48 protein-coding genes (1 of these 48 only partly in view) are annotated in these 55,869 nt (G+C 74.8%); 25 read left to right on the top strand and 23 right to left on the bottom strand.

The window, feature by feature from the left end; translation table 11 throughout:
* Both V2S66_RS24220 and V2S66_RS24215 read left to right on the top strand, forming a co-directional pair.
* Positions 1-341, top strand: partial view of an HD domain-containing protein gene (locus V2S66_RS24220; RefSeq protein ID WP_330798362.1) — the 3' portion only. 295 nt of this gene lie to the left of the window's left edge; the window shows 341 of its 636 coding nt (coding positions 296-636); its start codon lies off the left edge, out of view; it ends in the stop codon at positions 339-341.
* 179 nt (positions 342-520) lie between these two features.
* On the top strand, positions 521-1,456 hold the full coding sequence (locus tag V2S66_RS24215; protein ID WP_330798360.1) for a hypothetical protein: 936 nt from the start codon (positions 521-523) through the stop codon (positions 1,454-1,456).
* A gap of 162 nt (positions 1,457-1,618) precedes the next feature.
* Here the strand turns inward: V2S66_RS24215 and V2S66_RS24210 are convergent, their stop codons facing one another.
* Positions 1,619-2,656: a serine hydrolase domain-containing protein gene (locus tag V2S66_RS24210; RefSeq protein WP_330798359.1), complete on the bottom strand. Its 1,038-nt coding sequence runs from the start codon at positions 2,654-2,656 to the stop codon at positions 1,619-1,621.
* Positions 2,653-3,507 carry an IclR family transcriptional regulator gene (locus V2S66_RS24205; protein WP_330798358.1) on the bottom strand — a complete coding sequence of 285 codons (855 nt, stop codon included), beginning with the start codon at positions 3,505-3,507 and terminating at the stop codon, positions 2,653-2,655. The genes V2S66_RS24210 and V2S66_RS24205 overlap by 4 nt, the downstream gene beginning before the upstream one ends.
* 54 nt (positions 3,508-3,561) lie before the next feature.
* On the opposite strand from V2S66_RS24205, the gene V2S66_RS24200 reads away from it, so the two are divergent.
* The 5 genes from V2S66_RS24200 to V2S66_RS24180 are packed head-to-tail and all read left to right on the top strand — an operon-like array spanning position 3,562 to position 8,732.
* Positions 3,562-5,136, top strand: a complete 1,575-nt coding sequence (locus tag V2S66_RS24200; protein ID WP_330798357.1) for an ABC transporter substrate-binding protein — start codon at positions 3,562-3,564, stop codon at positions 5,134-5,136.
* Positions 5,133-6,125, top strand: coding sequence for an ABC transporter permease (locus V2S66_RS24195; RefSeq protein ID WP_330798356.1), 993 nt, complete (start codon positions 5,133-5,135; stop codon positions 6,123-6,125). The genes V2S66_RS24200 and V2S66_RS24195 overlap by 4 nt, the downstream gene beginning before the upstream one ends.
* Positions 6,122-7,036, top strand: a complete 915-nt coding sequence (locus tag V2S66_RS24190; RefSeq protein ID WP_330798355.1) for an ABC transporter permease — start codon at positions 6,122-6,124, stop codon at positions 7,034-7,036. The genes V2S66_RS24195 and V2S66_RS24190 overlap by 4 nt, the downstream gene beginning before the upstream one ends.
* Positions 7,033-7,869 (top strand): ABC transporter ATP-binding protein, encoded by an 837-nt coding sequence (locus V2S66_RS24185; RefSeq protein WP_330798354.1) that lies wholly within the window; start codon positions 7,033-7,035, stop codon positions 7,867-7,869. Before V2S66_RS24190 ends, V2S66_RS24185 begins: the two co-directional genes overlap by 4 nt.
* Positions 7,866-8,732 (top strand): ATP-binding cassette domain-containing protein, encoded by an 867-nt coding sequence (locus V2S66_RS24180; RefSeq protein WP_330798353.1) that lies wholly within the window; start codon positions 7,866-7,868, stop codon positions 8,730-8,732. The genes V2S66_RS24185 and V2S66_RS24180 overlap by 4 nt, the downstream gene beginning before the upstream one ends.
* A gap of 38 nt (positions 8,733-8,770) precedes the next feature.
* On the opposite strand, the gene V2S66_RS24175 is transcribed toward V2S66_RS24180, so the two are convergent.
* Positions 8,771-9,730: an ROK family protein gene (locus V2S66_RS24175; RefSeq protein ID WP_413966472.1), complete on the bottom strand. Its 960-nt coding sequence runs from the start codon at positions 9,728-9,730 to the stop codon at positions 8,771-8,773.
* A 41-nt stretch (positions 9,731-9,771) separates the two neighbouring features.
* Here V2S66_RS24175 and V2S66_RS24170 point away from each other — a divergent pair, with 41 nt between their 5' ends.
* The 3 genes from V2S66_RS24170 to V2S66_RS24160 all read left to right on the top strand — a co-directional run bounded on the left by V2S66_RS24170 (position 9,772) and on the right by V2S66_RS24160 (position 12,202).
* Positions 9,772-10,536 carry a creatininase family protein gene (locus V2S66_RS24170; RefSeq protein WP_330798352.1) on the top strand — a complete coding sequence of 255 codons (765 nt, stop codon included), beginning with the start codon at positions 9,772-9,774 and terminating at the stop codon, positions 10,534-10,536.
* 92 nt (positions 10,537-10,628) lie between these two features.
* On the top strand, positions 10,629-11,756 hold the full coding sequence (locus V2S66_RS24165) for a mandelate racemase/muconate lactonizing enzyme family protein (RefSeq protein WP_330798350.1): 1,128 nt from the start codon (positions 10,629-10,631) through the stop codon (positions 11,754-11,756).
* Complete coding sequence (locus V2S66_RS24160; RefSeq protein WP_330798348.1) at positions 11,753-12,202, top strand: RidA family protein; 450 nt, start codon at positions 11,753-11,755, stop codon at positions 12,200-12,202. Before V2S66_RS24165 ends, V2S66_RS24160 begins: the two co-directional genes overlap by 4 nt.
* 49 nt (positions 12,203-12,251) lie before the next feature.
* Here V2S66_RS24160 and murQ read toward each other — a convergent pair whose 3' ends face one another.
* Both murQ and V2S66_RS24150 read right to left on the bottom strand, forming a co-directional pair.
* Positions 12,252-13,172, bottom strand: a complete 921-nt coding sequence (gene murQ / locus V2S66_RS24155) for an N-acetylmuramic acid 6-phosphate etherase (protein ID WP_330798346.1) — start codon at positions 13,170-13,172, stop codon at positions 12,252-12,254.
* Between the two features lie 93 nt (positions 13,173-13,265).
* Entirely contained in the window at positions 13,266-14,210 is a 945-nt protein-coding gene (locus V2S66_RS24150; protein WP_330798344.1) for a MurR/RpiR family transcriptional regulator, read from the bottom strand.
* Positions 14,211-14,686: 476 nt separating this feature from the next.
* Here V2S66_RS24150 and V2S66_RS24145 point away from each other — a divergent pair, with 476 nt between their 5' ends.
* The 3 genes from V2S66_RS24145 to V2S66_RS24135 all read left to right on the top strand — a co-directional run bounded on the left by V2S66_RS24145 (position 14,687) and on the right by V2S66_RS24135 (position 20,501).
* On the top strand, positions 14,687-16,270 hold the full coding sequence (locus tag V2S66_RS24145) for a sodium:solute symporter (RefSeq protein WP_330798343.1): 1,584 nt from the start codon (positions 14,687-14,689) through the stop codon (positions 16,268-16,270).
* Positions 16,271-16,344: 74 nt separating this feature from the next.
* Positions 16,345-17,550, top strand: coding sequence for an anhydro-N-acetylmuramic acid kinase (locus V2S66_RS24140; protein ID WP_330798341.1), 1,206 nt, complete (start codon positions 16,345-16,347; stop codon positions 17,548-17,550).
* Positions 17,551-17,624: 74 nt separating this feature from the next.
* Positions 17,625-20,501, top strand: coding sequence for an FAD-binding and (Fe-S)-binding domain-containing protein (locus V2S66_RS24135; protein WP_413966471.1), 2,877 nt, complete (start codon positions 17,625-17,627; stop codon positions 20,499-20,501).
* Between the two features lie 129 nt (positions 20,502-20,630).
* Here V2S66_RS24135 and pepN read toward each other — a convergent pair whose 3' ends face one another.
* Both pepN and V2S66_RS24120 read right to left on the bottom strand, forming a co-directional pair.
* Complete coding sequence (gene pepN, locus V2S66_RS24125) at positions 20,631-23,066, bottom strand: aminopeptidase N (RefSeq protein ID WP_330798339.1); 2,436 nt, start codon at positions 23,064-23,066, stop codon at positions 20,631-20,633.
* Positions 23,063-24,070, bottom strand: coding sequence for a LysR family transcriptional regulator (locus V2S66_RS24120; RefSeq protein ID WP_330798337.1), 1,008 nt, complete (start codon positions 24,068-24,070; stop codon positions 23,063-23,065). The genes pepN and V2S66_RS24120 overlap by 4 nt, the downstream gene beginning before the upstream one ends.
* A gap of 184 nt (positions 24,071-24,254) precedes the next feature.
* Between V2S66_RS24120 and V2S66_RS24115 the strand changes: the two genes are divergently transcribed.
* A complete protein-coding gene (locus V2S66_RS24115; protein ID WP_330798336.1) occupies positions 24,255-25,586 on the top strand; it encodes an MFS transporter in 1,332 nt (443 codons plus the stop codon).
* On the opposite strand, the gene V2S66_RS24110 is transcribed toward V2S66_RS24115, so the two are convergent.
* The 4 genes from V2S66_RS24110 to V2S66_RS24095 form a co-directional block, all read right to left on the bottom strand.
* Positions 25,539-26,111 (bottom strand): YbhB/YbcL family Raf kinase inhibitor-like protein, encoded by a 573-nt coding sequence (locus V2S66_RS24110; protein ID WP_330798334.1) that lies wholly within the window; start codon positions 26,109-26,111, stop codon positions 25,539-25,541. The two genes, V2S66_RS24115 and V2S66_RS24110, sit on opposite strands and share 48 nt — an antisense overlap.
* A complete protein-coding gene (locus V2S66_RS24105; protein ID WP_330798332.1) occupies positions 26,108-26,677 on the bottom strand; it encodes a cysteine hydrolase family protein in 570 nt (189 codons plus the stop codon). The genes V2S66_RS24110 and V2S66_RS24105 overlap by 4 nt, the downstream gene beginning before the upstream one ends.
* Positions 26,674-28,458, bottom strand: coding sequence for an MFS transporter (locus V2S66_RS24100; protein ID WP_413966470.1), 1,785 nt, complete (start codon positions 28,456-28,458; stop codon positions 26,674-26,676). Before V2S66_RS24100 ends, V2S66_RS24105 begins: the two co-directional genes overlap by 4 nt.
* A gap of 67 nt (positions 28,459-28,525) precedes the next feature.
* Positions 28,526-28,966 carry a MarR family winged helix-turn-helix transcriptional regulator gene (locus V2S66_RS24095; RefSeq protein ID WP_330798331.1) on the bottom strand — a complete coding sequence of 147 codons (441 nt, stop codon included), beginning with the start codon at positions 28,964-28,966 and terminating at the stop codon, positions 28,526-28,528.
* Positions 28,967-29,159: 193 nt separating this feature from the next.
* On the opposite strand from V2S66_RS24095, the gene V2S66_RS24090 reads away from it, so the two are divergent.
* Positions 29,160-29,339 carry a hypothetical protein gene (locus V2S66_RS24090; RefSeq protein WP_330798329.1) on the top strand — a complete coding sequence of 60 codons (180 nt, stop codon included), beginning with the start codon at positions 29,160-29,162 and terminating at the stop codon, positions 29,337-29,339.
* Between the two features lie 32 nt (positions 29,340-29,371).
* On the opposite strand, the gene V2S66_RS24085 is transcribed toward V2S66_RS24090, so the two are convergent.
* Entirely contained in the window at positions 29,372-29,830 is a 459-nt protein-coding gene (locus tag V2S66_RS24085; RefSeq protein WP_330798327.1) for a hypothetical protein, read from the bottom strand.
* A 275-nt stretch (positions 29,831-30,105) separates the two neighbouring features.
* On the opposite strand from V2S66_RS24085, the gene V2S66_RS24080 reads away from it, so the two are divergent.
* The 4 genes from V2S66_RS24080 to V2S66_RS24065 all read left to right on the top strand — a co-directional run bounded on the left by V2S66_RS24080 (position 30,106) and on the right by V2S66_RS24065 (position 33,024).
* Positions 30,106-30,405 carry a hypothetical protein gene (locus V2S66_RS24080; protein WP_330798325.1) on the top strand — a complete coding sequence of 100 codons (300 nt, stop codon included), beginning with the start codon at positions 30,106-30,108 and terminating at the stop codon, positions 30,403-30,405.
* Between the two features lie 181 nt (positions 30,406-30,586).
* On the top strand, positions 30,587-31,990 hold the full coding sequence (locus tag V2S66_RS24075) for a S8 family serine peptidase (protein WP_330798324.1): 1,404 nt from the start codon (positions 30,587-30,589) through the stop codon (positions 31,988-31,990).
* An 88-nt stretch (positions 31,991-32,078) separates the two neighbouring features.
* The gene (locus V2S66_RS24070) at positions 32,079-32,651 is read left to right on the top strand and encodes a hypothetical protein (RefSeq protein WP_330798322.1); all 573 of its coding nucleotides are present in this window, start codon (positions 32,079-32,081) and stop codon (positions 32,649-32,651) included.
* A gap of 172 nt (positions 32,652-32,823) precedes the next feature.
* Positions 32,824-33,024, top strand: a complete 201-nt coding sequence (locus V2S66_RS24065; RefSeq protein WP_330798320.1) for a hypothetical protein — start codon at positions 32,824-32,826, stop codon at positions 33,022-33,024.
* Positions 33,025-33,192: 168 nt separating this feature from the next.
* On the opposite strand, the gene V2S66_RS24060 is transcribed toward V2S66_RS24065, so the two are convergent.
* The 5 genes from V2S66_RS24060 to V2S66_RS24040 form a co-directional block, all read right to left on the bottom strand.
* A complete protein-coding gene (locus V2S66_RS24060) occupies positions 33,193-34,077 on the bottom strand; it encodes a Ppx/GppA phosphatase family protein (RefSeq protein ID WP_330798318.1) in 885 nt (294 codons plus the stop codon).
* A gap of 381 nt (positions 34,078-34,458) precedes the next feature.
* Positions 34,459-36,429 carry a LamG-like jellyroll fold domain-containing protein gene (locus V2S66_RS24055; protein ID WP_330798316.1) on the bottom strand — a complete coding sequence of 657 codons (1,971 nt, stop codon included), beginning with the start codon at positions 36,427-36,429 and terminating at the stop codon, positions 34,459-34,461.
* A gap of 414 nt (positions 36,430-36,843) precedes the next feature.
* Positions 36,844-39,012 carry a glycogen debranching protein GlgX gene (gene glgX, locus V2S66_RS24050; protein WP_330798431.1) on the bottom strand — a complete coding sequence of 723 codons (2,169 nt, stop codon included), beginning with the start codon at positions 39,010-39,012 and terminating at the stop codon, positions 36,844-36,846.
* A gap of 500 nt (positions 39,013-39,512) precedes the next feature.
* On the bottom strand, positions 39,513-41,123 hold the full coding sequence (locus V2S66_RS24045; protein ID WP_330798314.1) for an APC family permease: 1,611 nt from the start codon (positions 41,121-41,123) through the stop codon (positions 39,513-39,515).
* 199 nt (positions 41,124-41,322) lie between these two features.
* Positions 41,323-42,690, bottom strand: a complete 1,368-nt coding sequence (locus tag V2S66_RS24040; RefSeq protein ID WP_330798313.1) for an MFS transporter — start codon at positions 42,688-42,690, stop codon at positions 41,323-41,325.
* Between the two features lie 100 nt (positions 42,691-42,790).
* Here V2S66_RS24040 and V2S66_RS24035 point away from each other — a divergent pair, with 100 nt between their 5' ends.
* Positions 42,791-43,681 carry a LysR family transcriptional regulator gene (locus tag V2S66_RS24035; protein WP_330798311.1) on the top strand — a complete coding sequence of 297 codons (891 nt, stop codon included), beginning with the start codon at positions 42,791-42,793 and terminating at the stop codon, positions 43,679-43,681.
* 37 nt (positions 43,682-43,718) lie between these two features.
* Here V2S66_RS24035 and V2S66_RS24030 read toward each other — a convergent pair whose 3' ends face one another.
* Entirely contained in the window at positions 43,719-43,928 is a 210-nt protein-coding gene (locus V2S66_RS24030; RefSeq protein WP_330798310.1) for a hypothetical protein, read from the bottom strand.
* Between the two features lie 126 nt (positions 43,929-44,054).
* Positions 44,055-44,972 (bottom strand): NHL repeat-containing protein, encoded by a 918-nt coding sequence (locus V2S66_RS24025; RefSeq protein ID WP_330798308.1) that lies wholly within the window; start codon positions 44,970-44,972, stop codon positions 44,055-44,057.
* A gap of 431 nt (positions 44,973-45,403) precedes the next feature.
* On the opposite strand from V2S66_RS24025, the gene V2S66_RS24020 reads away from it, so the two are divergent.
* From V2S66_RS24020 to V2S66_RS24010, 3 genes are all read left to right on the top strand, one after another.
* Complete coding sequence (locus tag V2S66_RS24020) at positions 45,404-45,799, top strand: VOC family protein (RefSeq protein WP_330798306.1); 396 nt, start codon at positions 45,404-45,406, stop codon at positions 45,797-45,799.
* A 356-nt stretch (positions 45,800-46,155) separates the two neighbouring features.
* On the top strand, positions 46,156-48,141 hold the full coding sequence (locus tag V2S66_RS24015) for an ABC transporter ATP-binding protein (RefSeq protein ID WP_330798304.1): 1,986 nt from the start codon (positions 46,156-46,158) through the stop codon (positions 48,139-48,141).
* Complete coding sequence (locus tag V2S66_RS24010) at positions 48,138-49,922, top strand: ABC transporter ATP-binding protein (RefSeq protein WP_330798302.1); 1,785 nt, start codon at positions 48,138-48,140, stop codon at positions 49,920-49,922. The genes V2S66_RS24015 and V2S66_RS24010 overlap by 4 nt, the downstream gene beginning before the upstream one ends.
* A gap of 72 nt (positions 49,923-49,994) precedes the next feature.
* Here V2S66_RS24010 and V2S66_RS24005 read toward each other — a convergent pair whose 3' ends face one another.
* Complete coding sequence (locus V2S66_RS24005) at positions 49,995-51,227, bottom strand: glycosyltransferase (protein WP_330798300.1); 1,233 nt, start codon at positions 51,225-51,227, stop codon at positions 49,995-49,997.
* 302 nt (positions 51,228-51,529) lie between these two features.
* On the opposite strand from V2S66_RS24005, the gene V2S66_RS24000 reads away from it, so the two are divergent.
* A complete protein-coding gene (locus V2S66_RS24000) occupies positions 51,530-53,008 on the top strand; it encodes a condensation domain-containing protein (protein WP_330798298.1) in 1,479 nt (492 codons plus the stop codon).
* Positions 53,009-53,116: 108 nt separating this feature from the next.
* Here V2S66_RS24000 and V2S66_RS23995 read toward each other — a convergent pair whose 3' ends face one another.
* The 3 genes from V2S66_RS23995 to V2S66_RS23985 all read right to left on the bottom strand — a co-directional run bounded on the left by V2S66_RS23995 (position 53,117) and on the right by V2S66_RS23985 (position 54,848).
* Positions 53,117-53,650, bottom strand: a complete 534-nt coding sequence (locus V2S66_RS23995) for an SRPBCC family protein (protein WP_330798296.1) — start codon at positions 53,648-53,650, stop codon at positions 53,117-53,119.
* Positions 53,647-53,973, bottom strand: coding sequence for an ArsR/SmtB family transcription factor (locus tag V2S66_RS23990; RefSeq protein ID WP_330798294.1), 327 nt, complete (start codon positions 53,971-53,973; stop codon positions 53,647-53,649). The genes V2S66_RS23995 and V2S66_RS23990 overlap by 4 nt, the downstream gene beginning before the upstream one ends.
* Before the next feature lie 89 nt (positions 53,974-54,062).
* Positions 54,063-54,848: a hypothetical protein gene (locus V2S66_RS23985; protein WP_330798293.1), complete on the bottom strand. Its 786-nt coding sequence runs from the start codon at positions 54,846-54,848 to the stop codon at positions 54,063-54,065.
* Between the two features lie 533 nt (positions 54,849-55,381).
* Here V2S66_RS23985 and V2S66_RS23980 point away from each other — a divergent pair.
* Positions 55,382-55,759 carry a hypothetical protein gene (locus V2S66_RS23980; RefSeq protein ID WP_330798291.1) on the top strand — a complete coding sequence of 126 codons (378 nt, stop codon included), beginning with the start codon at positions 55,382-55,384 and terminating at the stop codon, positions 55,757-55,759.
* Positions 55,760-55,869 lie beyond the last annotated feature (110 nt).

Here is a 55,869-nt window from a genome sequence, read left to right as displayed (position 1 = left end):
GGTGGTCCGCTGAGCGCGCGGAGCGCCTGTCCGACCTGATCGTCCGCCATATGTGGCCGGAGGTGGACGCGTCCGCCGATCCCGAGGCGCGGCTGCTGAACCTCGCCACCGCCACCGAGATCGTCGGCAGGGGCGCGGCCGACCTCCCGGCCGGCTTCCGCGCGGAGGTGCTGGCGCGCCACCCGCGGCTCGACCTCGCCGAGCGGTTCCTGGCGTGCTTCCAGGACCAGGCCGTCCGCAAGCCCGGCAGCTCGGCGGCCGGCGCCGTGCGGTCGGGGCTCGCCGCGAGGATGGCCGGCAACCCGCTGGACGCGCCCGCCCCGCCGCCCTTGCAGGGCTGAGGGTGCACGCGCCGACGCCGGCCGTACGTCGAGTGGCCGCACCCGTCGGGCGGGCCCCGCACGGCGGCCCGAGGCTGGAGGGACGCCGTCCCTGACGGGCCGCTCCTGCGGCCGGGCGACCGGGGCGTGCCCCATCGACCGTGGGCGCAGCCGCCCGCAGACGCGCAACGGAGGCCCCCGTGGGAAGCGGAGCGACGAGCGCCGGCGACGATCTGACCGCCGGCCGGACCAACTCGAGCGAGGAGCGCACGATCGTCGTGGCGACGACCGCCGAGAACGGGTACGCCGACGACTTCGTCGTGTACGTGGGCACAAAGGACGGCAAGGTGCTGCGCACCGTCGCCGACGGCGTGGACGGCATCCACGCCACCGGGTCGGTGGAGTTCGACACCGGCGGCGCGGTCGGCGTGCTCCCCGCGGGCAACGGCCTGGTCGGCACCGGCCTGAACGGCGTGGTCGGCTACGTCCACGCGGCGCTGCGCGACAAGCAGGAGGAGCAGACGAGGCAGGCCGGCGTCTTCGGCTCCGGCGGCGCCTCGGCGGGCGTGTTCGGCCGCGGCGCCGCCGGGGTGGTGGGCTACTCGGGGCCGACCCCGCGCGACACCGCCTGGGAGGCCGACGGCCACGCGGGGGTGCGCGGCCGCTCCGACGACATCGGCGTGCGCGGCAAGGGCGACTCCGGAGGCGTGCAGGGGAGGAGCGAGCTCAGCTTCGGCGTCGAGGGCGTCGGCGCGACGGGCGTGCTCGGCCGCAGCACCGACGGCGTCGGCGTGTACGCGTCCTGCACGTCGGGCCCGGGGTTCCAGGCAACCTCCGGGACCGACAACGCGGCCGTGTTCGAGGCGCCCAAGCGCGCACAGCTCTGGCTGGTGCCGCCGGAGGTCGCCCCGCCGAGCGGCCCTGAGGTCGCGATCACCCCGAAGGGGTTCCACCAGATCGACGGCGAGAGCACCAACCCGCTCCGCAAGAACGGTCGCGCCGGCGAACTCGCGGCGATCAAGGACGCGCGGGGGCGTACCACGCTGTGGTTCTGCGTCGACGACGCCGTCAGCCCCTCCCGGTGGGCCCAGGTGCTGCTCGGCCCCGCGTTCTCCGGCGCGGCCGACGATTCCTGAGGACGGGCGAACGGCCCCTGACCGGGCGTCATGCGCCGCTGTGCGCGGAGGCGTCCGGCGTGGACGGCGGCCGTGGACGTGCCTGGTCCCCGGCGTCCGGCGCCCGCCCGCGGGCTGCCGCGCGCCACGTCCGGAGCCGCCGCGGAGACGGACGGCGGTCAGCTACGTGCCGGGGGTCGGCTCCGCGGCCGCGTCGTGGAAGGCACGCCGGACGGCCGTGATGCCGTCGCCTGCCCGGGAGGGGTGCACCCGGTTCGTCAGCAGGACGGCGTAACGGCTCGTCGCGGGGTCGACCCAGAGGCTGGTGCCGGTGAAGCCGGTGTGGCCGTAGGAGGCGGGGCCGAAGGACCGGCCGACGGGAGAGTCCGCGGGGTCCTGGCCCTGCCAGGCCAGGCCGCGCCGCAGGGCCAGGCCCTCGGTGTGGTCGGCGGTCATCTGCCGGAAGGTCTCCGGCCGCAGCAGCTCCCGTGCGCCGCCGGCCAGGGAACTGCCGAGGCGCTCCATGTCGGCCAGCGGGGCGAACAGGCCGGCGTGCCCGCCGACTCCGCCGAGCACCGCCGCGTTCTCGTCGTGCACCTCGCCGACCACGATCCGGCCGCGCCACGGGCAGTCCTCGGTGGCCACCGCCCGGCGCCGGTCCTCGGCGCCGGGGCGGAATCCGGTGCCGGCCATGCCGAGCGGGTCGCAGACCAGCCGCCGTACCAGTTCCTCCAGCGACCGGCCGGCGGCGGCCTCCGCGATGAGGCCGAGGATGATGAACCCCTGCGAGGAGTACTGGACCCGGGTGCCGGGCGCCGCGGTCGGCGGCAGCAGCCGGACCGCCTCCAGGAGGCCGGCGGGCGTGGGGTGTTCACGGTAGAGGGGCACCTGGCCGGGGATGCCGGAGGTGTGCGCGAGCAGGTGGCGTACCGTCAGCCCGGCCTTGTCGCCGCCGCGGTACTGGGGCAGGTGGTCGCCCACGGTGTCGGTGAGTCGCAGCGCGCCCTCGTCGACGAGTGCCATCACCGCCAGTCCCACCACCGGCTTGGTGACCGAGGCGAGGTCCCAGAGGTCGTCGCCGTCCAGCGCCTCGCCCGTCCAGCTCCTGGTGCCGATCCAGCCCCGGTCCTTCGGGCCGGCGGCGTCGCCGACCGACCAGGCCGCCGCGGAGTAGACGCGCCGGCCGCGACCGGCGGCCAGCAGGTCTCCCAGGGGGCTCATGCCCGGCCCCCGTCCGGCCCGGCGCTCCGCTCCGCGCCCCGGCCGGCCACTCCCAGGGCCGGCGCCGGGCCGCCGAGGCCCGCGGAGACGGCGCGGGCGGCGGCGCGGACCATGGGCCCGAAGAGCAGCATGCTCTCGTCGTCGAGGGTGAACGTCAGTCCGGAGACGCCGAGTGCGCCGACCACGCGTCCCGACCGGTCGAGCACGGGCGCGGCGAGCGCGCGCACGTCCGGTTCGCCGTAGCCGTCGTCGACGGCGTAGCCGCGCTCGGCGGCCTCACGGAGCGCGGCGCGGACACCGTCGGGGCCGCCGAGCGGGTGCGCCGCCCAGGTGTGCGGGGGCGCGGCGTCGAGCACGTCGGCGCACTCCCGCGGCGGCAGCGCGGAGAGCATCGCCAGGCCGAGTCCGCTCAGGTACAGGGGGGTTCGGCTGCCGGACGGCACCTCCATCCGGAACTCCGGGGGCGCCTCGGAGTGCTCCAGGTGCACCGCGTCGTCCCCGTGCCGTACGGCGTAGGAGGCGAGCCGGCCGGTGCGCCGGTGCAGCTCGGCCAGCACGGGCCGGGCGAGCCGCAGGCCGCGGTCGTCGTGGAGCGCGGCGGCGGCGAGTCCGAGCAGCCGCGGACCCGCCTGGTACCGGCCGCCGTCGACGGCCTGGGCGAAGCCGACCTCGGCCATGGTCTGCAGGTGGCGGTGGACGGTCGGTTTCGTCAGGCCGGTGCGCGCCGCCAGATCGCCCAACCGGTGCGGCCCACCGGGTTCGACGAGCGCTTCGAGGACGTCCATCGCCTTGTCGATCGGGCCCTTCGCGCGGCCCTGCTCGCCGGCTCGGGTGTTGACCATCTTCGTCATGTGTCTTAGCTTAGCGCATCACCATTCCATCTGACGGAACGGATGTGCTTCTCAATGGAACGACTGCGTCGAGGGAGGCGCGTGGACCGCGATCACCCGGCCCGCCGTGACGTCCTGCGGCTCGGCGGCCTGCTGATCCCGGCCGTCGCGGCGCCCGCGCTGCTCACCGGCTGCGGTACCAGCCCGGCGAGCAGCGCGGGAAACGTCCTGCGGGTGTCCCAGCCCGGCGACCCCAAGACCCTGGACCCGCACAAGCAGGGCGACATGACCTCGATGAACGCCCTGGTCAACATGTTCGACACGCTCACCGCCCGCGGCATGGACAACCTGCTGCACCCGCGGCTGGCCCTCACCTGGACCGCTCTCACCGCGACGACCTGGCGGTTCACCCTGCGCCCCGGCGTCACCTTCCACAACGGCGAGCCCTGCGACGCCGACGCGGTCAGGTTCAGCGTCGAACGCCTGCTGTCCCCCGCGACCAAGTCGCCGATCGTGGAACTGCGCTACGTCAAGGACGTCTCGGTCGTCGACCGGCTCACCGTGGACGTGCACACGACCGTGCACGACCCGATCCTGCCGGACAAGCTCTCGCTCTTCGGCGGAGTGGTCGTACCGCCCCGCTACCTGGCCGCCGTCGGGGACACCGGCTTCGCCGAACACCCGGTCGGCACCGGGCCGTTCACCTTCGTCCGCTGGCAGCGCGACCACGAGCTGCGGATGCGGGCCTTCCCGGGCCACTGGCAGGGCCGCCCGCACGTCGACGAGCTGGTCTTCAGCCCGCAGCCCAACCCCTCGTCCTCGCTCGCCGCGCTGCAGAGCGGCCAGGTCGACCTGGTGGCCGGCCTCACCCCCGACGCGGCGCAGCAGCTGGACGGCTACGGCGGCGTCAGGCTCGACGGCCACACCGGCATCAGGACCTCGTACCTCTCGCTGAACACCCTGGAGAACGGCCCGCTGAAGGACCGCCGGGTGCGCCAGGCGCTCAACCACGCCGTGGACGTCCCGCTGCTGATCAAGGCGGTGCTCGGCGGCAAGGCCGCCGAGGTGCCCGCGATGATCCCGCGCGGGGCCTTCGGGTTCGACCCCTCGGTCAAGCCCTTCACCCGCTCCCTGGACACCGCCCGCGCGCTCCTCGCGGAGGCCGGGTACCCGCACGGCTTCTCGACCTCGCTGACCGCCTCCAACGTCGACTCCAACGTCGCGGAGGCGATCTCCGGCCTGCTGTCCCGGGCCGGCGTGCACGCCCGGGTCCAGCTGCTGGACCCGGGGACGTACGCCGACCGGCTGACCTCCGACGACCACGGGGCGCTCGGCCCGATGTACCTGGCCGCCAGCACCGTCTGGACGCTGGACGGGGAGAGCATGCTCCAGTCCAACGTCCGCAGCGACCGCCGCCAGAGCAGGTGGCACGACGAGGACGCGGACCGCCTCATCGACGTCGAGGAGCTCTCCGGCGACCCCGCGGAGCGCAAGCGCGCCTTCGCCGACCTGCAGCGGCTGATCCAGCGGGAAGCCCCCTTCGTCCCGCTCTACCAGATCGACAACATCTACGCCCGCAACGACCGCCCCCGCTGGACGCCGGGGTCCGCCGGCGTGCTGGCCATGCAGAGTGCGGAGATCTCCCGATGAGCGACCTCACCCTCCGGCCGCCGCGGGCGGCGCAGGCCGGTCCGCCGCGCCGGCCGGCGCGCGCCGGACTGCTGCGGGCCGTCCTGGTCCGCCTCGGCACCGCGCTGCTGGTGCTGCTGTGCACCGCGACCGTGTCCTTCTTCCTCGTCCGGCTCTCCGGCGACCCCGTCAAGACGCTGCTGCCGCCGGACGCCACAGCCCAGCAGGAGGCGGTGCTGCGCGCCAGCCTGGGCCTGGACCAGCCGCTGCTCACGCAGTACCTCGACTTCATGGGGGGCCTGTTCCACTGCGACTTCGGGACCTCCATCACCTACGGCGAGCCCGTCGGCCGGGTGCTGGCCGACCGGCTGCCCGCCACCTTGGAGCTGGCCGCCGCGGCCCTGGTGGTGACGCTCGTCATCGCCGTGCCGGCCGGCATCGTGGCGGCCATGCGGCGCGGTCGCGCCGCGGACCGCGGCATCATGACCGGCGTCCTGCTCGGGCAGTCCACCCCGCCGTTCTGGGTGGGCATCCTGCTGATCCTGGTGTTCGCCGTGGGCCTGCACGCCCTGCCCGCGTCCGGCTACGGGACCTTCGCCAACCTCGTGCTGCCCGCGATCACCCTGTCCGTGTACTCGGTCGCGGTCGTCGCCAGGCTGCTGCGCTCGTCGCTGATCGACGTGCTCGGCTCCGACCACATCCGCACCGCCCGCGCCAAGGGGTTCGGCCCGGTGCGGACCGTGCTCACGCACGGTCTGCGCAACGCGTCGCTGCCGGTGGTCACGGTGGTCGGACTCGAGGTCGGCAGCCTGCTGGGCGGCGCGATCCTCACCGAACGGGTCTTCTCCTGGCCGGGCGTCGGCCAGCTGACCATCGAGGCCATCTCCAACCGCGACTTCCCGCTGGTCCAGGCGACCGTGCTGTTCTTCGCCGCCACCTTCGTGGTGGTCAACCTGCTGGTCGACCTCTCCTACAGCTTCCTCGACCCGAGGGTGAGGACCTCCCGATGACCCTGACCCCGACACCCGTGCCCGCCGCGCCCGCCGCCCCCGGGGCGACGCGCGGCCGGCGCTCCACCGCCCTGAGCGGCCTGCTGCGCAACAGACTCGCCGTGGCCGCGCTGGTGGTCCTGGCGGTCCTGCTGGTCGCCGCGGTGTTCGCGCCGCTGCTCGCGCCCGCCGACCCGAACGCGCAGGACCTGCTGATGCGGCTCAGACCGCCCGCCTGGCAGCACGGCGGCAGCGGCGCGCACCTGCTCGGCACCGACCAGCTCGGCCGCGACATGCTCTCCCGGGTCGTCTACGGCACCCGGGTCTCGCTCCTGGTCGGCGCCGGGGCCGCGCTGCTCGCCGGCGTGATCGGCACCGTGGTCGGCCTGGCCGCGGGCTACTTCGGCGGCTGGCCGGACCGGGTGCTGATGCGGCTGGCCGACGTCCAGCTCGCGTTCCCCTCGATCCTGCTGGCGCTGGCCATCGTCGGCTTCTTCGGCTCGGGCCTGTGGTACGTGATCCTCGTGCTGGGCATCACCGGCTGGGTGTCGTACGCCCGGGTGGTCCGCGCCGAGGTGATGTCCCTGCGCTCGCGCGACTTCGTCACCGAGGCGCGGGCGATCGGCGTCACCGACGTGGCCATCATCCGCCGCCACCTGCTGCCCAACGTGATGGCGCCGCTGGCCACCATCGGCACGCTGCACATCGCCGCCGCGATCGTGGCCGAGGCGTCGCTGAGCTACCTGGGGCTGGGCGTGCCGAAGGAGACCGTCACCTGGGGGTCGATGCTCGCCGACGGGCAGCTGTACCTCGGCACCTCCTGGTGGGTCGCGGTCTTCCCCGGCATCGCCCTGATGCTCACCTCCCTCGCCGTCAACATCACCGGCGACGCCCTGCGCGACGTCGCGGACCCGAAGGCGTACCGCCGATGACCACGAACCAGCAGACGACCGGCGGCCGCCCGGCCGCGGGACCGGTCCTGGAGATCGACGACCTGACCGTCGACTTCCGGCTCGACACCACCACCGTGCACGCCGTCCGCGGCGTCAGCCTCAGCCTGGCGCAGGGCGAGACCCTTGCCGTCGTCGGCGAGTCCGGCAGCGGCAAGACGGCCACCGCGCTGTCCGTGCTGCGGCTCAACCCCCAGCCGCCGTGTGTGTACGCCGGCGGCCGTGTCCTCTTCGAGGGGCGCGACCTGCTCACCGTCCCGGAGCGGGAGCTCGGCCGGATCAGGGGCCAGGACATCGCGATGGTCTTCCAGGACCCGATGACCAGCCTCGACCCGTTGCAGCGGGTCGGCGCCCAGGTCGCCGAGGCGCTCCGCCACCACCAGGGCCTGTCCCGGCAGGCGGCCGCGGCCGCGGCCGTCGAGGCGCTGGACGAGGTCGGCGTCCCCGACCCGGAGCGCCGCTTCCGGCAGTACCCGCACGAACTCTCCGGCGGGCTGCGCCAGCGCGTGATGATCGCCGGCGCCCTGGTCGGCCGGCCCCGCGTGCTCATCGCCGACGAGCCGACCACCGCGCTCGACGTCACGGTGCAGCGTCAGATCCTCGACCTGCTCGTCTCCCTGCAGGAACGGCACGGCATGGCGGTCCTGCTGATCACCCACGACCTCGGGGTGGTCGCCGAGACCGCCGACCGGGTCGCGGTCATGCACCACGGCGAGGTGGTGGAGACCGGCGACGTGCTGGACGTCTTCGACCGTCCGGCCGACGACTACACCCGCCGGCTGCTGGCCGCCACCCCCCGATTGGAGCTGGCATGACGACCGAAGCCGGCACGGCCCCGCAGACCCGCCGTCCCCTCGTCGAACTGACCGGACTGCGCAAGGAGTTCGGCGGACGGCACGGCGGCGTGGCGGTGGACGACGTGTCCCTGACGGTCGGCGAGGGCGAGACGCTCGCACTGGTCGGCGAGTCGGGCTGCGGCAAGACCACGCTGACCCGGCTGCTGCTGCGGCTGGTGGAGCCCACCGCCGGCAGCGTGCGCTTCGACGGGCAGGACCTCGCCGCGCTGGCGCCGGCCGAGCTGCGCCGCCTTCGCCGCCGGGTCCAGGTGGTCCTGCAGGACCCGTACTCCAGCATGAACCCGCGCATGACCATCGCCGACATCATCGCGGAGCCGCTCGTCACCCACGACCCGGCGGCGCGCGGCCGGCGCGGTCGCGGGCCTGTCAGGGAGCGGGTCGGCGAGCTGCTGGAGTCGGTCGGGCTGGACGCCGGCATCCAGGACCGCTACCCGCACGAGTTCTCCGGCGGGCAGCGCCAGCGCGTCTCCATCGCGCGCGCCCTGGCGGTCGAACCCCGGCTCATCGTGCTCGACGAGCCGACGAGCGCCCTGGACGTCTCGGTGCAGGCCCGCATCCTCGATCTGCTCGCCGAGCTGCAGCAGCGGCGCGGACTGACCTACTTCTTCGTCTCCCACAACCTCGCCGTCGTGCAGCAGGTGGCCGACCGGATCGCCGTGATGCGGCAGGGCCGGCTGGTGGAGGTCGGCGAGGCGGACCAGGTCCTGCGCCGGCCCCGGCACCCGTACACCCGGCAGCTGCTCGACGCGGTGCCGGTGCCCGATCCGCGCCGGGGCCGCCGGTTTCGCGCCGCGGCCGCGGACCGCGGGGAGGCGCGATGAGCGGGTACGGGGTGGGCCGGCGCCCGGCGGGGTGCCCGCTACCCGTGCGACAGGACGAGTCCCGCGCCGCCCAGCAGCGCCACGTCGTCGACGGCGGCCGTGCTCACCAGCACCCGCGGCTGCTCGGCGCCGTCCCACAGCACGTCCGCGCGCAGCCGCTGCTCGATCAGCCCGCGGAACCGCTCGCCGCCCTCGCGCGCCTCGCCGTGCAGCACGAACAGGCCGGGGGCGAAGAGCTGCTGGATGTTCACCAGTCCCAGCGCGACGTTCTCCGCGTACTCGGCGAGCACCTGCCGCGCGGCGTCGTCCTCGCGCGCCACGAGGGCGCCGAGCGAGACGGCGGGGCCCAGCCCCGCGCCCCGCGCCCTGGCGTGCAGCCAGCGGGTGGTGGCGACGGTCTTCCAGCAGCCGCGGCCGCCGCAGGTGCAGCGCTCGCCGCTGGCCGAGACGGTCATGTGCGCGCCGCTGCGGCCGCCGGGCGGGGCCAGCACCTGGCCCGCGTAGAGGATCCCCACGCCCAGCACCTGTCCGGTCGAGACCGAGGCGAAGGTGCGGCGGCCTCGGCCGGGACCGAACCACCGGTCGCCGAGCACCTGGAGCCTGGCGTGGTGCTCGACCCTGACCGGCACCCCGGTCAGCGTGCGCAGCCGCTCCGCGACCGGGTAGCCGCGGAGCGCCGGCACGTCGTGGACCTCGGTGATCAGCCCCGCGTCGGGGTCGACCAGGCCGGCCGCCGCCACGCCGATGCCCTGCGGCGGGCCGCCGTCGAACACCCGGGCGGCGCGGGCGAGCGCCGCGTCGAGGTCGGCGGGGCGCGCGGCGGCCGCGTCGTAGGAGGTCTCGGTCCGCTCCAGGACGGCGCCGGACATGTCCAGCACCGCGGCTCTGATCCGGCCGGGCACCAGTTCGACCGCCCCCAGCCGGCGCGCCGCTCGTGGCGCGACCGGATCCGGCGCGGGCTCGGGCACCAGTCGCAGGGGGAAACGTTCGTCGGTCATGGCCCGACTCTGCCACGACCGGGTTTCAGGAAGGTAGTGCGGTGATCGTGAGGAAGCTGACCGAGTCGACGTGGCAGGAGGTCCGCGCGGCGGGGGCGCGGGGGATCGCCCTGCTGCCCATCGGGTCGCAGGAGCAGCACGCCGCCCACCTGCCGATGGGCACCGACACCCTGCTCGCGGAGGCGGTGGTCGACCGGGCCGAGGCGCTGCTCGCCCGGGAGGGCGGGGCGCCGGAGCTGGTGCGGCTGCCCGCGCTGCCCTTCGGCCACAGCCCGCACCACCTCTTCGCGGCGGCGGTGTCGCTGGGCGCGTCCACCCTGGGGGCGGTCCTCGACGACGTCCTCGACTCGCTCGCCGCCTCCGGCTACCACCGGGTGCTGGTGGTCAACGGGCACGGCGGGAACGACGAGATCATGCGGCTGGCCGTCAAGCGGTTCGCGCTGCGCGCCGAGGTCACGGCGGCGGCGTGCTCGTACTGGACGGTCACCGCCGGGGAGGACGACGGCGGCCGCCCCGAGGTCACCCCCGGGCACGCCGGCTGGTTCGAGACGTCGCTGATGCTGGCGGCCCACCCGCACCTGGTCCGCACCCCCGTCCCGGCCCGCGCGCCGGTGGAGCCGCCGCCGCTGTTCGACCACCCGCCCCACCCGGGCCTGACCGTGGAGCGCCACGGCGAGTGGGCGAGGGTCGGCGGGTCCACCGACGACGCCTCCTCCGCCGACGCGGCGCACGGCCGCCGGCTGCTGGAGGCACGAGCCGCCGGGCTGGCCCGCGCGATCCGGGCGTTCGACGAGGCCACCCGCTGAGCCCGGCCCCTACCACCACCGGGCCCGTCACCGCCGGCCCTGTCACCACCGGGCCGGTCAGGCCCGTCACCATCGAGTTGGAGAGAAGAAGCATGAAGATCGTCGATGTCGACGTGTGGGTCGTCAACCTCCCGCTGGTCAATCCGTTCACCAGTTCCTTCGAGACGAAGACGGGAGAGACCCGCACGGTGGTGCGCATCCGCACCGACAGCGGCGTCGAGGGCTGGGGCGAGACCATGTGGGGCCGGCCGGTCGCCGCGATCGTCGAGTCGCTGGGCCGCGACCTGATCGGCACCAGCCCGTTCGCGCTGGAGAGCTTCCGCCGCAGGCACCACATGGTGCCGTTCTTCCACGGCTACCTCGGGTACGCGGCGATCGCCGCGATCGACGTGGCGTGCTGGGACGCGATGGGCAAGGCGACCGGGCAGCCGGTGACCGACCTGCTGGGCGGCCGGGTGCGCGACGAGGTGCCGATCACCGCGCTGATCACCCGCGCGGACGCGCCGGGGGCGAGCGGCGGAGCCCTGGCCGGGGCGCTCGCCGAGCACGCCGTGCGGGTGGTCGCCGAGGGCGGGTTCGAGGCCGTCAAGCTCAAGGGCACCACCGACGTCCGCGGCGACGTGGCGATCCTGCGGGCGCTGCGCGAGGCGCTTCCCGAGGTGAACCTGCGGGTCGACCCCAACGCGGCCTGGTCGGTGCCCGACTCGGTGCGGGCCGGCATCGCCCTCGAGGAGCTGGACCTGGAGTACCTGGAGGACCCCTGCTCCGGCATCGAGGGCATGAGCCAGGTGAAGGCGAAGGTCCGCATACCGCTGTGCACCAACATGTGCGTCGTGCGGTTCGAGGAGTTCGCCCCCGCGATGCGGCTGAACGCCGTCGACGTCATCCACGGCGACGTCTACAAGTGGGGAGGCATCGCGGCCACCAAGGCGCTCGCCGCGCACTGCGAGACCTTCGGGCTCGGCATGAACCTGCACAGCGGCGGCGAGCTGGGCATCGCGACCGCCGCGCACCTCGCGGTCGTCGCCAGCACTCCGGTGCTCTCCCGCGCCATCGACAGCATGTACTACCTGCACGCCGACGACATCATCGAGCCGCTGCACCTCGCGGACGGACGGCTCCGGGTGCCGGCCGGACCCGGCCTCGGCGTCAGCGTGGACGAGGACAAGCTGCGGCACTTCGCCGCGGTCAACGAGCGCGAGGGAGACCTGACCGGATGACCGTGGACGGCGAGAACCAGGACGGCAGGAACAGCGAGGGCCGCCCGGACGGCGCGGGCGGCGCTGGCGGCAGGCAGGCGGTGCGCACCGACGGCGCGCCGCGACCCGCCGGCGCGTACAGCCAGGGCGTGGTCGCGGCGGGGCTGCTCTTCACGGCCGGTTTCGGGCCGCAGGACCCGGTGACCGGGGCGGTGCCCGAGACCGTGGCGGAGCAGACGGCGCAGGTGCTGCGCAACGTGCGGGCGGTGCTCGCGGCGCGCGGGCTGACCACGGGCGACGTGGTCAAGGTGACGGCGCACCTGCAGCATCTGCGGCGGGACTTCGCCGCCTACGACGCGGTCTACCGGGAGTTCTTCACCCAGCCGTATCCGGTGCGCACCACCGTCGGCTCGGACCTGATGGACATCCTGGTGGAGATCGACGTTGTCGCCGCCGTCCCGCGCTGACGCCGCGGCGCGGGCCGCAGGGCCGGCCCGGCGCCGCGGCGCGGGGGTGTCAGCGAGGCGCGGCGCCGGCGTTCCCGAGCGCCGAGCGGATCGCGCCGTCGCCGCGCCGCAGCGCCTCGGCCGCCTGGTCGCGGGTCAGGTCGCCCAGCAGCATCACGATCGCGGTCTTGGCGTGCCCGCCGGCTGCCGCCAGGGCCTGCTCCGCGTCCTCGGGGCGGGCCCCGGTGGCCTGGACGACGATCCGCCGGGCCCGGTCGACGAGCTTGGCGTTGGTGGCGCGCACGTCGACCATGAGGTTGCCGTAGACCTTGCCCATCCGGACCATCGTGGCGGTGGAGAGCATGTTGCAGACGAGCTTCTCCGCGGTGCCGGCCTTCAGCCGGGTCGAGCCGGTCAGCACTTCGGGGCCGGTGACGACCTCGATGGCGATGGCGGCGTGCCGGCTCACCTCGGCGCCGGAGTTGCAGGCGACGGAGACGGTGGCGGCGCCGACGCCGCGCGCGTACCGCAGGCCGCCGACCACGTAGGGGGTGCGTCCGCTGGCGGCGAGGCCCACGACGATGTCGGCGTCGGTCAGCCCCGCGGCCTCGAGGTCGGCCACCGCGCCCTGCGGGTCGTCCTCGGCCCCCTCGACGGCGGTGATGAACGCGCCGGGGCCGCCCGCGAGCAGGCCCATGACCTGCTCCGGCGCGGTGCCGAAGGTCGGCGGGCACTCGACGGCGTCGAGCAGGCCGATCCGGCCGCTGGTGCCCGCACCGAGGTAGATCAGCCGGCCGCCCCGCCGCAGCGCGGCCTCGGCGGCCTGCACGGCCTCCGCGATCCGGGGCAGCGCCCGGCGCACCGCGAGGGCCACGCTCTGGTCCTCGTCGTTCATGGCGGTGAGCAGATCCGTCACCGGCATGGCGTCGAGGTCGGCGGTGCGCTCGTTGCGGGTCTCGGTGCCGAGGGCGGCCAGCGTGCTGAGGTCCACGTGCGGTCGTTCCTTTCCGGGGGTTCCGGGTGGTGCGGGTCGTTCCGGTGCGGGTCGTTGCTGCGGTGCGGGTCGTCGCGATGCGGGCGGCGGTCAGCCGCCGGACGGGGTGCGGCGGGCCGTAGGGCGCTTGCGGCGTTGCACCGCGCCGTAGGTCCGCTGCAGCGCGGCTGTCGTGACGTCGAAGGAGCGCTGCGCCACACCGACGAACAGGCAGTCCACGAGCGCGAGTTGAGCGATCCGGCTGACGGTCGCGCCGGACCGGAACGGCGTCTCGCGGGCGCTTGTGGTCAGCACGATGTCGGCGCAGGCGGCCAGGCTCGAGCGGGGGAAGTTGGTGAGGGCCACGGTGGCGGCGCCGCGTTCGGCGGCGGCCTCCAGCGGGTCGATGGCGTCGCCGGTCTCGCCGGAGTGCGAGATCGCCACGGCCACGTCGCCGGGGCCCAGCAGCGCGGCCGCCGTCAGCGCGGCGTGCACGTCGGTCCAGATGAACGCGATCAGGCCGATGCGGTGCAGCTTCTGCTGGAGGTCCTGGCCGACGAACGCGCTCGCGCCGACGCCGAAGACGTCGATCCTGCGGGCGCCGGCGACGGCGTCGACCGCGCGGCCCAGGGCCGCGATGTCGATACCGGCGCAGGACTCCTCCAGCGCCCGCACCTCGCTGTAGATGATCTTGCGGACGACGTCCTCCAGGGGGTCGCCCGCGCCGATGTCCGTGCCGAGCGCGGGGCGGTCGCCGCCCACCGCGTTCTCGTGCGCCACCGCGGCGGCGAGCGCCAGCCGCAACTGGGGGTAGCTGGTCAGGCCGACCGCCCGGCAGAAGCGCAGGACGGTGGCCGCGGAGGTGGCTGCCCGTTCGGCCAGCACGCTGATGGCCAGCCGGGCGGCCTGCGCCGGGTCGGCCAGCACCGCGTCGGCCACCCGCCGTTCGGACGGCGCCAGGCCGGGCAGCGCCGCGCGGATCCGCTGGAGGACGTCGACCGCGCCGGGGTCGTGCGACGACTCCGGGGACGCGGGACGCGGGACCTGGCGGGCCATGGTTCCTCCTGGGTGGGTGGCGTCAGCGTAGTCTCCCGGCGCCGCCGACGGCAAAAAGTAACGTACCTCCTTCTGAGAAGTTACTTGTTGACATCCGGAGGGTGATGTTCCGATACTCGCTCCACTGCACGTCACGCCTCACGCCACCGGCCGGGGCGCGTCCGCAGCAGTCCGGAAACGGCCAGGGGAAGGCAGGGGACATGTCGGCGGTACTCGCCGTGGGCACGGGCAGGACCGCCCGCCGCGCCCCGCTCCTGGACGGCGCGGCCGCGAGGTCCGCGGCCCTCGAAGACCGGAGGGCCGGCTGCCCCCACCGGCGGCCCGACCCCTCAGGGCGTCCCGCCCGCCGAGCCGCCGGGGTCCCCGCGGCGCCGCCGTGAGGCCGGGCCGCACCGCTCGGCCGAACGCCACCGGCCCGCGGCCCCACCGTCCCCATCGTCCCCGGTGACACCACCGGACAGTTGCAAGGAGTGCGTGTGCGTCAGCTCGACCTCGTGGTGATCGCCGTCTACCTCGTCGCCGTGGCGTGGTTCGGCCTGCGCCTGTCCGGGCGGCAGAAGTCCGCGAAGGACTACTTCGTCGGCGAGGGCCACATGCCCTGGTGGACGGTCTCGTTCTCGGTCGTCGCCACCGAGACCAGCGTGCTGACCGTCATCAGCGTCCCCGGCGGCGCGTACAGCGGCCAGGGCTTCGGCAACGTCGAACTGGCCCTCGGCTACGTCATAGGCCGCGTCGTGGTGGCGACGGTGCTGATCCCGCTCTACAAGCGCGGCGGCTTCGTCAGCGCCTACCAGTACCTCGGGCACCGCTTCGGCATGAAGCTCCAGGGCCTGGCGTCCGTGACGTTCGTGTGCACCCGGCTGCTCGCCGAGGGGGTGCGGCTGTTCGCGTCGGCCATCCCCATCAAGCTGCTGCTCGACGAACTCGGCGTGCACGCCGGCTACAAGGTCATCATCCTGGTGCTGACCCTGATCACCGTCGTCTACACCTACCTCGGCGGCATCAAGGCGGTCATCTGGACCGACGCCATCCAGATGGGCCTGTACCTGGGCGGCGCCCTCCTCGCCATCGCGGTGCTGAGCGGACACGTGGGGGGCGGCGGCTTCTCGCAGGCCCTGCACGGCGGCGGGTTCCGCCTCTTCGACACGGACTTCGCCCTGGACCACGTGCTCACCAGCTCGTTCGCGCTGCCCACCGCGATCGTCGGCGGCGCCATCTTCGCGATGGCCAGCCACGGTTCCGACCAGCTGATCGTGCAGCGCATCCTGGCCACCCGCACCCTGCGGGACGGCCAGAAGGCGATGATCGCCTCCGGCGTCTTCGTGACGATCCAGTTCGCCGCCTTCTCCCTGGTCGGCGCCCTCCTCTGGTCGTACAACAAGGGGCGCAGCTTCAAGGACCTCGGGCTGAGCAGCTCCGACAACCTCTACCCGAACTTCATCCTGCACGACCTGCCGGTCGGCATCTCGGGCCTGCTGGTGGCGGGCATCCTCGGCGCCGCGATGGGCTCGCTGTCCTCCGCGCTGAACTCGATGTCGAACTCCACCGTCTCCGACATCGCGCACAACCTCTTCAAGGTGTCGCCCTCGGACGAGACGCTGCTGAAGCTGGCCCGCGGCATGACCCTGGTGTGGGCCGTGCTCATGGCGGTCTTCGCCTGCGCCTTCAGCACCAGCTCGGGCAACGTGTACCTGACCGGTCTGACCATCGCCGGATACACCTACGGCGCCCTCCTCGGCGCGTTCCTGCTGGGCCGGCTGGTCAGGCGGGCGAACGAGATCGACGCCGTCGTCGCGTTCCTGGTGACGGTCGGCGTGATGACGTACATCGTGCGCGGCGTGAAGATCGACGTGACGACGGCGGGCGCGACCGTGCCCACGGCGATCGCCGCGCAGTGGCTGGTGCCGATCGGCGTCGTGGTGACACTCGTCGTCGGCGGTGTGATGAGCCTGTTCCACCGCGCCCCGGCCGCCGCCCCCGAGGCGGGCGCCGCGGCCGCTCCCGCCCCGCGGTCCGGCGCCGACGCCGAAGCGCTCGACACGTCTGCCGGCAGGACCTGACCGTCCCGGGTGGGGCGGCCCCGATCCGGCCGCCCCACCCGGTCCCCCTCCGCCTTTCCCACGACTGGAGCAGCATGCGCGTCATCGGCCTGATGTCCGGCACTTCCTACGACGCCATCGAGGCCGCGGCGGCCGACATCACCCTGGAGGCCGACACCCTCGTGATGCGGCCGCTGGGCCGGATCAGCACCGCGTACTCCGAGGAGCTGCGCGGCGCGATCGCCGCGGCCATGCCGCCGGCGGCGACGTCCACGCAGGCGCTGTGCGCACTGGACACCGGCGTCGGCCAGGCGTTCGCGGACGCCGCCGTGCGCGCCCAGCGCGAACTGTGCGACGGGCGGGCCGACCTCGTGGTCTCGCACGGCCAGACGATGCACCACTGGGTGCAGGACGGCGCGGTGCGCGGCACGCTGCAGCTCGGGCAGCCCGCGTGGATCGCGGAGGCCACCGGGCTGCCGGTCGTGTCCGACCTGCGCAGCCGCGACGTGGCAGCGGGCGGGCAGGGCGCCCCGCTGGTGGGACTGACCGACACGCTGCTGCTGCGCGGCCTGCCCGGCGTTCCCGCGGCCCTCAACCTGGGCGGCATCGCCAACGTCACGGTGGTCGCCCCCGGAGCGGAGCCGGTCGCCTTCGACACCGGCCCGGCCAACGCCCTGCTCGACGCGGCGGTACGGCACTTCACCTCGGGCGCCGCCGCCTACGACGAGTCCGGGCGCGGCGCCGCGGCCGGCACGGTCTCCCCCGCGCTGCTGCGCAGGCTGCTGGACGAGCCCTACTACCGGCTGCCCGCGCCCAAGAGCACCGGCAAGGAGCTGTTCCACCTGCCGTACCTGCTGGCAGCGCTCGCCGACGTGCCCACCGCCGACGACCACGACGTGCTCGCCACGCTCACCCGGCTGACCGCGGTCACGGTGGCCGACGCGTGCCGGGCGCACGGCGTGACGACGCTGGCCGTCTCGGGCGGCGGCGCGCACAATCCCGTCATGATGCGCATGATCGCCGGGGAGCTGCCCGGCGTCCGGCTGCTGTCCAGCGACGACCTCGGGGTGCCGTCCGACGCGAAGGAGGCGCTGGCCTTCGCCGTGCTGGGCTTCCTCACCGTGCACGGCCTGCCGGGCACCCTGCCGTCCGCGACCGGCGCACGGCACGCCTCGCTGCTGGGCAGCATCACTCCCGGCCGCGGTCCGCTGCTGCTGCCGCGGCCGGCGACGGCCGCTCCGCGCAGGCTGCGGGTGCCCGGCCCCGGCGACGACCTGGCGGCCGCCTCGGCGACCTCCTGAACGCGCGCCCCGAACGCCCCCTCCGACCGCCTTCCTTCGAGCCTTCGCCCGCCACGCCGTCCTGGAGAAGCCGCATGAGCCGCCCCGCCTCCCGTACGCCCGCCTCCCGTACGCCCGCCACCCCCGCGTCCGCAGACCCCGCGCCGGCAGCCCCCGCGCCGGACGGCTCGGCACCTGACGGCAGCGGCCCGGACGGCCTGGTGGCGCTGCTGCGTTCGTGCGTCGCCGACCCGGCGCGGGTGTCGGTCGAGCCGCCCCGCCGGGCGGCCCTGGCCCACGACGCGTCCCCGTACCTGCTGACCCCGCAGGCCGTGGTGCGGGCGGCCTCCGCCCGGGAGGTGGCGGCGCTGATGGCCGGCGCCCGGCAGGCCGGGGTGCCGCTCACCCTCCGCTCGGGTGGCACCAGCCTGTCCGGCCAGGCCGGCGGCGACGGGGTGCTGGTCGACGTCCGCACCCACTGGCGCGAGGCGGAGGTGCTCGACGACGGCCTGCGCATCCGCCTCCAGCCGGGGCTGACGATCCGCCAGGCCAACGCCCGCCTGGCCCGGTACGGGCGCAGGCTCGGACCCGACCCGGCCAGCGAGTCGGCGTGCACCGTCGGCGGGATGGTGGCGAACAACTCCAGCGGCATGAACTGCGGCACCCGCGACAACGCCTACCGGACCCTGGAGTCGCTCCAGTTCGTGCTGCCGTCCGGCACGGTGGTCGACTCCGCCGCCCGCGACGCCGACGACCGGCTGCGCGACCGCGAGCCGCTGCTGCACGCGGGCCTGCTGCGGCTGCGGGACCGGGTCCGCGCCTCGCCGCAGGCCAGGGCGACGGTGGAGCGGCTGTTCGCCATGAAGAACACCATGGGGTACGGCCTGAACTCCTTCCTCGACCACTCCTCCCCCGTCGACACCCTCGCCCATCTGATGGTGGGCAGCGAGGGCACCCTCGGCTTCGTCGGCGAGGCGGTCTTCCGTACCGTCCCGGTGCTGGCGCACGCCGCCACCGGGCTGCTGATCCTGCCGGGACTGGCGGAGGCGACCGACGCGCTGCCCGCCCTGCTCGCCGCGGGCGCCCGCACCGCGGAGCTGCTGGACGCGGCCTCGCTGCGGGTGGCGCAGGCCGCGCCGGACGCGAGCCCCGCGCTGCGCGGCCTGCGGGTCGAGGGGCACGCCGCCCTGCTGGTCGAGTTCGCGGAGGACCGGGCCGAGGAGCTGGAGCAGCTCCTGGCGGCCGCCCGCCCGGTGCTGGACGCGCTGCCCGCGGTCACCGGCACGGCACTGACCCGCGACGCCGCGGAGCGGGCCGCGATGTGGCACGCGCGCAAGGGGCTGTACACCGCGGTGGCCGGTGCCCGGCCGGCCGGGACGACCGCGCTGCTGGAGGACGTCGCCGTCCCCATGGAGCGGCTCACCGGCACCTGCGAGGGGCTCACCCGGCTGTTCGACCGGCACGGCTACCAGGACGCGGTGATCTTCGGCCACGCCCGTGACGGCAACCTCCACTTCATGCTCACCCAGCGGTTCGACGGCCCGGCCGAGATCGACCGCTACGCCCGGTTCACCGACGACATGGTCGACCTCGTGCTGCGGGAGGGCGGCACCCTCAAGGCCGAGCACGGCACCGGCCGCGCCATGGCGCCCTTCGTCCGCCGCCAGTACGGCGACGAGCTGTACGAGGTGATGCGCGAGCTGAAGGCGCTGTGCGACCCGGCGAACGTGCTCAACCCCGGCGTGCTGCTGGACGACGACCCGACCGTCCACCTGCGGCGGCTCAAGGACGTGCCCGCCGTCGACCCGGCGGTGGACCGCTGCGTGGAGTGCGGCTACTGCGAGCCGGTCTGCCCGACCGCCGACGTGACCACCACTCCCCGGCAGCGCATCGCGCTGCGGCGCGAGATCGCGCTCGCGGCCGCGGCGGGCGACGAGGAGCGCCGCAGGGCGCTGGAGGAGGACTACACGTACGCGGCGGTGGACAGTTGCGCCGCCGACAGCCTGTGCGTCACCGCCTGCCCGGTCACCATCGACACCGGCGCCGTGATGAAGCGGCTGCGGGGCGAGCGGCACGGTGCGCTCGCCCAGGCCGCGGGGAGCGCGACGGCCCGCCACTGGGGCGGGGCCGTCACCGGCGTGCGGATCGGGCTCGGCGCCGCCCACGCGGCGCCCGCGCCGGTCGTGCGGGCCGCGACCTCCGCGGCGCGACGGCTCGGCGCCGGCGAGCTGGTGCCCGACTGGGCGGCGGGCGTCCCCCGGCCGGGCGGCCCGCGGCCCGCGGCGCGGCGCACGCCCGAGGCGCGGGCGGTGTTCTTCGCCGCGTGCATCGGCAGCGTCTTCACCGGCGAGCGGACCGAACCGCGGGCCGGCGCCCGGCCCGCCGGGGCCGCGGCCGCCTTCCTGCACCTGTGCGACCGGGCCGGTGACCGTGCCCGAGGGCCTGTCCGGGCTGTGCTGCGGCACGCCCTGGCAGTCCAAGGGCTACGGCGGGGGCCACCGCGCGATGGCGTCCCGGACGCTGGAGGCCCTGTGGCGGGCGACCGACCACGGGCGGCTTCCGGTGGTCTGCGACGCCTCCTCCTGCACGCACGGGCTGGAGCAGCTCGCGCAGGCGCTGCCCGAGCAGGACCGGGCGCGGTACGAGGCGCTGCGGTTCACCGACAGCGTCACCTTCACCCGCGAGCACGTGCTGCCGGCGCTGCCCGCGCTGCCCGAAGCGCGCCGGGTGCGCTCCCTCGCGCTGCACCCGACGTGCTCGACCGTGCACCTGGGGATCACCGGCGACCTCCGCGCGCTCGCCGAGGCGGTCGCCGCCGAGGTGACGGTGCCGGACGCGTGGGGGTGCTGCGCCTTCGCGGGCGACCGCGGGCTGCTGCACCCGGAGGTCACCGCGGCGGCGACCTCCGCGCAGGCCGCGGAGGTCAACCGCGCCTCCTACGACGCCTACGCCTCCTGCAACCTCACCTGTGAGATCGGCATGAGCCGCGCCACCGGGAAGCCCTACCGCCACATCCTGGAGATCCTGGCGGACGCCGTGGGCTGACTTGCCGTCATCTCGACGCGTGCTCGTGGCAGGTCAGCCGGCGGTCTCCCAGCGGGTCACCCGGCGCGGGAGCGGAGCATGCGCCCCACGACGTCGGCGCGTTCGAGCAGCGTGGTGCGGACCACCGGGGCGCAGTCCGCGGCCGCCTCCCGCACGGTGTCGAGGAACGCCGCGTCGACGCCGAAGACCGGGAAGAGCCGGTGGGTGAACGCCATCGCGGGAATCATCCCGCCGCGGTCGAACCGGGGCAGGAGCGCGGCGTACCGGGGTGCGTACGGCGCCAGCAGCTCCTCCTGGCCCGGACGCCAGAACTCCGCCGCGACGTGTTTCACCGAGCCGACCGGTACCGATCGGTCCACCGTCAACTGCTGCCAGACCGCCTCCTTCTCGGCGGCGTCCGGCCGGGCGGCCCGGACGGTGAGGGCGCGGACCCATGCCTCGGGATCGGGATCGCGCTCCAGCAGGAGCGCCACGTCGTCCGCGCTCCCGCCGCCGAACCGGGCCTCGCAGGCCAGCACGCGCCACTGGAGGTCGATGTCGTCCCCGGCCCGCTCTCGCAGCCACGCCACGTCGTCCGGGCCGTTCGCCGACCGGGCCAGGGCGCGCAGCGCCACCTGGCGGCGGTGCGGGTCGAGCGCGAGGCGCCGGCAGGCGCCGGAGAGCGTCGCGGCGAGTTCGGCCCGCAGGGCGGGCGGCGCCCAGAACTCCGCGGCGTCCGCGGCGAGGGTCAGGTACGGCTCGATCACCGAGTCGGAGGTCTCCACGGCCAGCACGGCGGTGATGCAGTGGACCGCCTCCGCCGCGGTGGTCTCGCCGGTGACCAGCGTGTTCCAGACGGTCGCCGTCGCGACGCCCCGGGAGATGGGGGTGGGCAGCGCGGCCGCCGCGGACAGCAGGGCGGTGCGGGCCTGCGGGCCGGGGTGGGTGGTGGCGAAGGTCAGATCGTCGTCGTTGACCAGGTAGAGGTCCGCTCCGGGCGGCAGGTCGACGGGAGTCCTGGTCCCCGCGACCTCGACCTGCACCCGTGCGGTGCGCTCCAGGCGGGCGCCGTCGTGCCGGTAGGCGCCCACCGCCAGCACGTGCGGTCGCGGCGGGCCGCCGGGACCGTGGGCCACGAGCGTGAAGCCGGCGTCCTCTTCCTCCAGCGTGATCCGGTCGGTGCCAGCCGTCTGGAGCCATCCGCGCTGCCAGGCGTCCAGGTCCCGTCCGCTCGCCTCGGAGAGCACGTCGATCAGGTCCTGGAACGTGGTGGTGCCCCACGCGTGCCGGGCGAAGTAGGCGGTCATACCGGCCGCGAACCGCTCCTCGCCCACGTAGGCCGCCAGTTGCTGCAGCACGGAGGCGCCCTTGGGATAGGTGATGGCGTCGAAGATCGACGCGGCCTCGGCGACGTCGTGGACGGGCTGCCGGATCGGGTGCGAGATCGGCCCCTGGTCGGCGAGGTAGGCGCTGAGCTTTCCCGCGGCGAGGTGGCCCGCCCACACGTCGGTGTACGAGGTCGCCCGGGACGCGGCCCAGTGGCAGGCGAACTCGGCGAACGCCTCGTTGAGCCACAGGTCGTCCCACCAGCGCATCGTGACGATGTTGCCGAACCACATGTGCGCCATCTCGTGGAGCAGGTATATCGCGAGCTGCTCGCGCTCCGCGGGCGTCGGCGCGCTGCGCCGCAGGAGGTCGTCCGACCAGGTGACGCAGCCGTAGTTCTCCATCGCCCCACCGAACTCGGGCACGAAGACCTGGTCGTACTTCCGCTGCGGGAACGGCATCCCGAAGACGTCCTCGAAGAAGCCGAACCCTTGTTCCGTCAGCGTGAAGATCTCGTCGGCCTCGCGCTCGGCCACCGCCGCAAGCGAGCGGCGGACGAGGATGCCCAGGTCGTGGCCACCGGCCTCACGGCGGATCTCGTGGAAGGGCCCGGCGTTGACGACGGTGTTGTACGTCGACAGCGGCGGGGTGTCGGGGAAGGTCCAGCGGCGTGCGGAGCCGAGCGTCTCGATCCGCGGGTCGCCGGAGTTGGCGGCCACCGTCCAGTCGCCGGGCGCGGTCACGGTGAAGGCGTGCGGCGCCTTGAGGTCCGGCTGGTCGAAGCACGCCCAGACGAACCGGGCCTCGTCCGGCTCGAAGGACATCCACACGTAGACCTCGCCGTCGGCCGGATCGACGGCCTTGTGCACGCCTTCGCCTGACGTCGTGTCGTCCTGCACGCTCTCCACCCGCAGGACGTTGTGCGCGGCGAGGGCGGGCAGGGTGATCCTGCCGTTCTCGGGAGGCGGCAGCGCGACACCGTTGAGGGTGGCGCTCACCACCTGCGCGGCGCAGTCCGCGAAGGTCTCCGCGCCCGGCTCCCGGCAGCTGAAGGTGACGGTGGACACGCACCGCACCTCCGGCCCGGCCGGCAGACCGGTGAGGTCGACGGCCACCTCGTACCTCTCCACGGCGAGGAGGGCCGCCCGCCGCTCGGCCTCGCTGCGGCGCAGACTGTCGATCTTCATACGAACTCCTCCAAGGTGCGGTGGTCGGTGGGAGCCGCCCGGCCCGGCGCCGGGCGCGGCGGCGGGCCGGGCGTCCAGCTCGGCACCCACCCCGGCACCCAGGCGCCGGCGTCGCGGCCGCCCGCCGTGGCGGCGAGGTGGGCGCGGAGCGTGTCCAGCGCCGGGTGGGGGTTGTCGCGGTGCCAGAGGAGCGAGTGCGGGTAGACGGGGGTCGGTCCGGTCACCGGGATGCGGCGCAGGCCGTGCCCCGCGGGCCAGACGAGGCGCGTGTGCTCGCCCATGAAGGTGGCCAGCGCCGGGGTGTCGGCGATGGTGTCGAGCAGGGCGTCGGAGCCGAAGTTGGGGCCGGTCGCCTCGATGGTGAGACCGAACTCGGCGACGAGGTCGTCGTAGTAGGCGGCCCACTCGGTGCCGGGGACGATGCCGGGCATCCAGATCCGGTGCCCGGCCAGCCGGCCGAGCGGCACCGAGCGGGCGCCCGCCAGCGCGTGGGCGGGGCCGGTGAGGAGCTGGAGCGGTTCGTCGAGCACCCGGACGGACTCGACGTCCTCGGGCAGTGGCCGGCCGGGCACGCCGACGGCGCGGAACGACGCGTCGATCGCACCGGACCGGATGGCGGCGACGGCCGCCTCCATGTCGAGGAGCATCACCACGTCGAGGTCGATGCCGGGGTGCGCGCGGTGGAAGCCGCGGAGCAGGCCGGCCGCCGCGCCGCGGGAGGCGATCACGTCCACGCGCAGCGGGCGGCGTCCGGCCCGCACGGACGCGACCGCGCGCTCGGCGGCGCGCAGCAGCTCACGGGCGTGCGGCAGGAACGCCTGCCCGTCGATGGTGAGTTCGGCGCCGCGCGCGGTGCGGGTGAACAGGCGCACGCCGAGGGCGCGCTCCAGCGCGGCGATGCGCTTGGAGACGGCCTGCTGGGTGACCGCCAGCTCGACGGCGGCCTCCTGGAACCGCCCCGCGTCGGCGGCGGCGACGAAGGTCCGCACGGTGTCGAGGTCCATGCGCCGACCCTAGCGCCGCGACCGCGGAGGTTCACCGGCATATTCGTCACGGCCGCCGGAACGCAGGCACAACCGGAGGTTGTGGCAGATGGCTCCACCGTTGTTTGATTCCGGGCCGCGGCGCTCGCTTTGATGCTTCCGATCGCGATTCGGTTGTGCGGGGTGAAAACGAGGGGTGGCGGACATGAGGAGCGGGCGCCGGCTGGGGCGGCAGTTCGGGTGGCTCTGGGGGGCGTACGGGACCAGCGCGCTCGGCACCTGGCTCGCCTTCGGGGCCTTCCCGCTGATCGCGATCCGGGTGCTGCACGCCGGACCGGTCCGGGTCGCCGCGCTCTCCTGCGTGGGGGCCGCGGTGGGCGCGGCCGTGGCGGTGCCGCTCGGCCCGTGGGTGGAGTTCCGCCGCAAGCGGCCGGTGCTGGTCGCGATGGACCTGGTGCGGTGCGCGGCGCTGCTGACGATCCCGGCCGCGTTCGCGCTCGGCGTGCTCACCTTCCTCCAGCTCCTGCTGGTCTCGGTCGTCGTCGCGGCGGCCGACATCACCTTCCGCGCCGCCTCCGGCGCGTACCTGAAGACGCTGCTGCCGGCCGGTGATCTGCTCGTCGCCAACGCCCGCTTCGAGTCGACGGCCTGGACGACCACGATCGTCGGCCCGCCGTTGGGCGGCGCCGCGATCGGGCTGCTCGGCCCGGTGGCGACGGTCGTGGCCGACGCGGTCAGCTATCTGCTCTCGGCCCTCGGCGTCCGGGCGGCCGGCGGCCCCGAGCGCCCGCCCGAGCCGCGAGCGGCCGCGCGGCTGCGCCCCGGGGACCTGCTCGACGGCTGGCGGCACATCCTCGCCGATCCGGCGCTGCGTCCGCTGTTCCTCAACACCGCCTTGTGCAACGGCCTGGTGATGGCCTCGGAGCCGCTGCTGGCCGTGCTGATGCTGGGCCGGCTCGGGTTCGCACCGTGGCAGTACGGCCTCGCCTTCGCCGCGCCCTCGATCGGCGGGCTGGTGGGGTCGCGGCTGGCGCGGCGGCTCGTCACGCGGTGCGGGCAGCACCGGGTCCTGGTCGCCTTCGGGTCACTGCGCGCGCTGTGGGCCCTGGGCCTGGCCTTCGTCGGACCCGGCCCCGGCGGGCTGGTACTGGTCGCGGGGGTCGAACTCGGACTCATCTTCTGCTGCGGCGTGTTCAACCCCGTCTCCGCCACCTACCGCCTTGAGCGCACCGCGAACGACCGGGTCACCCGCACCCTGTCCGCGTGGGCGGTGACGACCAGGGCGACGACCGCGCTGCTGACGGCCGTCTGGGGAGTGCTGGGCAGCGTGCTCGGCCTGCGGACGGCCATCGCCCTGGCCGGTGTGCTGCTGCTGGCGACCCCGCTGCTGCTCCCCCGCAGCGAGGGGGCGACCGTCGTGGCACCGCAGCCGGAGCCGGAGACCGGGCCCGCGCCCGCGCCCGTGCATGAGCCCGCGCACGAGCCGGTGTCAGCGTTCGAAGGTGCCGGTCAGCCGGCCGCGGCCGAGGACCGGTGAGGCGACCGCGGAGAGCAGCGCGCGGGGGCGGGCCCGGTCCGGCGGCGTCGCACCGGGGCCGTCCTGCACGGGGTCCGCCAGCGCGAAGAGCTGGAAGACGTAGTGGTGCGGCCCGTGGCCCTTGACGGGGGCGGGCCCGTGGTAGCCGCGCCCGATGGTGGACCGCAGCACCCGCACCCCGCGGCCGGGGTGGCGTCCGGCGAGGGCGCCGGGCTCCAGGTGGACGGTGGCCGGGTCGATCAGGGCCAGGCAGTGCACGGCGGGCTTGCCCAGCGGGACGTCGACGTCCTCGACGGCCAGCAGGAGCTGCCCGGTGCCGGGCGGCAGCGGCGTCCAGGCCAGGTGCGGCGACAGGTCGGCGCCGCCGACGTGCTTCGCACACTGCTCCAGCGGCATGGGACCGCCGTCGGCGAAGTGCCGGCTGGTGAGGGTCAGCGTCTCGGGGCCTCGCAGGTGGGGCAGGTTCCACGCGGTGTGGGTGTCGCCCGCCCTGCGGTTGTTCAGGAGTCGGCCGAGCAGGGTCATCGTGTCGCTCCCGCCATCGCGACGATCTCGGCGGCGGTGGCCGTCTCGCCGAGCTTGGGGAAGACGCGTTCGACGCTGTGGCGGTGGGCGGCGGTGTCCGGGTCGCCCACGGCGTCGGTGGCGAGGACGACGTGGTAGCCGTGGTCGGCGGCGGAGCGCGCGGTGGACTCGACGCCCGAGCTGGTCGAGACGCCGGCGAGCACCACCTGGGTGACGCCCAGGTCCCTCAGCAGGGTGTCGAGTCCGGTGTCGTGGAAGGCGCTGCGGCGCCGCTTGGTGATCAGGTGGTCGGTGGGCCGGACGTCGAGTTCGTCGATGAGGTCCGCCCAGCCGGCCGGCAGGGCGGCGGCGGCGCCCGCGGACGGTCCGGCGTCGGTGCGTCCCGGGGCGCGGCCGGTGACGTTGACCAGGATCACCGGCAGGTCGCGCCGCCGGAACTCGGCGGCCAGGCGGGTCGCCCGCTCGACGGCGGCGGTCACCGTGCCGTCGGTGTGGGCCGAGACGATGCCCTTCTGCAGGTCGATCACGACCAGCGCGGGGGTGGGGTCCAGCTGGGTCAGGGTCACAGGTCTCGCTTCTCTCGTGCGCGTGCTTGTTCGGGGGCGTCGGCAGGTCGCGGGATGCGGGTGGCGGTGGCCTTCGCCGCCCTGCCGGCGCCGCGCAGCAGCGAGGCGGTCGCGGCGAGGAAGGCGAGGGCGGCGCCGAAGGCGAAGACGATGACCAGGCCGGAGTGGAAGGGCCCGGCGATCAGGGTCGGGAAGAACTCACGCCCGGTCAGCGTCTGCTGCTGCGCCGGCGTCAGGTGGGCCAGGGCGCCGCTGGGCTGGAGCAGGTGGCGGACCGGGTTGACGCCCAGTTGGGCGGCGAACAGGGACGAGACCGGGGGCAGGCCGCCGACCTGGGTGGCGACGTGGGCCGGTACGCCCTGCTGCCGGAGCCCGCTGGTGAGGGTGTGCGGGAGGCTGCCGGCCAGTCCGGCGATCATGAGGGAGAAGAACACCCCGATGGACACGGCGGTGCCGGAGTTCTGGAAGGTGGCGCGCATCCCGGAGGCGACGCCGCGCGACGGCGCGGGCACGCTGCCCATGATCGAGGAGGAGTTGGGGGAGGCGAACATGCCGCTGGCGATCCCGTTGAGGGCGATCAGCACGGCGAAGATCCAGTAGCTGAAGTCGATGGGCAGCAGCATCAGGCCGAGGAAGCTCGCGCCGAACAGCACGGCGCCGCCGGTGGCCAGGCCCCGGGAGCCGAACCGGTCGGAGAGGTGGCCGGAGACGGGCCCGGCGGCGAGGAACCCGGCGGTCAGCGGCAGCATGAAGATACCGGCCCACAGCGGCGTGTCGGCGTAGTCGTAGCCGTGCAGCGGAAGCCAGATGCCCTGCAGCCAGATGATCAGGACGAACTGCATCCCACCGCGCCCGATCGAGATGGCGAGGCCGGCCAGGTTGCCGAAGGTGAAAGCCCGCTGCCGGAACAGGCTCAGCTGGATCATCGGTGCGCGGACGCGGTTCTCGATGGCGACGAAGGCGGCCAGCAGGGCCAGTCCGCCGGCGATCAGCCCCTCCACCAGCGGGTCGGTCCAGCCCATGGTGTGCCCGCCGTACGGTTGCAGGCCGAAGGTGATCGCGATCAGGACGGCGCTGAGGCCCACCGCGAAGGTGATGTTGCCCCACCAGTCGATCCGTCCGCCGCCGCGCCGGCCGGTCTCGCGCAGGGTGCGGTAGGCCCACACCGTGAAGAACACGCCGACGGGCACGTTCACCCAGAACACCGCACGCCAGTCCCAGGCCGACAGCAGACCGCCGGCGACCAGGCCGATGAACATCCCGCCCAGGCCGGCGACCTGGTTGACGCCCAGCGCGAAGCCGCGCTGCTCCTCGGGGAAGGCGTCGGTCAGGATGGCGGCCGAGTTGGCGGTCAGCATCGAGCCGCCGACGGCCTGCACCAGGCGCCAGGCGATCAGCCACATCGCTCCGTGGCCGCCGTCGAAGGGGTCGAAGGAGAGCAGGATCGAGGCGAGGGTGAAGACCGCGAAACCGGAGTTGTAGATCCGGACCCGGCCGTACATGTCGCCCATGCGGCCCACCGTGACCACCAGGACGGCCTGGACCAGCCGGTACCCCATGATCATCCACAGCAGGTAGGCGATGTTGCCGGGGGCCAGCGGGTCGAGGTGCACGCCGCGGAAGATCGCCGGCAGGGCGATCAGCACGATGGAGCCGTCCAGTGCGGACATGAAGACCGCGGCGGTCGTGTTCGTCAGCGCCGTCCACTTGTAGCCGTCGCCGGGCGGGCGGCGGGTGCCGGGCACGGCGGGTGCGGGCTGCCCGGCGGGCGGGTCGGTCATCGGCGTGCCTCCTCGGCCTCTTCGGGCTCTTCGGGCTTGTTCGGGCTTCCCCGGGTCTTCTTCGGCGTCAGACGTTCCGGGCGAGGCGCTCCAGCAGCGCCGCGGCGTCGGCGAGCCGCGCCAGCTCCGCGGGGGTGAACGCGCCGCCGGTCAGGGCGCGCGCGAGGAGTTCGGTCCGCGCGTTGCGCTTGTCCTCCAGCGCCTGCCGGCCCGCGCCGGTCACCGTCAGCACCACGCGCCGGCCGTCGTCCGGGTCCGCCCGGCGTTCGATCAGGCCGCGCTCGCGCAGCGCGCCGAGAGTCGCCCCCATGGCCTGTGCGGTGATCTGCACGTCCCGGGCCAGCGCCGAGGAGGTGGTGGGGCCCGAGCGGTCCAGGTGGGACAGGGCGGTCCGCTCGGGCATCGTGAGGCCGCCGTCGACCGGCACCTGGCGCACCCGTCGCAGCAGCACGCTGAGGCCCGCCAGCAGGGCCGAGGCCACAGCGGCGGCGTCCACGTCGTCGTCCATGTACTAAAGCTACCTTATCAAGCAGCCTTAGTACATTCACCGGGCCGCGCGCACTGCCCCCTCCTGGTGCGCACCGCGCGGACACAGTGAGGAACCGACCTCAAGTTCCGCTCAGCACAGGCTTCACCGCGCCCGCGAGAGAGCACACTTCGGGTCAGAGGAACACGCGTACGGGGGAACGGGGTGCGGGAAGATGAAGGACTGGCTTTCACGGAAGGGCAGCCGCCTGCTGGATCTGGTGTCGCAGCGGCGCAGGATGGCGAAGTACACGGACCCCGAGGCGCACCGCCGCGTGGCCCAGGACCGGGACGCGCTGCTGCCGTACCACCACACGCGCACGCCGATGCCGCCGACGGGCCCCTTCGGGGGCTGACACCGGCGGCGGCCGGCCCCGGCGGCGAGCGGTCAGGGCCGGCCGCCGGTCCACTCCCGGCGCAGGAGAACGACGGCCTGGACGAGCGCCCCCAGCGTCAGCCCCGCCGCGATCGGCCCGAACAGCAGCACCGCGAGCCCCTCACCGATGTTGGCGCCGATGACGCCGGCCGTGGCCACCCGCCCGCTGTACCCGATCACGGCGCCGGAGATCACCAGGAGCGCCATGACCACCCACCACTGCCACGGGAACCAGCGCCGCAAGGAGCCCGCGCCGAGCAGCACGAGCCCGGCCAGCAGCACCAGCAGCGCCGACACACCGGCCCACCTCACGGCCGCGGCCGACCAGTGGGGCGGCCGCACCGCGTAGTCCAGGTCGGTGCCGTAGCCGCGGATGGTCAGATCGCCCACCAGCCACCAGGTCACCACCACGGTGGCGGCCCCCATCGTCAGCACGGCCCCGGCCGCGCCGAGCGCTCTGTTCATCGTCATGGCCGCCATGATGGGACGCGGCGGCCCCGGGACGCCTGAGTACAGGTACTCAGCACGCGTCTGCGCCCACCCGGGTAGCCGCGGCGGACGGGCGCCGGCCGCCTTCCTCCTGCCGGCCGGCGGCGACGGCCGACCACACGTCAATACGTAAATTCCCATACCTTGCGCAGTATTTGCAGCCTCCCGTTGCGTTGATACGGTCATCCCTCATTGTCTGCGCCGCCGGGGGTCGGGGAGGACCCGGGACCCGTGCGGCCCGGCCGGAAGGACCACTCGTGCTCCGTGCCCGTATCGCCGCGGCAGGCGCCGCCGTCGCCCTCGCCTCCGCAGGACTCGTCGCGGGAACCGCCGCGACCGCACAGGCGGTCAACCCGCCCACGCCGTACATGTGCCCGCCGTTCCTCACCGACGGGGCGCACGGCCTCTACGGCTGGACCTACGGCCAGGGCTGGCTGGTCTGCAGTTACTCTCCGGCCTCGCAACTCCAGTGCCGCTACAACGCGTTCAGCGGCGACGCCTGGTACAACGCCCCGAACCCCGACTACTGCCCGACCCGCGCGGTCCCCACCGCCTGACCCGGACCGCCGCCGGGGGCCGCACCGCACGGTGCGGCTCTCCCCGGGCCCTGCCGCGCCCCGGCTGACGCCTGTTCATGTGATCGAGGACACACAACCGGCAGGGGACCTGTGTCGTCGACCGATCGTCAGAACCACCCGGCCGCGGCCGGGTGGTGGTCACGGTCGGGATGGGGAGCAGATGAGACGACGAGGACGCGTGCTGCCGGGTGCGACGGCGCACCGGCGTCGCGCGGGGGTGGCGGCGGTCGTCGCGGTGGTGGCGGTGCTGGTGACGGCGGCGAGTCCGGGGACACCGTCCGCGGCCGGCACGACGCCCGCGGGCACACCGCCGGTGGCCGTCGACCGCCCGGCGGGGACGGCGAGTTCGGGTGAGAGCGCGGCCGGGGTGCGCCAGGAGGTGCTGCGCGGGACGCTGCTCGACCACCACGGGGTGCGCGAGGTGTGTCCCCGGTGCGACGGCCGGATCGTCACCGAGTCCGCCACCAGCCGCGACCCGCTGAGGTCCGCGGCGCCGGACGGCTACGGGCCGGCCGACCTGCAGAGCGCCTACGGGCTGCCCGCCGTCTCCACGAGCAGCAGGACCATCGCCGTCATCGACGCGGGTGTGTACCCCACGCTGGAGAAGGACCTGGCGGTGTACCGGAGGACCTTCGGACTGCCCGCCTGCACCACCGCCTCCGGCTGCCTGACGCTGAAGGACTACACCGGCGGGGGTCAGCCGGCTCCGCAGAAGGGGGCGCAGGGCGCGCTGCTGGAGGAGGAGGTGGCCGTCGAGACCGCCCTCGACATGGACATGGCCTCCGCGGCCTGCCCGTCGTGCCGGCTGCTGGAGGTCTCCGTGCCCTGGCAGGACGCCCAGGACGACAACGACGTCTCGACCGCCGACTTCGCCCGGGCGGTGAACACCGCGGTGGCCGCCGGCGCTTCGGCCGTGAGCATCAGCTACGGCTACTCCGCCGACGTGCAGAACACCCGCGGCGGGCGGCTGTCGGCGTTCGACCACCCGGGGGTGGCCGTCACCGCGTCCACCGGGGACGAGGGGTTCAACGGCGGCGTCCACCAGTCCTGGCCGTCCGATCTGCCCTCCGTGGTCGGCGTGGGCGGCGTCACCCTGCCCGCCTCAGGTGCGCCAAGCGCATGGTACGCGGCCGGCAGCGGGTGCGAGACGGCCTTCCCCGCGGCGACCGGCCAGCCGGCCGCGGTCACGGCCGGCTGCGGCGGCCACCGCGCCGCGTCCGACGTCTCCGCCGACGCCGATCCGGCGACCGGCGTGGCGGTCCGCGACACCTACGCGCCCAGCAGCGGCGAGCCGGGCGACTGGCTGGTGGCGGGCGGCACCAGCGCCTCGGCGCCGTACGTGGCCGGGCTGTTCGCCCGCGCGGGGCACCTGGCGGCCGTCAGCGGGCCCAGGACCCTGTACCGCGCGCCGGCCGCCGGCTTCACCGACATCGTGAGCGGTGACAACGAGACCTACCACCAGTGCGCCTCGTACCCGGGGGTCAGCGCCGGCCTGTGCACGGCCGGCCCCGGCTGGGACGGACCCACCGGGCGCGGCGTCCCGCACGGCCTCGGCGCGTTCTGACCGGCGCCGCCGCACGGCGGCGCCGCTCCCGATCCGCCTCCAGCGGCCCCCGCGGGCCGAACCCACGATGTGAAGAGGTACGTACGTCATGCATGCCAAGATCCGCGCGGTGTCCCTCGGCGCGGCGATCACCGTTCTGCTGCTGAGCGCCTCCACGACGGCGGGCGCGACCATCGGCGGCCACGCCGCGGCGACGGCGGCGAGCGCCCCGAAGCCGGCCGCCGCCGCGGCGGCGCACCCCTGCACCGCGGACGACGTCTCGTTCTACTTCGGCGGTTTCAGCGCCGGACTGAGCCACCGGAGCTTCGACCTGACGCTGCTCGCCCACGACGGCGTCACCTGCACGCTCAAGGACACCCCGCTGATCACCGTCGCCGGGCCGGCGGATCAGACCGAGCCGGTCCCCGTCTCGGTCAACGGCCGCGGCGGCACGCTCGTCCTGCGCCCCGACTCGCCGCTGCACACCACCGCCGTCTACAACATCCCCGACGCGCCCGACCACACCCTCAAGGTCAGCTCGATGACGCTGGCCATGCCCGACCACACCTCGCGCAGCACGTACTTCGGGCTGCCCGGGGTGAACGACGTCTACCGGGCGGGCGTCTCCTTCACCTCCTGGACCACCGGACTCGGCCTGGGACAGGGTGAGGAGGCGTTCTGAGCCTCCTCACCGCGGCGGCGACGGACCTCGATCGCGGGCCGTCGCCGCCCGCAGCGGGAGCCGGCCCGGGAGCGGCCCGTGAGCAGCGGGGGGAGCGGCAGGGGAGGCGCTCCTCGGTCCGCTCGCGCAGATCGGCGCTTTTGGCTTCCGGATCAGTGGTCAGAAGAAGGACATGACCTACACCGGAGTGACCACGGACAGCGACCGAGAGTGGAACCTCGCCGGCGCGCACGCCGATCGGCACCCGCACCACGCCCGGGCGGAACGGCCCCCTCACCACGCGGCCGGCTCCCTTGCCATGGGCCGCATCGTGCTGCTGTCGGCGTCCGTGCTGATCGTCCTGGCGGCCGTCCTGCTGGTGACGCTGGGCTGAGGCCCGCCCGCCGGAGCCGCGACCCCAGCGGCTCCGGCCCCACCGGCAGCCCTGGGCCCGGAGGCCGTCAACTCCCGCGGGCCGCCGCGGGCGGCGTTGCCGGGCACCCGCGGGCCCGCCGGGCCGGTCGCGCCGCTGCCGGGCGAGCGCCCTGCGGATTCCCGGAGTTCAGGCGGCGCGGCCGCCGCGGTGGGCGGCGGTGGCGCCGAGCGCTTCCAGCAGCAGGCCCTCGCGCGTGGACCAGGGGCAGATGGTCACCGCGCGGACGGCGCAGGCCTCCATCAGCGCCTCGGCCACCAGGGCGCCGGCCAGGGTCTGCTCGGCGCGGTGCGCGGAGATGCCCGCGAGCTTGGCCCGGTCGGCGACGTCGGTGCCGGCGAGGACGGGAATGGCCGCCCGCACGCCCGCCAGGGTCAGCCGCTGCGGGGAGCGGGAGGACCGCGGCCCGGATTTGAGCGTGGCGGCCAGCCGCGCCAGCTGCGTGAAGGTCTTGGAACAGGCCAGCGTGCGTCCGTCCTCCGCGGCCCGCGGCAGCTCGGGAACCGCACGCAGGGACCGGCGCAGACAGCGGCGGACGCGGGCCAGCTCGCGCGGGGACGAGGCGACGCCCCCGGGCAGCGCGTCGCGGGTGACGCGCCGCGCGCCCAGCGGCAGCGAGAGCACCGCGCGCGGGTCGTCGCCGTCGCCCGCGGCGACCTCCAGGGTGCCGCCGCCGATGTCGAGCACCAGCAGTTCACCCGGCGCACGGCCCGGCCTGCGGGAGGCAGCCCACTGCCGGGCCGCCACGTAGGCGAGCCTGGCCTCCTCCTCGCCCGGCAGCACGCGCAGGCGTACGCCGGTGGTGCGCGCCACCCGGTCGATGACCTCATCGCGGTTGGGCGCGTCGCGGATGACCGAGGTCGCGAAGGCGAACACCTTCCCGGCCAGCAGGCGCGGGTCCGCCGCGACGGCCTCCGCCACGGCCTGCTCCACGCTCCTCATGCCCGGTTTGCGCAGCCGGCCGTCGAGGGCGAGGTCGTGGTGCAGCCGCAGCCGCACCTTCCGCGACTCCACCGGCCCCAGACCGGCGTCCCCCGCGCGTCGCGCCGACGCCAGCAGAACGCTGTGACACCCCACATCGAGTACCCCCGCCTGCCGCACACCCACCCCCGAACCCCCGTGTCCCGGTCGACTTGACCGGACTCGTCATCTACCCGCGTCACATCGCGCCACTCCCCCGCGGCGAGATACCGCTGGAGGAGCGCCCCGGCCGTACCGGAGCCGCCAGGACCGCCTGCTGATCTTACGCCCGGCGTGGTCCGACGCTCTGAGAGTACGGCCCCCGGCGGCCCTGGGCCCGCGGTCGCGTGCGGAGCCGCGTGCGGAGCCGCCGCGCACAGGAGCCGGCGCCGCCTCGCCGCAGTGGCCACAGCACCCGGCGAGACGGCGCTCGGCCTACTTGGCGGTGAGGAACTCCTTCGTGGACAGCGGCCGGTTCACGACGCGGATGTCGCCGATGCTGCCGTGGAAGACGATGTCGACGGCGCCGGCGTACTCGTGGCCGCCCACCAGCCAGGGCAGCCCGAGCGAGGTGAGGCCGACGGACACCCGGTTCGGGTTGTCGACGACGGGCGCGCCCTCGACGTACAGCTTGGTGAGGCGGCCGTCGTTGACCACCGCCAGGTGCCACCATTTGACCTCGACCAGGCCGTGGCCCCAGTTGGTGGTCGGGTAGGTGGTGTTCAGCGGATAGTGGTTGAACTGCGGCTCGCGGCCGTTGTTGGAGATGGCCAGCTGCACCACCGGCTCGCCCGGGTCGGTGTTCCTGCCGTGCTTCCCGGCGGTCCCGGCGGAGCCCCGGCGGCTGAGCAGCGCGGCCCAGCCGTTGTTGCCCGCGTCCCAGTCGAGCGGCATGGAGACGAACGTCTCGATCGTGTAGCCGGTCCTGAACGTCTCGGTGTTCAGCGGCGCCTTCGCTCCGGTGGCGAGGTACGAGCCGTGCACCGGGTTCCTGCCACCGGTGAACTTCAGGCTGGCGTGGCCGGGCTGGTCGGGGTGGTGGTCGTCGGACCAGGTGAGCGCGTCGGCGGCGGTGCCGGGGACGGTCACCACCGTCAGGTCGTTGCCCCGGCCCGACAGGTCCCGGATCGTCTGCCCCGCCGCGAGCGGGGTGCCGGCCGCGCCCTGCCCGTCGAAGCGCCAGTACGCCAGCGTGCCCTTCACCAGTTCCTTCGCGGCCGGCCTGGCCGGCCGGACCGGGATCGGGACGAAGCCGGAGAACCGCTGCTCGAAGTCGATCGGAACGGAGAAGTCGTCCACCGGGCCGGAGATCCGGGCGTGCTCGGCCGCCAGCTCGGAGCGGGACTCGGGGTCCTGCGCGAGGATCCACGGGTTGATCGTCTCGACGTCGATCGTGTTGCGGACCAGGTCGAAATGGTAGAGCCGGATCATGCCGCCGCCGCCGAAGTAGCGGTTCTGGTAGTTGGTGATGTGCAGGTGCACGTCGTTGCCCGCGGCGTTCTTGCGGGTCGTGCGGCCGGGCGGCCAGTAGTGGCCGTTGAGGGTGAGGAAGATCTGGTCGTTGCCGTCGATCAGCCGGTCCCAGGCCGTCTGGCCGTTGCCGGAGAGGACGGCGTTGTTCTCCGGGTCGCCGGACTCGTATGGGAAAACGTTGTCGTCGTACGGCGAGGCAACGATGTCATGCGACGTGAGGATGACCGGCATCCTCGGGTGCGCCTTGATGACCTCGTTCGCCCATGCGTAGCCCTGGTCCGTGGTGCGCCAGTCCAGGGCCAGCAGCAGCCAGGAGCGGCCGGCCGCCTGGAAGACGTGCGCGGTGTTGTAGCCGGTGGGGTCCGACCCGGCGAACGTCTTCGACCGCTGGAACCGCTGCGGGCCCATGGTCCGCAGGTACGGCGTGTCGCCACGGCTGTCGTCGCCGGTCACGTCGTGGTTGCCGGCCAGCACGCTGTACGCGGCGCCCCGGGAGTCCAGCAGGGCGAACGCCTTGTCGACCTCCTGGAACGACGACGGGTCGGCGTCCTCCGTCAGATCACCGAGGTGCGCCATGAACACGATGTTGTTCCCGGGCGTCCCGCTGTTCTCGATGATGTAGCGGAACGACTCCTCCTGCGGCGCCCTGTTGACGCTGTCCTGGCTGCCCCAGTAGAGGAACTGGGTGTCCGGCATGACCGCCAGGGTGAACTGGAGGGCGGTCGTGTCCGGGGTCCACACGCCCGGCTTCCGGCTCTCGCCGGTCCTGCCGCCGGCGGCCGCGTCCGCGGCCGACGCGGGTGTGGCGGCGAGGGCCGCGCCTCCCACGCCCACGGCTGCCGTGCCGGCCCCGGCGAGGGCCGCGTTGCGCAGGAACCCACGCCGGCTCTGCCCGGCCGACTCGTGCGACGGACGGTCATCACTCTTGCACATAAGGGATCTTTCCGGGTCGATGGCTCAAACAGCTCCGACGCTACCCACGGGCCGTCCGACCTGGGCGGACAGCAGATGACGAACGACCGTCGAGTGTCCGACCAGCACCGGAAGGCCGGTGGGCCGGCCGCGGAATCGTGCGATGCGCCCGAGCACACCTCAGGAGGTACGGGTACCTCAGGTGACCGTCCGTCGCGGGCCACGCGCCGGAACGCACCGCTACGCGAGGCCGGCCGCGGCCAGGCGGGCGCCGGCGGCGGCGGCCATGCTCGTGCGCGGACCGCCGGCGTCGTACCCCGCGGTGGCTTGCAGGCCGCCGCCAGGTGCGACGCCGCGGGGTACCACGCCGGTGACCGCGGCCGCCAGGTCGCGGCGCGCGGACTCCCCCGCCGGAGGAGCCAGGGACCACGGGAACTAGGGGCGGCGCTTGCGGCGGGGGTTCAGCCAGGAGGTGCGGCGGGCCAGGCCGCCGCCGTGCCCGTACGGGCGGGTCAGGAGGACGGCGGTCCTGGCCGGGACGGGGAGGGTGCCGCCGGCCTTGATCTCGGTCTCGTCGGCGGCGTCGGGCTCGGCGGCGGTGTCCACGATGATCTTCCACGACTCGCCGAAGGTGCGGTCGGGGAGGACGAAGTCCACCGGTTCCCAGTGGGAGTTGAGGAGCAGGACGAACGAGTCGTCGACGATCTGCTCGCCGCGCGGCCCGGGTTCGGCGATGGCCGCGCCGTTGAGCATCAGCGCGACGGCGTGGGCGTCGGCCCGGTGCCAGTCCGCCTCCTGCATCTGCCGGCCGCCCGGCGTCAGCCACACCGCGTCGCCGCGGCCGGTGCCGTCGGGGTCGCCGCGCAGGAAGCGGCGGCGGCGGAAGACGGGGTGCTCACGCCGCAGGGCGATGAGGCGGCTGGTGAAGTCGAGCAGGCCGCGGCGCTCGGCGTCGAGGTCCCAGTCCACCCAGCTGAGTTCGCCGTCCTGGCAGTAGGCGTTGTTGTTGCCCTGCTGGGTGCGGCCGAACTCGTCGCCGTGGCTGATCATCGGCACGCCCTGCGAGAGCAGCAGGGTGGTCAGCAGGTTGCGCTGCTGGCGGGCGCGCAGGGTGAGCACGTCGGCGTCGTCGGTGTCGCCCTCGGCGCCGCAGTTCCAGGACCGGTTGGTGCTCTCGCCGTCCTGGTTGCCCTCGCCGTTGGCGTCGTTGTGCTTGTCGTTGTACGAGACCAGGTCGCGCAGCGTGAACCCGTCGTGGCAGGTGATGAAGTTGACCGAGGCGCGGGGGCGGCGGCTGTCGTCCTGGTAGAGGTCGGAGGAGCCGGTCAGCCGCGAGGCGAGGTCGGGAAGCGTGGAGTCCGACGCCCGCCAGAAGTCGCGCACGGTGTCACGGTAGCGGCCGTTCCACTCGCTCCACAGCGGCGGGAAGTTGCCCACCTGGTAGCCGCCCTCGCCGACGTCCCAGGGCTCCGCGATCAGCTTGACCTGCGAGACCACCGGGTCCTGCTGGACCAGGTCGAAGAAGGACGACAGCCGGTCCACCTCGTGGAACTGCCGGGCCAGCGTCGCCGCCAGGTCGAACCGGAAGCCGTCCACGTGCATCTCGGTCACCCAGTACCGCAGACTGTCCATGATCATCTGCAGTACGTGCGGACTGCGCATCAGCAGGCTGTTGCCGGTGCCCGTGGTGTCGAAGTAGTGCGCCGGGTCGTCGTCCACCAGGCGGTAGTAGGCGGCGTTGTCGATGCCGCGGAAGGAGAGGGTGGGCCCCATGTGGTTGCCCTCGGCGGTGTGGTTGTAGACGACGTCGAGGATGACCTCGATGCCGGCCGTGTGCAGCGCCTTGACCATCGACTTGAACTCGGCGACCTGCCCGCCGCGGCCGCCGGTCGCCGCGTAGCCGTTGTGCGGGGCGAAGAACCCGATCGTATTGTAGCCCCAGTAGTTGCGCAGGCCCCGGTCCAGCAGGTGCCCGTCCTGCACGAACTGGTGGACCGGCATCAGCTCCACGGCGGTGACGCCCAGCCGCCGCAGATGGTCGACCACGTCCGGGTGCGCCAGCCCGGCGTAGGTGCCGCGCAGCTCGGCCGGCACCGACGGGTGACGCATCGTCAGTCCCCTGACGTGCGCCTCGTAGATCACCGACTCGTGGTAGGAGTGGCCCGGCGCGCGGTCGTCACCCCAGTCGAACCTCTCGTCGGCGACCACCGAGAGCATCGCGTGCGCCCGGCTGTCGAGGGTGTTGCGCGCATCCGGATCGGCGAACGGGTAGCCGAACAGCGACTCGTGGCCGTCCGCCTGGCCCTCGACCGCCTTGGCGTACGGGTCGAGCAGCAGCTTGGCCGGGTTGCAGCGGTCGCCGCGGGCCGGATCGTACGGGCCGTGCACGCGGTAGCCGTAGCGCTGGCCAGGGCCGACACCGGGCAGGTACGCGTGCCAGATGAAGCCGTCCACCTCGCTCAGCTCCACCCGGGTCTCGCGCCCGCGGTCGTCGAGCAGGCACAGCTCGACCCGGTCGGCGACGCTGGAGTACAGCGCGAAGTTGGTGCCCGCGCCGTCGTAGGCGGCGCCCAGCGGGGCGGCCCGGCCGGTCCATTTCTTCACCGTCCGGGCGGCGGACCTGCGCTGCCCGCGCTGCTCTGCCCGCTCACCTCCGCGCTGCCGTCCGATTCCCAGACCGCCGCGCACCACGTCAGACCCGTCCACCCCAACACCCTTCTTCACCTGCCCTGGCTACCCCCGGGCGTATACCCGCCCGCACGGCTCGCTACCGCGCCGGCCGCCGGTCGCGTCGCGCGGCCCGCTCAGGCTCCGCGACGAGCAGCGTCTGCAGGACGCGTCCGCAGTCGCCTGGCGCGTCGTCCAGCCGGCCGACGGCCGGCCCGGAGCCCGGCCGGGCGGGCCGCGGTCGCCGAGGTCAGGCAGAGCCGCTCACCGACCGGACCGGGTGGAACGCCTCGGGCAGCGGCGCCGCGCCGCCGGCCGGCGCGGGGGTCTTCTCCCGCGGGGCGGGGGCCATGGCGCTCCCCCGCGACGTCGTCCGACGACGGGTCCCGGCAGCGTATGCGGCGGTGGTTCCGCCGGTGCGTTCGGCTCCGGGCGTGTCACGCCGCGGCGTGCGTACGGCCCTGGTGGCGGACCCCCGAGGCGACGGCCCAGGCGAACACCGCCAGGGAGAAGACCGCGACGGCCGCCGAGTCCCACGGCTGGGGCAGGCGGCCCGAGCCCTTGAAGCCGCCGAGCCAGGACAGCAGGCACAGGCCCGCGAGGTAGACCACCAACCAGGCCCCGTCGCGCAGTTCGGCCGGCAGCGGGGCCGCCGTACGGTCGCGTCGCAGGACGAGGAAGAGCGGCAGCCCGACCAGCACCAGCGGCAGCGCGAGCCGCAGGTCGTGCCAGCCGGACCAGTAGACGAACTCGCCGGAGACGACGAAGGCGATCGGCGCGATCCAGCGCAGCCCCGGCACCCACCCGGCCAGCCGCTCCCCGGTGCTCGCCCGGAAGACCGCCGCGGCGACCGTCGAGGAGGCGTAGATCAGCAGGTACATGTCGCCCATGACGGCGACGATGTCCTGCCAGCCGCCGAACGGCAGCAGGAACACCACGATCACCGCGAGGTTCAGCGCCAGCGCCCGGTGCGGGATGCCGAACCGGCTGTCGACCTGCATCACAGAGCGGGGCAGCAGCCCGTTCTTGGCCAGGGCGTAGGTGTGCCGGGCGTCGATCGCCACTCCGACGTACGCGGAGCCGCCCGGCGAGACCACCGCGTCCGCGTAGAGCAGGGCGGCCAGCCAGTGCAGGTTGAGCAGCAGCGCGAGCTGGCCGAACGGAGAGTCGAAGTCGACGCCCTGCCAGCCCTGGCCGAGCAGCCGGTCAGGCACCGCGAGCAGGAAGGCGAGTTGCAGGCCCAGGTAGAGCAGCACCGAGACGGCGATGCCGCTCAGCACCGACGAGGGGATGGTGCGGCGCGGGTCGCGGGCCTCGCCGGAGAAGTCCAGCGGAGCCTGGAAGCCGTTGACGGAGTAGACGATGCCGCCGGCGGACAGTGCGCTCAGGCAGGCCGACCAGCCGTACGGTGCGAAGCCGCCGTGGCCGGTGAGCCGGCCGCTGCCGTGGGCGCCCGAGGCCAGCAGCGCGGCCACCGTCACGATCGGCATGATCACCTTGAACACCGACACCGCGTTGTTGAGCCGCGCGAACAGCCGCACCCCGAACCAGTTGAGCGCGCTGAGCACCGCGCTCAGCGCCAGCGCGAGGCCCAGCCCGGCGGCGGTGAGGGTGCTGCCGTTGTACAGGCCGGGCAGGTAGTGAGAGGCGTACTGCATGATCGCGGTGATCTCCGCCGCGGTTCCGCCCACCGACAGCAGCACCGACCAGCTGACGACCGTGCCGACCAGCCGGCCGCTGGCGTACAGCGGCCAGCGGGCGGTCCCGCCGCCCTCGGGCCGGGTGGCGCCCAGCTCCACCATCACCAGTGCGACGAGCGCGCTGAGCAGGCCGGCCGCCAGCCACGAGACCAGCGAGGCGGGACCGGCCGTCTGCGCCGCGTACATCGCCGCGAACAGCCAGCCGGAGCCGAGGATGTTGGAGAAGCCGACGGCGGTCAGGCCCCAGTAGCCCAGGCCCTGCCGGAGCTTGCGCTCCTGCCCGGCGGCGGCAGCGGCCCCCGCCGCCAGGCCCGCCGTCGGTTCCCGCCGCGGTCCGTCCTGCGCCATGCCCGCTCCTCGTCTCCACCCCCACGCCGGCCCCGGCCGGCTGCTGCCCGTCCCTGCCGCGGGACGTGTGCGGGCGTGTCCCGCGGCCCTGGTCACCGTCTTCACCGGAACGAAACCACGATCCGCCGCCGGCGCCACGGGAACGCGCCGGGAAGGCGGGCGCGCTGGCCTCCGCGCGGCCCCCGGCCCCCCTCTCCCCTCAGGCCGGAGTGCGGCGGCCCCGCAGCACCCGCGCAAGGTACGGGCCCGCCGCGGCGAGCGCGCAGACCACGCCGGGCAGCAGCAGGCCGCCGCCGGAGACGAACGCCCCGGCCACGGCGACGCCGAGCGTCGCGCCCAGTTGCCGGGCGGCGTTGAGCACGCCGCCCGCCGCGCCGGCCGATCCGGGCGGCGCCAGGGTGACGACCGCCGTGGTGAGCGCGGGCAGCGGCAGGGACACCCCGCAGCCGGCCGCGACCAGTCCCGCGGCGAGCACCGCGAAGGGCGCCGCGCTCCACATCGCGCCGCCGGTGACGCCACCGGCCGCGGCCAGCAGGCACAGTCCGGCCCGTACGGTGGAGCCGGAGCCGTACCGCGCCACCAGGCGCCGCGTGACCAGCAGCGGGTTGACCACGGTGGGCACCGTCAGCGGCAGGAACGCCGCGCCGGTCGCGACCGCGCCGTACCCGCGGGTGTGCTGGAGCAGCAGCGGGAGCACGAACAGCACCCCGGTGAGCGCGAATCCCACCGCGGCGCCCGCCACCAGCATCGCGGGCATCCCCGGCGCGCGCAGCAGCCGCGGATCGAGCACCGGCGCCGCGGCCCGCCGCTGCCGGGCGGCGACCAGCGCGCCCACCGCGCCCGCGCCCAGCGCCGAGCACACCCCGTGCGCCACCGCGTGCGCGCCGAAGGCGATCAGCGCGTCGGTGGCCAGGCCCAGCGCGGCGCACGTCCCGGCCTGCGCGGCCCAGTCCACCCGCCGCGGCCCGGAAGGACAGCGCGCCGCGCCGCCCGCGACGAGGACGAGGGCCGCCGCGGCGAGCGGGCCGTTCACGACGAACACCGCCCGCCATCCGGCCAGCGCGACCAGCACGCCGCCGAGCACCGGGCCCGCGGCCAGCGCGGCGCCGCTGACGGTGGCCCACACCGCGACCGCGCGGGCCCGCCGGGCCGGTTGCGGATACAGCCTGGTGATCATCGCCATGGACGCGGGCACGCAGGCCGCCGCCGCCGCGCCCAGCACCGCGCGCAGCGCCACCAGCGTCCACAGGCCCGGCGCGGCCGCGCACAGCAGCGACCCGGCACCGAAGACGGCCACCGCGGCGCGGAAGACGCGGTGGGCGCCGTAGCGGTCGGCGACCGCCCCCGCCGACAGCAGCAGCGCCCCGAACACCACGGTGTAGGCGGTGACCACCCATTGCAGTCCGGCGGTCGAACTGCCCAGCGAGCGGGCCAGGTCCGGTTCGGCGACGGACAGCGCCGTCGTGTCCAGCAGCACCATGAAGTAGCCGAGCGAGACACCCAGCAGGGCGGGGGCCGTACGGGTCGGGGCGGCCGGCGGCGTGGTGGTGGAGAGCGTGTGCGACATGCCGCCACCGTCGCCGCCCCGGCCGCCGCCGGCCACCGGTCCCGCCGCACGCCGCGTTCGGCGACGCCGAACGCGGCGCCCGGGATGCGACGATGTCCGCATGGAACTGCGGCAGTTGCGGACCTTCGAGGCGGTGGTCCGGGAGGGCAGCGTCACCGACGCGGCCAACCGCCTGGGCCTCGCGCCCTCTTCGGTCTCCCAGGCGGTCCGTGCGCTGGAACGGACCCTGGACGTCGAGCTGTTCGTGCGGGAGCCGCGCGGGATGCGGACCACCCCGGCCGGCGAGCGCCTGCTGGTGTGGGCCCGCCGGCTGCTCGATCAGGCCGAGCAGGCGCGGCGTGAGGTGACCGACGCGGGCCGCGAGCGTCCCGTCGTACGGCTCGGCGCGCTGGAGTCGATCGCCGCCTCCGTCGCGCCCGGCATCCTGCGGCGGCTCGCGGAGCGCCGGCCGGAGCTGCGCGTCGACGTACGGTCGGAGCTGGACCGCTCGGCGCTGCTTGAGGCGGTCGCCGTAGGGGAGGTCGACGCCGGCCTGGTGCTGGACACCGGCGACACGCTCGGCGACCTCGGCTTCCCGCTGCCGGCCGGCGGGGAACTGGACTTCCTCGACCTGGACCCGGTGCCGCTGCGCCTGGTCGCCGCGCCCGGCCACCCGCGGGCGGGCGAGGTGCTCGGCCCGGCGGACCTGCGCGGGGAGCGGCTGCTGGTCAACGCCAGCTCTGCCTGCTCCTTCGCGCTGGCCGCCCGGCGGCTGTGCGGCCCGGAGGTCGAACGGGTCAGCGCCGGCAGCGTCGCGGTGATGCGGGCGTGGGCCCGCCAGGGGGTCGGCGTGGCGCTGCTGCCCGAGTTCGCCGTCGCCGACGACCTGGCCGCCGGTGCGCTCACCGCCCTGCGCCTCCCGACCCCCACGCTGCGGCTGCGGCTGACCTGGGCGTCCGCGCGCGCCGCGCACCCTCCGACGCGCGCGCTCCTCTACGCGGCGGGCGGATGACCGGGAGCGCCGGCCGGCCCGCCCGGGAGGTGGAGCCTCACCCGGCCTGGACGCCGGCGGCGACGGCGTCGGCGGAGACGTCTCTCGGCACCGAGTCGTTGTAGACGTTCGCGGGCGCGCTGTCGCGGTGGAGGTTCACCGGCGGCGAGGCGGCGGCCGCCGAGGACGTGCCGGTGGCGGCCACCAGTCCCGCGCAGGCCAGGGCGCCGGCGGCCAGGACACGAGCGGTGTGCGAGCGGATCTTCATGGCGAGTGTCTCCCCCTGGACGGCAACGGCTGACCCTACGAGCATGAGCGATCCGCCGGGACGGCGGAGCGGTTTCGGTTCTTCGACGTTGCCGTGGCGGCGTACCGGGCTCCCCCCGGCGGGGGGTCAACCGGCCGCGTGGATGGGCGGCCGGCTCCATCCCGGCTGTGCGTTCGCCGGCGGGAACGCGAGGCCGGTCGGCGTGTCGAGGCCGGTGAGGGGAAGCGTGGCCTGACCGCCGCCCGCCGGGCGCACGCGCACCACCCGGTTGTGGAAGCCGTCGGCCACGTAGAGGCCGCCGCGCCCGTCGAGGGCGAGGCCCAGCGGATCGCTGAGCCCGGTGACGGGCACCGTGCTCTGCCGGCCGCCGCGCGCGGACACCTCCACCACCCGGTTGTTGCCGCTGTCGCTGACGAAGAGGTCCCCCGCCGCGTCGAGGGCGAGACCGGTCGGCTGCGAGAGGCCGACGGTGGGCACGGTGCTCTGGCCGCCGTCCGCGGAGACCCTGACGACCCGGTCGTTGACGAAGTCGGAGACGTACAGCGTCCCGTCGGCCCCGAGCGCCAGCCCCCAGGGGTGCAGCAGGCCCGTGGTGGGGACGGTCGTCTGGGCGCCGCCGCCCGCGGGCACCTTCACCACGCGGTCGTTGAAGCTGTCGGCGATGTAGAGGTTGCCCGCGCGGTCGACGGCGAGGCCGAGCGGGCGCGACAGGCCGTCGGTGGGCACGGTGGACGGCGCCCCGCCGCCGCGGGGCGACTCCACCACCCGGTTGTTGCCGGTGTCGGAGACGAAGAGGTCGCCGGCGGCGTCCCAGGCCAGCCCGGTCGGGTGCACCAGGCCGTCCAGCGGCAGGGTGGTCCGACCACCGCCGAGCGGGGGGAGCGCCACCACCCGGCCGTTGCCGTAGTCGGACACGTACAGCGGCCGGTTGCCGTCCGGGGGCGCCCCGCCCGGCCGCGCCGCCCCGCCCGGCCGCGCCGCCGCGCCCGCCGTGGCGCCACCGGAGGCGAGGGGCAGCGCGCAGAGCGCCACCAGCGCGGTCACGACCGCGAGCCGCCGCGTCCGCGCCCTCGTCCCGCGGGCGGCCGGCGACGGCTCGCGTGCCGGCGATTGCGCTGTCCTGCGTTCCACGACCCACCCACCTCTTCCTGACGGTCCCCCGTCGACAAGCGCCGACCCTAGGCGGCGCTTCCGGCGGGCGCGGGAGCCACGCCCGCGACCGCCCCCGCCGCCACTCCGATGCCCGCCTGCCCGCTTGCCCGCTTGCCCGCTTGGCGGGCGGCCGGGTCGCCAGGTCGCCGGGTCGCACGCCGGGGCGGAATCCTCGGCGGACTGTCCAGTGCGGCGCCGCCCGTTCGTCGTCGTGGGTGCCCGGCCCTGTTCCGGTGCGGCGCCGCCGGGACACGCGGGGTCCGGGCGCTCGCGGCGTCCGACCGGGCGCGGCGCACCGATGCGGGAAGCGAGGCAGACCGAGAGTGATCGCGAAACTCAAGCGGCTGGAGGTCATCACCCTGTTCGCCGAGGACCTGGCGGCCACCAAGGCCTTCTACACCGACGTGCTGGGGCTGCCGACGGTCTACGAGGACGAGGTCTCCGCGGTGGTCCAGATGGACAACCTGATGATCAACGTGCTCCAGGTCTCCCAGGCCCCCACGCTGGTCGAGCCGGTGGAGGTCGCGGGTCCCGGCGGCACGCGGCTGCTGCTGACCCTCGAGGTCGAGGACACCGACGCGGTCTGCGCCGAGCTGGAGTCGCACGGCGTGAAGGTGCTCAACGGTCCGGTGGACCGGCCCTGGGGGCGCAGGACCGCGGCGTTCGCCGACCCGGCGGGCAACGTCTGGGAAGTCGCCCAGGTCCTCCCGGGGTCCTGACCCGACGTCCCGCGAGCTCCGGCGGTGGCCATCGGCCTGGGCGCGTCAGTCACGCCGCGCCAGCCCGGCACCGGCCCCGCGACCACACGGGGCGGGCACGGTCTTCGGCCGCCCCGGTGGTCGCAGGACGTCCATCGCGCGCCCGGCGGTTCGTCGTGTCTGCGGCAGGACGCCGGCGGTCCGGCGCCGCCGGACCGCCGGGCCGGCGCGATCCGCTCCGCGGGACCCGGCACAGCACAACCACGAGAGAGCCAGGAGACGATGATTCCGAACTGCCGAGCAGGAGCAGGAGCGGCCCGTGCGGCGGGCGTCCGTCCGGCGACGACAGGACGTGCGCGGTGAGGGAGCGGCTGCGCGTGAGCACCCTGGGCCGGATGCTGGCCGAGCGCAGGGACATCCTCAAGCTGACCGGCCGGGCCGGCGTCCCGCTGATCGCCGCCACCGTGCTGCTGAACCTGCTGCTCGGTGTGCTGCCGGTGGTCTTCACGGTCTACGCGGCCGTGGTGGTCGGCCGGGTGCCCGCGGCGGTCAGGGACGGCATCGGCTCCGCCGCCTGGGACTCGCTGCTGCGCGCCTTCGCGGTGGGCGCCGCGGCCTTCGTCGCACAGCAGATCGCCGCCCCGCTGCGGGAGTCGGTGGGAGAACTGCTGGCCCGCAGGATCGACGGGCTCGTCATCGACTCGGTGATGCGGGCGGCGATGGGGACGACCGGGATCGGGCCGCTGGAGGACACCGCCGTCGTCCAGGACCTGCGCACCGCGGCGCGCGAGCTGGAGAACTGGGTGCAGAGCCCCGGCCAGGCGTGCGCCGGCCAACTCGCCCTGCACGCCCGCTACACGCAGCTCGCCGGCTACGCGGTGATCGTGGGCGCCGCGTTCTCCTGGTGGGCGGCGGCCGGGCTGGCGGCGGCGGTGGGGCTCTTCCGCTACGGGATGCGCGGCGGCCTGCGCAAGTACGCGGGGGTGCGGATCGGGCTCGACGCGGTGGAGTTGAAGAACGACTACCTGCGGGCGCTGACCATCGACTCGGCGGCCGCCAAGGAGATACGGGTCTTCGGCCTGCTGGAGTGGCTGCGCGACTACTGGCGCCGCTGCTACCTGGACTGGCTGGCCCCGCTGTGGACCGCACGCCGCCGCATCTACCTGTGGCCGTTCCTGTGGTTCACCGGCTGGACGCTGCTGGTGACCGCGGCGGTCCTGGGCGTGCTCGGCCATGTCGCCGCCGATCCGGGCTCCGATGTGACGCTGACGCGCTTCGCGATGGTCGTGACCGCCGTGCTCAGCGCCCTGCGGCTCGGCGACTTCTACCCCGAGTCGGACCTGCAGACCGCCGTGGGCATGCACGCGTACGACTCGGTGCGGCGCTTCTTCGCCGGGCTCGAGAGGGCCGCCGCGGCGAACGGCGGGCCCGCGGCGCCGAAGGAGGGCACTTCGGAGGCCGGCGGCGAGCCCGCGGCGCCGATGCCCGCGCCCCGCGGCTCCCTCCACTTCGACCAGGTGACCTTCAGCTACCCGGGCGAGGACCGGCTGGTCTTCGACCGGCTGGACCTGACCATCCCGGTCGGCCGGTGCACCGCCGTCGTGGGGGTGAACGGGGCCGGCAAGACCACCCTGGTCAAGCTGCTGGCCCGGCTGTACGAGCCGACCTCGGGCGCCGTCCGGGTGGACGGCGTCGACATCCGCGAGCGCGACGTCGAGGCGTGGCGGACCCATCTGGCGGTGATCTTCCAGGACTTCGCCCGCTACGAGGTCTCGGCCGCCGACAACGTGGCCTTCGGCGCGGTCGCGCACCGCGCCGACGCCGAGAGCGTACGGGCCGTCATCGACGCGGTCGGCCTGGGAGCGGCCCTGGACGCCCTGCCGCACGGCGCCGACACCCTGCTGGGCCGGCAACTCCCGGGCGGCGCGGACCTGTCGGGCGGCCAGTGGCAGCGGATCGCGCTGGCACGGGCGCTGTTCGCACTGCGCCACGGCTCCTCGGTGGTGGTCCTGGACGAGCCCACCGCGAGCCTGGACGTCCGCGCCGAGGCGGGGTTCTTCCGGGACTTCACCTCGCTCGCCGAGGGGGCGACCACCGTGCTGATCTCGCACCGCTTCTCCACGGTGCGGCAGGCCGACCTGATCGTCGTCCTCGACCAGGGCCGGGTCGCCGAGCAGGGCTCGCACGAGGAGCTGATGGCGCGTGACGGCGCCTACGCCCGCCTGTTCCGCCTGCAGGCGGAACGCTTCACGGACGACGCGGACGACGCGGACGACGCAGGCGGCGCGGACGACGCGGACGACGCGCTGCGCACGGGGAACGGCACGGGGAACGACGACGAGAGCGTGGAGGCAGGGCGATGAGGCAGACCGCGACCGGTTCGTGGCGGCTGCTGCGGATCGCCTGGGGCGTCAACCGGACGAAGTGCGTCACCGCGCTGTTCCTGATGGTCTCCGCGGCCGTCGCCGGCCCCGCGCTCGCCGCGTGCCTCGGGGCGATGACGAACGCGCTGGTGGCCGGGCACGGTGCGGCGGCCGCCTGGTACGGCGGCGTGGTCGCGCTGCTCGCGGTGGTCGCCATGTCGTTCGGCAACTTCGCCCACGTGGTGTACTTCGAGATGGCCGAGCTGGCGGAGATGGAGTTCGTGGAGCGCCTGATGGCACTCTCCAACGGCTCGGAGAGCATCGAGCACCACGAGCGCAGCGAGTACGCCGGGATGCTGACCGTGCTGCAGCCGGAGAGCCGGCGCTTCCCGAACGCGCTGCAGTCCCTGTTCGACTTCTTCGGCCTGCTGCTGGCCGTCGTCTTCACGGCGGTCCTGCTCGCCAGGGTCGATCCGCTGCTGCTCCTGCTGCCGCTGGCCGCGGTGCCGCCGCTGTGGGCGGGCGGGCGCGCGCAGGCGGTCATCGAGCGTGCGAAGACCGCGACGGCGACGGCCACCCGCGGCGCCCGGGGCCTGTTCCAGCTGAGCGCCTCGCCGCGGTTCGGCGGCGAGCTGCGGGTGTTCGACCTGGACCGGGAGATGCGCAGCCGGCACGCCGCGCTGTGGGAGGACGCCAGCCGCGGCCTGTGGCGGGCCAACACCGTCGCGGCGCTGCTGCGCGCGGCCGGCCAGCTGGTCTTCGGCCTGGCGTACATCGGCGCGGTGATCCTGGTGATCAGGAACGCCGTCGTCGACCACCGCGGCGTCGGCGAGGTGATCCTGGTCATCACCCTGGCCACGCAGGTCAACCAGCAGGTCTCGACCGCCGTGACGCTCCTGGGCGAGCTGCAGCGGATGACCGCCACGCTGCGCCGCCTGGACACCGTCGCGGAGCTGGTGGCCGCGCCGCGGGACGTCCCGGCCGATCTCGCGCCGCCGGAGCGCCTGACCGAGGGCATCCGCCTGGAGGACGTCGGCTTCACGTACACCGGCGCCCAAGCGCCCGCGCTGCGGGAGGTGTCGCTGACACTGCCCGCGGGGACGGTGGTGGCGGTCGTCGGGGAGAACGGCGCGGGGAAGAGCACCCTGGTCAAGCTGCTGTGCGGGCTGTACCGGCCGTCCAGCGGACGCATCCTGGTGGACGGCGAGGAGCTGCGCCGCATCCCGGTGGAGCAGTGGCGCGAGCGCGCCTCGGCGGGCTTCCAGGACTTCGTCCGCTACGAGTTGGCGGCCGGCACCACGGTGGGCCTCGGCGACGTGCCGCGGATCGACGACACGGCCGCGGTGCGCGACGCCCTGGAGCGCGCGCAGGCCGCGGACGTCATCGAGCGGCTGCCGGACGGCCTGGACACGCTGCTCGGCCGCAGTTACGCCGACGGCGCCGAACTGTCCGGCGGACAGTGGCAGAAGCTGGCGCTCGGGCGCGCGCTGATGCGGCAGAACCCGCTGCTGCTCGTCCTCGACGAGCCGACCGCCGCGCTGGACCCGGAGGCCGAGCACCGACTCTTCGAGCGGTACGCCGCCCAGGCCGTGCAGGTGGCGGCCGCCACCGGCGGCATCACGCTGCTGGTGTCGCACCGCTTCTCCACGGTCCGCATGGCCGATCTGATCGTCGTCGTCGACGACGGCCGGATCGTGGAGTCCGGCGACCACGCCTCGCTCATGGCCGCGCGGGGCCTGTACGCGGACCTCTTCGAGCTGCAGGCGGGCTCCTACCGCTGATCGGGCCGGGACGCCGATCCGGCCCGGTCGGCGGCCGGCCCGGACTCGGACCGGGCCCGCACTCGAATCAGCTCAGGGCAGCGGGAACGTGCGGACGACGGTGGCGCCGATGCGCTGGGCCTCCATCAGGAGATCGGGGGCCCAGCGCGGCCACAGCGCGGCCAGCCGGGAGGTGATCACCACGGTGTCCACCGCGCCGTCGGCCAGCGGTGTGCGCAGACCCACCGCGTGGTGGCCGAGGTGGGGGCCCGCGGCCAGGGCCCGGTCCAGCAGTTCGCGGTCGTAGTCCAGCGCCACCAGCGGTCGTGAGCCGGGCAGTTCCGCGCCGCACCCGATGACCGCGACGCGGTCACCGGTCGGCACGCGCGCCAGCGCGCGGGCGATCTCGCCGGCCACCGTCAGGTCGCGGCCGGCGCGGGCCACCTCCAGCAGCCCGCCGTACTCGCGGTCCCAGTCCCAGAACGGGCGGTTGATGCCGATCAGCGCCCAGCACAGCTCCATGACGGGATCAGGACGCGTCAGCAGGTGGCGGCGCATGTTCTCGCGCCAGCTGTCCAGTTGGGCCTTCACGTCGCGCTCGGAGGGGTGTTCGATCACCCATGCCTCGCGGGAGAAGTGGAAGACCAGGCCGTGGCGGTGGAGCCGGTAGGCGATCTCCAGGTCCTCGCCGCCCCAGTCGGTGAAGCCCTCGTCGAATCCGCCGACGGCCTTGAAGTGCCCCGCGTCCAGTGAGCAGTTGAGGGTGAAGCACAGGCCCCACGGGATGGTGCGGCGCTCGGGGTCGAAGCCGCACGCCTCCAGGGCGTTGTGCCGTACGTCGCGGAAGGCCGGGTCGTCGCCCATCCGCGCGACCGCGTCCTCGGGGTGCATGGCGCCGAGCATCTCGGCGACGCTCCACGGCGGCGCGTCGGGGTTGTACCCGTAGGCGTAGCCCAGCACCACGCGCCGGTCGCCCGCGGCGTGGGCGGCCAGGTGCTCGCGCAGGAAGTCCGGCCCGGGGATGGCGCCGGTGTCGAGGAAGCACAGGAGGCGGCCGGAGGCGAGCCGCGCGCCCGCGTTGCGCACCGTGGCGAGCCGGAACCCGAGGTCCTCCTGGTGGTGGAGGCCGATCCGCAGCCGGTCGCCGAACTCCTTGACGACGTCGGCCGTGTCGTCCGCGGAACCGTCGTCCGCGACGATGACCTCGAAGGAGTCCGCGGGCAGCGTCTGGCGGGCCAACTGCCGCAGCGTGGCCCGCAGCAGCGTGCTCTGGTTGTAGGTGGGGACGATCACCGAGATCTCGGGACGGTCTGCGGGCCCAGGCATGCGGGTCTCCTCCGGTGGTGCGGCGTCGGCCTCCCCTACGACGAACGCCGCCCGCCGTGATGGACGCCGGCCGCCGGGCGGGCGCCGGCTTCCGGCCGGGCCGGGTATACGCGAACGTGCGCAGGTCCGTGCCCCGGGGGCGCGTACCGGCGATCGGGCAGTCAGCGAGAAAGAACCGCGGCACGCATCACCGACCATGACCGGAGTGGCCGCGCACCGCCCCCGCCTTCGGGCGAGGAGGCAGCACCGTCATGCCGTCGCGGCGGGACGCGGGCCGAGCCGAACGAGACGATGGAGGCTCCGTGGAACACGTCCAGGGCCGGACCCCTCTCCCCGCGGGACACGCCGAAGACGACGCAGCCGAGAACGCGGACGGCCGCACCGGCCGTGCGGTGGACACCGGCGCCGCCAGACCCTCCGAGTGGACCCGTGTCCCGCTGTCCTTCCCGCAGGAGTTGTGGCACTCGGGCGACCAGGGTGACCGCAGCGGGTTCTTCGGCGCGGGCTTCACCATGGCCGACGCCTGGCGCGTCGACGGCAGTGTGGACGTCGCGGCGTTGCAGGGCGCGCTCGACGACCTGGTCGAGCGGCACGAGGTGCTGCGCACCGTGGTGGTGCGCGACGTGCGGCCGCCGCTCCAGGAGGTGCGGCCGGCCCGGCCGGTCCCGCTGCGGGTGCGCGACGTGCCGCTGCCGCCCGGACCGGGCCGCGACCGGCGGGCCGAGGAACTGCTGGCCGAGGCCGAGCAGTTGCCGGTGGACCCGCGCGCGGTGCCGCTGCTGGCGGCCGGCCTCGACCGGTTCGACGGGCAGGACGCCGTCCTCACGCTCGTCACCCACCACACCGCCTGCGACGAGTGGTCGGTGCAGGTGATGATCCGCGACCTCGCCGCCTTCTACACCGGGCGCACCTCCGGCCGACCCGCCGCGCTGCCGCCGGTCCGCCAGTACCGGGAGTTCGCCCGCTGGCAGCGGGAGGAGGGGGAGCGGCCGGACGCCGCCCAGGTGCGGGCGTACTGGAAGGACCGGATGCGCGGCGCCGGGATCTTCGCCGCGCCCACCGACCGGCCGGTGCCCGGTACCCGCGCCGCGCCGTGCTCCGCGCACCACTTCACCGTGGACGCGGAGGTGATGGCGGCGGCGGGCGCGCTCGCCGGCGAGTTGGGCGGCGGTCCCGAGGTCGTCGCGCAGGCCGCGTTCAACCTGCTGATCCACCACGTCGCCGGGACCACCGACCAGGCGGTGGACACCCTCACGTCCGGCCGGACCGACCCGCGCTTCGACGACACGGTGGGCGCGGTGATGAACTTCCTGGTCTTCCGCACCGACCTGGCGGCCTGCCACACCTTCCGCGACGTGCTGCGCGCCACCCACGAGACATGCCGGGAGGCGTACGCGCACGAGATGCCGATCAAGCACATCGAGTACGAGGTGCCCGAACTCATGGCCCCCAACGAGGAGCCGATGCGCACCAACTGCATCCTGGGGGTGTTTCCCGCGGTGCACGACGAGGCCGAACTCCCCCTGGCCGGCGGCCTGCGCAAGGTGCGGACCCGCACGGTGCCCACCCCGGTCGGCTCGTGGATACCGCACGGTGTCGCCTGGGCGCTGCACCTGGCCCCGAACGGCGCGCTCCACGGGTGCGTGCAGTACAACCGCGAGGAACTGGACGACGCCACCGTCGCCGGCTGGGCCGGCGCCTACCAGGACCTGCTGGCGGAAGGGGCCCGGCAGCCGGACGCCCCCTGGCGGTCCCTGGCGGGAGCGTCCGGGCGCACCTGAGCGACGCCGTCGCGCGGCCGCGCCCGCCCCGGGGAGCCGCCCCGGCCGCGGGCGGGCCGTCGCCGACCCGCCCGCAGGAGCCGAGTTGCCCGCAGGAGCCGGGCCGGCTCAGCCGCGGGCCACCGCGAGGTCGCGGTAGGAGGGGATGAGCTGCTCCCAGCGCGTGTGCCAGTCGCAGCGCTCCCGCCCTGCCAGGTGCGCGGCCAGGTCCTCCACGTGTGCCTGCCAGCCCGCTCCGTGGTTCGCCACCGCGGACACCGGGAGACCGCGCTCCTCCACCACCAGGCGGGTCTTCGCGCCCTCCGGCGTCAGCACGGCCTCGATCACCGTCTCGTCGCCGGTGTCCTGCTCGGTCGTCGTCACCCTCAGCCGGCGGCCCTCCTCGCAGACGTCCACCCGGCCCTGCCCCTCCCAGCCGCTGGTGAAGCGGATGTGGAACTCGCCGCCCCGCCGCAACTCGCCCTTGACGTCGGCGATCCAGCGCTCCAGCCGCCGGGGCTCGGTCAGCGCCCGCCACAGGTCGGCGGCGTCGGTGTCGTACACGTCCTCCATGCGGACGACCCCCCTTGCGCCCTCGGCGCGCAGCGTGCCGATGATCCGGACTCCCCCGGATACGACGTCGCTGATCTGCTGGTCGCTCATGTCGTGCTCCCTCGTTGGTGTTTCCCCCGCGCTACCTCGGTGTGCAGGGCGTCCATGCGCTGCTCCCAGATCTGCCGGTAGCCGTCCAGCCACTGGTGGACCTCGGCGAACGGCTCGGGCCGCAGCCGGTAGACGCGCCACTGCGCGTCCTGTTCCACCTCCACCAGTCCGGCCTCGCGCAGTACCCGCAGGTGCCGGGAGACCCCGGGGCGGGCGATGGGCACGAGTTCCGCGAGTTCCCCGGCCGTGGCCGGGCCCCGCAGCAGCGCCTCCAGGAGGACGCGCCGGTGCTGGTCCGACATCGCGTGCAGTGCAGCATCCACGAGCGTCAATGTACCCGATCGGGTACGTACCCATCAAGGTACATACGCGCCGGCGCCGGACGCCGGGGGACACGCCCGGTGAGCCCGGCTCAGGAGGCCAATGACGTCATGAGGTGGCGCATCGCCGTGGTGAGGGCCGGTCGCAGACCGGTGAGGTCGGGTTCCGGCGGCTCGCCACCGGTGTCCAGCGGGGACTCGCCGGGGCCGTTCCAGCGGCTGTAGCCGCTGACCTGGAGGGTGAGCACGGCCCCGCCGTGCAGCACGTCCAGGGTCTGGTCGGAGGCGCGCGGCTCCAGCAGATACGCCTCGTCGCCGACGCCCTCGACGGGATGGACGTCGGCCGCGGAGAGGTAGTCCGTCGTGGCGACCGTGACCAGTCCGCTGCCGTCCTGGGCGGCGCTCCCGGGGAGGCTGGAGACGCGGGCCCGACCGGCGTCCTCGAACTCCGCGCGGGGGTCGGTCCTCTTGTGCAGCTCCACGCTGACGGAGACGGTGTAGCCGGTCATCCAGCCGCCGCCCGCCGGGACGTCGGCGCTCAGCACGCACGACAGCTTGTCCACCGCGGGCGCCCTGCTCACGGTCGCGTCGGACACCGCGAAGCCCCTGGCGCCGAGCGCGTCCTTGAGGGGGCTGAGCGTGCCGCCGTCGCACGGGTTGCCCGCCAGGCGGTAGCCGTGCAGGTCGGGGCCCGTGGCGCCGGACCCGTGCAGCACGGCCGCCCACACCGCGGAGGCGACCACGACGCCACCCACCGCCCACAGCCACGGCGGGGCCGTGCGGCCACCCGCGACGACGGCCGCCGCGCCGGGCTCGCCCGGCACCCCCGCGGGCAGTTCCCCGCCCTGCCCGTCCGACATCTCCGGCTCGGTGATCACGCGCGGCTCCCCCTTCGCCTCACGCCCTCACCCTAGTGCGGCGGCGTCGCCCTCCACGGCGGGCCGACGGCGAATCCGGCGACCGGGCCGGGCGCCTCCAGCGGCAGGAGGTGGCCGCCGACCGGCAGGACGTGCGGCACGGCTCGCGCGAGGTGGGGCAGCAGGTGTGCGCGCAGGGCCTGCGGGGGTTCGACGGCGTCGTGCTCGCCTGCCAGGACGGGCGTCGGTCCGGGAGGGCGACCTGCCGGCCGAGGCCGATCTCGGCGCCGTCGGGCCGTTGCAGACCGCGGTCGAGGAGGCGGCGCACCCGGCCGGCGTTCTCCGGGCGGCCGAGGTGCGGAAGAAGGCCGCCAGGCTGGCCGCCGACTCCCCGGTCGCCGGCCCGAATCCGGCGGCCGCCGGCGCTGATCCGATGACCATGACTTCCTGACAGCTTCCTCACATGCTCCCGCCAGGGTGGGTGCCACGCCCGGAACCTGCTGCGACCCGGCACGCAGGTACCACTCGACTCCGGGCGGGAACTGGAGTTCTGCATGTCCCGACACCTCCGTCCGCGCCTCGCCCTCCTGACCGCCGTCGCGGCCGGAGCGGTGCTGCTGCCGGCCACCGCGGCGAGCGCGGCGCCCGCTTCCGGCTCGACTCCGGCCCCGAGCGCGTCCCCGGCTCAGCGGGCCGTGCCGACCAGCCGGCCGGTCCCGGTCCCCCGGTCCACGGCGAGCGCCCTGCGGGACCGGGCGGCGGCCGCGGGGAAGACGCCGCGCGGCGCGGTCGCCGCGGGTGAGGCCCCGGCCACCGGGTCCGGGTCCGGCGACGGCGCCGCCGTCGCCGGTTCGGCCGCGGGCGCGCTGCTGCTCGCGGGCGCGGGCACCTACGTGCTGCGCCGGCGGTCCGCCGCCCAGCGCAACGGCTGATCGCGCACCGCGTCCGCCGCACCCCGTGGTGGGGGGGGGGGGGGGGGGGGCGGGGGCCCCGCCCCCCCCCCCCCCCCCCCCCCCCCCCCCCCCCCCCCCCCCCCCCCCCC

It is taken from the genome of Actinacidiphila polyblastidii (genome assembly GCF_036353415.1).
Lineage (GTDB): Bacteria > Actinomycetota > Actinomycetes > Streptomycetales > Streptomycetaceae > Actinacidiphila > Actinacidiphila polyblastidii.
Note: the sequence above shows the minus strand (reverse complement) of the source record. Positions and strands in the feature narration are given on the sequence as shown.

What these genes read in the sequence shown, in the direction of transcription:
- V2S66_RS24210 (WP_330798359.1), bottom strand. Translation starts at nt 2,656, where the DNA reads ATGAGCCCCCTGGGAGACCTGCTGGCCGCCGGTCGCGGCCGGCGCGTC.
- V2S66_RS24205 (WP_330798358.1), bottom strand. Translation starts at nt 3,507, where the DNA reads ATGACGAAGATGGTCAACACCCGAGCCGGCGAGCAGGGCCGCGCGAAG.
- V2S66_RS24200 (WP_330798357.1), top strand. Translation starts at nt 3,562, where the DNA reads ATGGAACGACTGCGTCGAGGGAGGCGCGTGGACCGCGATCACCCGGCC.
- V2S66_RS24195 (WP_330798356.1), top strand. Translation starts at nt 5,133, where the DNA reads ATGAGCGACCTCACCCTCCGGCCGCCGCGGGCGGCGCAGGCCGGTCCG.
- V2S66_RS24190 (WP_330798355.1), top strand. Translation starts at nt 6,122, where the DNA reads ATGACCCTGACCCCGACACCCGTGCCCGCCGCGCCCGCCGCCCCCGGG.
- V2S66_RS24185 (WP_330798354.1), top strand. Translation starts at nt 7,033, where the DNA reads ATGACCACGAACCAGCAGACGACCGGCGGCCGCCCGGCCGCGGGACCG.
- V2S66_RS24180 (WP_330798353.1), top strand. Translation starts at nt 7,866, where the DNA reads ATGACGACCGAAGCCGGCACGGCCCCGCAGACCCGCCGTCCCCTCGTC.
- V2S66_RS24175 (WP_413966472.1), bottom strand. Translation starts at nt 9,730, where the DNA reads ATGACCGACGAACGTTTCCCCCTGCGACTGGTGCCCGAGCCCGCGCCG.
- V2S66_RS24165 (WP_330798350.1), top strand. Translation starts at nt 10,629, where the DNA reads ATGAAGATCGTCGATGTCGACGTGTGGGTCGTCAACCTCCCGCTGGTC.
- V2S66_RS24160 (WP_330798348.1), top strand. Translation starts at nt 11,753, where the DNA reads ATGACCGTGGACGGCGAGAACCAGGACGGCAGGAACAGCGAGGGCCGC.
- V2S66_RS24150 (WP_330798344.1), bottom strand. Translation starts at nt 14,210, where the DNA reads ATGGCCCGCCAGGTCCCGCGTCCCGCGTCCCCGGAGTCGTCGCACGAC.
- V2S66_RS24140 (WP_330798341.1), top strand. Translation starts at nt 16,345, where the DNA reads ATGCGCGTCATCGGCCTGATGTCCGGCACTTCCTACGACGCCATCGAG.
- V2S66_RS24135 (WP_413966471.1), top strand. Translation starts at nt 17,625, where the DNA reads ATGAGCCGCCCCGCCTCCCGTACGCCCGCCTCCCGTACGCCCGCCACC.
- pepN (WP_330798339.1), bottom strand. Translation starts at nt 23,066, where the DNA reads ATGAAGATCGACAGTCTGCGCCGCAGCGAGGCCGAGCGGCGGGCGGCC.
- V2S66_RS24120 (WP_330798337.1), bottom strand. Translation starts at nt 24,070, where the DNA reads ATGGACCTCGACACCGTGCGGACCTTCGTCGCCGCCGCCGACGCGGGG.
- V2S66_RS24115 (WP_330798336.1), top strand. Translation starts at nt 24,255, where the DNA reads ATGAGGAGCGGGCGCCGGCTGGGGCGGCAGTTCGGGTGGCTCTGGGGG.
- V2S66_RS24110 (WP_330798334.1), bottom strand. Translation starts at nt 26,111, where the DNA reads ATGACCCTGCTCGGCCGACTCCTGAACAACCGCAGGGCGGGCGACACC.
- V2S66_RS24100 (WP_413966470.1), bottom strand. Translation starts at nt 28,458, where the DNA reads ATGACCGACCCGCCCGCCGGGCAGCCCGCACCCGCCGTGCCCGGCACC.
- V2S66_RS24095 (WP_330798331.1), bottom strand. Translation starts at nt 28,966, where the DNA reads ATGGACGACGACGTGGACGCCGCCGCTGTGGCCTCGGCCCTGCTGGCG.
- V2S66_RS24090 (WP_330798329.1), top strand. Translation starts at nt 29,160, where the DNA reads ATGAAGGACTGGCTTTCACGGAAGGGCAGCCGCCTGCTGGATCTGGTG.
- V2S66_RS24085 (WP_330798327.1), bottom strand. Translation starts at nt 29,830, where the DNA reads ATGACGATGAACAGAGCGCTCGGCGCGGCCGGGGCCGTGCTGACGATG.
- V2S66_RS24075 (WP_330798324.1), top strand. Translation starts at nt 30,587, where the DNA reads ATGAGACGACGAGGACGCGTGCTGCCGGGTGCGACGGCGCACCGGCGT.
- V2S66_RS24070 (WP_330798322.1), top strand. Translation starts at nt 32,079, where the DNA reads ATGCATGCCAAGATCCGCGCGGTGTCCCTCGGCGCGGCGATCACCGTT.
- V2S66_RS24065 (WP_330798320.1), top strand. Translation starts at nt 32,824, where the DNA reads ATGACCTACACCGGAGTGACCACGGACAGCGACCGAGAGTGGAACCTC.
- V2S66_RS24055 (WP_330798316.1), bottom strand. Translation starts at nt 36,429, where the DNA reads ATGTGCAAGAGTGATGACCGTCCGTCGCACGAGTCGGCCGGGCAGAGC.
- V2S66_RS24045 (WP_330798314.1), bottom strand. Translation starts at nt 41,123, where the DNA reads ATGGCGCAGGACGGACCGCGGCGGGAACCGACGGCGGGCCTGGCGGCG.
- V2S66_RS24040 (WP_330798313.1), bottom strand. Translation starts at nt 42,690, where the DNA reads ATGTCGCACACGCTCTCCACCACCACGCCGCCGGCCGCCCCGACCCGT.
- V2S66_RS24035 (WP_330798311.1), top strand. Translation starts at nt 42,791, where the DNA reads ATGGAACTGCGGCAGTTGCGGACCTTCGAGGCGGTGGTCCGGGAGGGC.
- V2S66_RS24030 (WP_330798310.1), bottom strand. Translation starts at nt 43,928, where the DNA reads ATGAAGATCCGCTCGCACACCGCTCGTGTCCTGGCCGCCGGCGCCCTG.
- V2S66_RS24010 (WP_330798302.1), top strand. Translation starts at nt 48,138, where the DNA reads ATGAGGCAGACCGCGACCGGTTCGTGGCGGCTGCTGCGGATCGCCTGG.
- V2S66_RS24005 (WP_330798300.1), bottom strand. Translation starts at nt 51,227, where the DNA reads ATGCCTGGGCCCGCAGACCGTCCCGAGATCTCGGTGATCGTCCCCACC.
- V2S66_RS23995 (WP_330798296.1), bottom strand. Translation starts at nt 53,650, where the DNA reads ATGAGCGACCAGCAGATCAGCGACGTCGTATCCGGGGGAGTCCGGATC.
- V2S66_RS23980 (WP_330798291.1), top strand. Translation starts at nt 55,382, where the DNA reads ATGTCCCGACACCTCCGTCCGCGCCTCGCCCTCCTGACCGCCGTCGCG.